General features: G+C 55.4%; 46 protein-coding genes and 1 tRNA gene (1 of these 47 running past the window's edge). 34 read left to right on the top strand and 13 right to left on the bottom strand.

The window, feature by feature from the left end; translation table 11 throughout:
- Positions 1-1,074 carry the 5' portion of a dihydroxy-acid dehydratase gene (gene ilvD / locus V6N04_RS11095; RefSeq protein WP_371170231.1) on the bottom strand. Its footprint begins 762 nt before the window's first position, so the window shows 1,074 of its 1,836 coding nt (coding positions 1-1,074); it begins with the start codon at positions 1,072-1,074; its stop codon lies off the left edge, out of view.
- Positions 1,075-1,248: 174 nt separating this feature from the next.
- On the opposite strand from ilvD, the gene V6N04_RS11100 reads away from it, so the two are divergent.
- From V6N04_RS11100 to V6N04_RS11140, 9 genes are all read left to right on the top strand, one after another.
- Positions 1,249-2,268, top strand: coding sequence for an NAD-dependent epimerase/dehydratase family protein (locus V6N04_RS11100; RefSeq protein ID WP_371170232.1), 1,020 nt, complete (start codon positions 1,249-1,251; stop codon positions 2,266-2,268).
- A 146-nt stretch (positions 2,269-2,414) separates the two neighbouring features.
- Positions 2,415-3,731, top strand: coding sequence for a nucleotide sugar dehydrogenase (locus V6N04_RS11105; RefSeq protein ID WP_371170233.1), 1,317 nt, complete (start codon positions 2,415-2,417; stop codon positions 3,729-3,731).
- Complete coding sequence (locus tag V6N04_RS11110; protein WP_371170234.1) at positions 3,728-5,530, top strand: ABC transporter ATP-binding protein; 1,803 nt, start codon at positions 3,728-3,730, stop codon at positions 5,528-5,530. The genes V6N04_RS11105 and V6N04_RS11110 overlap by 4 nt, the downstream gene beginning before the upstream one ends.
- Positions 5,527-6,672 (top strand): glycosyltransferase, encoded by a 1,146-nt coding sequence (locus V6N04_RS11115; RefSeq protein WP_371170235.1) that lies wholly within the window; start codon positions 5,527-5,529, stop codon positions 6,670-6,672. Before V6N04_RS11110 ends, V6N04_RS11115 begins: the two co-directional genes overlap by 4 nt.
- A complete protein-coding gene (locus V6N04_RS11120; protein WP_371170236.1) occupies positions 6,669-7,910 on the top strand; it encodes a glycosyltransferase in 1,242 nt (413 codons plus the stop codon). The genes V6N04_RS11115 and V6N04_RS11120 overlap by 4 nt, the downstream gene beginning before the upstream one ends.
- Positions 7,907-8,575, top strand: coding sequence for a haloacid dehalogenase-like hydrolase (locus tag V6N04_RS11125; protein ID WP_371170237.1), 669 nt, complete (start codon positions 7,907-7,909; stop codon positions 8,573-8,575). The genes V6N04_RS11120 and V6N04_RS11125 overlap by 4 nt, the downstream gene beginning before the upstream one ends.
- Positions 8,553-9,374 carry a hypothetical protein gene (locus V6N04_RS11130; protein WP_371170238.1) on the top strand — a complete coding sequence of 274 codons (822 nt, stop codon included), beginning with the start codon at positions 8,553-8,555 and terminating at the stop codon, positions 9,372-9,374. The genes V6N04_RS11125 and V6N04_RS11130 overlap by 23 nt, the downstream gene beginning before the upstream one ends.
- Positions 9,371-10,441 (top strand): EpsG family protein, encoded by a 1,071-nt coding sequence (locus tag V6N04_RS11135; RefSeq protein WP_371170239.1) that lies wholly within the window; start codon positions 9,371-9,373, stop codon positions 10,439-10,441. The genes V6N04_RS11130 and V6N04_RS11135 overlap by 4 nt, the downstream gene beginning before the upstream one ends.
- 9 nt (positions 10,442-10,450) lie before the next feature.
- Positions 10,451-11,590, top strand: coding sequence for a glycosyltransferase family 4 protein (locus V6N04_RS11140; protein ID WP_371170240.1), 1,140 nt, complete (start codon positions 10,451-10,453; stop codon positions 11,588-11,590).
- A gap of 43 nt (positions 11,591-11,633) precedes the next feature.
- Here V6N04_RS11140 and argE read toward each other — a convergent pair whose 3' ends face one another.
- The 3 genes from argE to V6N04_RS11155 all read right to left on the bottom strand — a co-directional run bounded on the left by argE (position 11,634) and on the right by V6N04_RS11155 (position 18,152).
- A complete protein-coding gene (gene argE, locus V6N04_RS11145) occupies positions 11,634-12,791 on the bottom strand; it encodes an acetylornithine deacetylase (RefSeq protein ID WP_371170241.1) in 1,158 nt (385 codons plus the stop codon).
- A gap of 4 nt (positions 12,792-12,795) precedes the next feature.
- On the bottom strand, positions 12,796-13,980 hold the full coding sequence (locus V6N04_RS11150; RefSeq protein ID WP_371170242.1) for a M24 family metallopeptidase: 1,185 nt from the start codon (positions 13,978-13,980) through the stop codon (positions 12,796-12,798).
- A gap of 107 nt (positions 13,981-14,087) precedes the next feature.
- Complete coding sequence (locus V6N04_RS11155; protein ID WP_371170243.1) at positions 14,088-18,152, bottom strand: PEP/pyruvate-binding domain-containing protein; 4,065 nt, start codon at positions 18,150-18,152, stop codon at positions 14,088-14,090.
- 319 nt (positions 18,153-18,471) lie between these two features.
- On the opposite strand from V6N04_RS11155, the gene V6N04_RS11160 reads away from it, so the two are divergent.
- From V6N04_RS11160 to V6N04_RS11170, 3 genes are all read left to right on the top strand, one after another.
- Positions 18,472-19,281 (top strand): PhnD/SsuA/transferrin family substrate-binding protein, encoded by an 810-nt coding sequence (locus V6N04_RS11160; protein WP_371170244.1) that lies wholly within the window; start codon positions 18,472-18,474, stop codon positions 19,279-19,281.
- Positions 19,282-19,293: 12 nt separating this feature from the next.
- Positions 19,294-21,642: a response regulator gene (locus V6N04_RS11165; protein WP_371170245.1), complete on the top strand. Its 2,349-nt coding sequence runs from the start codon at positions 19,294-19,296 to the stop codon at positions 21,640-21,642.
- 1,014 nt (positions 21,643-22,656) lie between these two features.
- Positions 22,657-23,529 (top strand): LysR family transcriptional regulator, encoded by an 873-nt coding sequence (locus tag V6N04_RS11170; protein WP_371170246.1) that lies wholly within the window; start codon positions 22,657-22,659, stop codon positions 23,527-23,529.
- Between the two features lie 601 nt (positions 23,530-24,130).
- On the opposite strand, the gene V6N04_RS11175 is transcribed toward V6N04_RS11170, so the two are convergent.
- A tRNA-Leu gene (locus tag V6N04_RS11175) sits at positions 24,131-24,217 on the bottom strand.
- Positions 24,218-24,357: 140 nt separating this feature from the next.
- Here V6N04_RS11175 and V6N04_RS11180 point away from each other — a divergent pair.
- A complete protein-coding gene (locus tag V6N04_RS11180; protein ID WP_371170247.1) occupies positions 24,358-25,344 on the top strand; it encodes a complex I NDUFA9 subunit family protein in 987 nt (328 codons plus the stop codon).
- 43 nt (positions 25,345-25,387) lie between these two features.
- Here V6N04_RS11180 and V6N04_RS11185 read toward each other — a convergent pair whose 3' ends face one another.
- Positions 25,388-26,191, bottom strand: coding sequence for an undecaprenyl-diphosphate phosphatase (locus tag V6N04_RS11185; protein WP_371170248.1), 804 nt, complete (start codon positions 26,189-26,191; stop codon positions 25,388-25,390).
- A gap of 219 nt (positions 26,192-26,410) precedes the next feature.
- On the opposite strand from V6N04_RS11185, the gene V6N04_RS11190 reads away from it, so the two are divergent.
- Positions 26,411-27,844, top strand: a complete 1,434-nt coding sequence (locus tag V6N04_RS11190) for an NAD(P)-dependent oxidoreductase (RefSeq protein WP_371170249.1) — start codon at positions 26,411-26,413, stop codon at positions 27,842-27,844.
- A 54-nt stretch (positions 27,845-27,898) separates the two neighbouring features.
- Complete coding sequence (gene gltB / locus V6N04_RS11195; RefSeq protein WP_371170250.1) at positions 27,899-32,437, top strand: glutamate synthase large subunit; 4,539 nt, start codon at positions 27,899-27,901, stop codon at positions 32,435-32,437.
- Between the two features lie 54 nt (positions 32,438-32,491).
- On the opposite strand, the gene V6N04_RS11200 is transcribed toward gltB, so the two are convergent.
- Positions 32,492-33,418: an ADP-ribosylglycohydrolase family protein gene (locus tag V6N04_RS11200; protein WP_371170251.1), complete on the bottom strand. Its 927-nt coding sequence runs from the start codon at positions 33,416-33,418 to the stop codon at positions 32,492-32,494.
- 105 nt (positions 33,419-33,523) lie between these two features.
- Between V6N04_RS11200 and mtgA the strand changes: the two genes are divergently transcribed.
- The 3 genes from mtgA to queG are packed head-to-tail and all read left to right on the top strand — an operon-like array spanning position 33,524 to position 36,036.
- On the top strand, positions 33,524-34,267 hold the full coding sequence (mtgA, locus tag V6N04_RS11205; protein WP_371170252.1) for a monofunctional biosynthetic peptidoglycan transglycosylase: 744 nt from the start codon (positions 33,524-33,526) through the stop codon (positions 34,265-34,267).
- Between the two features lie 54 nt (positions 34,268-34,321).
- A complete protein-coding gene (gene fzlA / locus V6N04_RS11210; RefSeq protein ID WP_371170253.1) occupies positions 34,322-34,987 on the top strand; it encodes an FtsZ-binding protein FzlA in 666 nt (221 codons plus the stop codon).
- Positions 34,984-36,036 (top strand): tRNA epoxyqueuosine(34) reductase QueG, encoded by a 1,053-nt coding sequence (gene queG, locus V6N04_RS11215; protein ID WP_371170254.1) that lies wholly within the window; start codon positions 34,984-34,986, stop codon positions 36,034-36,036. Before fzlA ends, queG begins: the two co-directional genes overlap by 4 nt.
- A 7-nt stretch (positions 36,037-36,043) precedes the next feature.
- Here queG and V6N04_RS11220 read toward each other — a convergent pair whose 3' ends face one another.
- Together V6N04_RS11220 and V6N04_RS11225 are read right to left on the bottom strand one after the other, a co-directional pair.
- Positions 36,044-36,481, bottom strand: a complete 438-nt coding sequence (locus tag V6N04_RS11220; protein WP_371170255.1) for a hypothetical protein — start codon at positions 36,479-36,481, stop codon at positions 36,044-36,046.
- Between the two features lie 63 nt (positions 36,482-36,544).
- Positions 36,545-37,411, bottom strand: coding sequence for a branched-chain amino acid aminotransferase (locus V6N04_RS11225; protein WP_371170256.1), 867 nt, complete (start codon positions 37,409-37,411; stop codon positions 36,545-36,547).
- A 176-nt stretch (positions 37,412-37,587) separates the two neighbouring features.
- On the opposite strand from V6N04_RS11225, the gene V6N04_RS11230 reads away from it, so the two are divergent.
- Positions 37,588-38,094, top strand: a complete 507-nt coding sequence (locus V6N04_RS11230; protein WP_371170257.1) for a MarR family winged helix-turn-helix transcriptional regulator — start codon at positions 37,588-37,590, stop codon at positions 38,092-38,094.
- Positions 38,087-38,788 (top strand): response regulator, encoded by a 702-nt coding sequence (locus V6N04_RS11235; RefSeq protein ID WP_371170258.1) that lies wholly within the window; start codon positions 38,087-38,089, stop codon positions 38,786-38,788. The genes V6N04_RS11230 and V6N04_RS11235 overlap by 8 nt, the downstream gene beginning before the upstream one ends.
- A gap of 18 nt (positions 38,789-38,806) precedes the next feature.
- Here V6N04_RS11235 and V6N04_RS11240 read toward each other — a convergent pair whose 3' ends face one another.
- Positions 38,807-39,265, bottom strand: a complete 459-nt coding sequence (locus tag V6N04_RS11240; RefSeq protein ID WP_371170259.1) for a helix-turn-helix transcriptional regulator — start codon at positions 39,263-39,265, stop codon at positions 38,807-38,809.
- Positions 39,266-39,540: 275 nt separating this feature from the next.
- Here V6N04_RS11240 and V6N04_RS11245 point away from each other — a divergent pair, with 275 nt between their 5' ends.
- From V6N04_RS11245 to dxs, 5 genes are all read left to right on the top strand, one after another.
- Positions 39,541-39,978, top strand: coding sequence for a pseudoazurin (locus tag V6N04_RS11245; RefSeq protein WP_371170260.1), 438 nt, complete (start codon positions 39,541-39,543; stop codon positions 39,976-39,978).
- Positions 39,979-40,056: 78 nt separating this feature from the next.
- Complete coding sequence (locus tag V6N04_RS11250; protein WP_371170261.1) at positions 40,057-40,992, top strand: histone deacetylase family protein; 936 nt, start codon at positions 40,057-40,059, stop codon at positions 40,990-40,992.
- A complete protein-coding gene (locus V6N04_RS11255) occupies positions 40,989-41,231 on the top strand; it encodes an exodeoxyribonuclease VII small subunit (RefSeq protein ID WP_371170262.1) in 243 nt (80 codons plus the stop codon). Before V6N04_RS11250 ends, V6N04_RS11255 begins: the two co-directional genes overlap by 4 nt.
- Positions 41,232-42,086, top strand: coding sequence for a polyprenyl synthetase family protein (locus V6N04_RS11260; RefSeq protein ID WP_371170263.1), 855 nt, complete (start codon positions 41,232-41,234; stop codon positions 42,084-42,086). It abuts the gene before it with no gap.
- Between the two features lie 13 nt (positions 42,087-42,099).
- A complete protein-coding gene (dxs, locus tag V6N04_RS11265) occupies positions 42,100-44,028 on the top strand; it encodes a 1-deoxy-D-xylulose-5-phosphate synthase (RefSeq protein ID WP_371170264.1) in 1,929 nt (642 codons plus the stop codon).
- On the opposite strand, the gene V6N04_RS11270 is transcribed toward dxs, so the two are convergent.
- Entirely contained in the window at positions 44,025-44,858 is an 834-nt protein-coding gene (locus V6N04_RS11270; RefSeq protein ID WP_371170265.1) for an SDR family oxidoreductase, read from the bottom strand. The two genes, dxs and V6N04_RS11270, sit on opposite strands and share 4 nt — an antisense overlap.
- Positions 44,859-44,953: 95 nt before the next feature.
- On the opposite strand from V6N04_RS11270, the gene ade reads away from it, so the two are divergent.
- The 6 genes from ade to V6N04_RS11300 all read left to right on the top strand — a co-directional run bounded on the left by ade (position 44,954) and on the right by V6N04_RS11300 (position 50,825).
- Complete coding sequence (ade, locus tag V6N04_RS11275; protein WP_371170266.1) at positions 44,954-46,759, top strand: adenine deaminase; 1,806 nt, start codon at positions 44,954-44,956, stop codon at positions 46,757-46,759.
- On the top strand, positions 46,759-48,243 hold the full coding sequence (locus V6N04_RS11280; protein ID WP_371170267.1) for an AMP nucleosidase: 1,485 nt from the start codon (positions 46,759-46,761) through the stop codon (positions 48,241-48,243). Before ade ends, V6N04_RS11280 begins: the two co-directional genes overlap by 1 nt.
- 139 nt (positions 48,244-48,382) lie before the next feature.
- Complete coding sequence (locus V6N04_RS11285) at positions 48,383-48,670, top strand: HU family DNA-binding protein (RefSeq protein ID WP_371170268.1); 288 nt, start codon at positions 48,383-48,385, stop codon at positions 48,668-48,670.
- A gap of 87 nt (positions 48,671-48,757) precedes the next feature.
- The gene (locus V6N04_RS11290) at positions 48,758-49,627 is read left to right on the top strand and encodes a DMT family transporter (protein WP_371170269.1); all 870 of its coding nucleotides are present in this window, start codon (positions 48,758-48,760) and stop codon (positions 49,625-49,627) included.
- A 62-nt stretch (positions 49,628-49,689) separates the two neighbouring features.
- Positions 49,690-50,403: a cytochrome c biogenesis CcdA family protein gene (locus V6N04_RS11295; RefSeq protein WP_371170271.1), complete on the top strand. Its 714-nt coding sequence runs from the start codon at positions 49,690-49,692 to the stop codon at positions 50,401-50,403.
- A gap of 14 nt (positions 50,404-50,417) precedes the next feature.
- Positions 50,418-50,825, top strand: a complete 408-nt coding sequence (locus V6N04_RS11300; protein ID WP_371170272.1) for a thioredoxin family protein — start codon at positions 50,418-50,420, stop codon at positions 50,823-50,825.
- 136 nt (positions 50,826-50,961) lie between these two features.
- On the opposite strand, the gene V6N04_RS11305 is transcribed toward V6N04_RS11300, so the two are convergent.
- Positions 50,962-52,275, bottom strand: coding sequence for a hypothetical protein (locus V6N04_RS11305; protein ID WP_371170273.1), 1,314 nt, complete (start codon positions 52,273-52,275; stop codon positions 50,962-50,964).
- Complete coding sequence (locus V6N04_RS11310) at positions 52,275-53,912, bottom strand: AMP-binding protein (RefSeq protein WP_371170274.1); 1,638 nt, start codon at positions 53,910-53,912, stop codon at positions 52,275-52,277. Before V6N04_RS11310 ends, V6N04_RS11305 begins: the two co-directional genes overlap by 1 nt.
- Positions 53,913-54,070: 158 nt before the next feature.
- On the opposite strand from V6N04_RS11310, the gene V6N04_RS11315 reads away from it, so the two are divergent.
- From V6N04_RS11315 to V6N04_RS11325, 3 genes are all read left to right on the top strand, one after another.
- Positions 54,071-54,889, top strand: a complete 819-nt coding sequence (locus V6N04_RS11315) for a DUF6502 family protein (RefSeq protein WP_371170275.1) — start codon at positions 54,071-54,073, stop codon at positions 54,887-54,889.
- Positions 54,886-55,788: a DUF5666 domain-containing protein gene (locus V6N04_RS11320; RefSeq protein ID WP_371170276.1), complete on the top strand. Its 903-nt coding sequence runs from the start codon at positions 54,886-54,888 to the stop codon at positions 55,786-55,788. Before V6N04_RS11315 ends, V6N04_RS11320 begins: the two co-directional genes overlap by 4 nt.
- Before the next feature lie 224 nt (positions 55,789-56,012).
- Positions 56,013-57,572 carry an ABC transporter substrate-binding protein gene (locus tag V6N04_RS11325; protein ID WP_371170277.1) on the top strand — a complete coding sequence of 520 codons (1,560 nt, stop codon included), beginning with the start codon at positions 56,013-56,015 and terminating at the stop codon, positions 57,570-57,572.
- Positions 57,573-57,671: the final 99 nt, after the last annotated feature.

Here is a 57,671-nt window from a genome sequence, read left to right on the forward strand (position 1 = left end):
CATGGTCGAAGAATGCACGGTCGAACAATCATCGTGCAGCAATCCCGCGCGGCTAAGTTCGCCTAGGATCGAGAAGATGCCGCCAGCGCGATGCACGTCCTCCATGTGGACGTTGGCGGTGTTGGGCGCAACTTTGCACAAGCAGGGCACCTCACGGCTGAGCTTGTCCATATGCGTCATGTTGAAATCAACTTCACCTTCGTGCGCAATTGCCAGCAAGTGCAGCACCGTGTTGGTCGACCCGCCCATCGCGATGTCCAATGACATAGCGTTTTCAAATGCGCTAAAGGTCGCGATTTCGCGAGGCAGCAGACCTTTCTCCTCGTCTTGATAATGACGTTTTGTGATCTCGACGATCTTGCGACCGGCTTCGAGGAACAGGTGCTTACGATCTGCATGGGTCGCCAGTGTCGAGCCATTGCCCGGCAGAGCCAAGCCCAGCGCCTCGGCCAGACAATTCATCGAGTTCGCGGTGAACATACCCGAGCACGAACCGCAGGTTGGGCAAGCGTTTTCTTCGATATGCTGAACTTGCTCGTCGGTGAACTTATCATCCGCCGCTGCAACCATTGCATCAACCAGATCAACTTTTTTCAGGTCAAGGTCCGCCATGTCGACCTTGCCCGCTTCCATCGGGCCACCGGACACAAAGATCGCGGGGATGTTCAAACGCATCGCGGCCATCAGCATGCCGGGCGTGATCTTGTCACAGTTCGAGATACAAACCATGGCATCGGCACAGTGGGCGTTGACCATATACTCAACGCTATCCGCAATAACTTCGCGTGACGGCAGCGAATAGAGCATACCATCATGACCCATCGCGATCCCATCATCGACCGCAATGGTGTTGAATTCCTTGGCGACGCCGCCTGCGGCTTCAACCTCGCGGGCAACCATCTGGCCCAAATCTTTCAGGTGAACGTGACCCGGCACGAACTGTGTGAAGCTGTTGACGATAGCGATGATCGGCTTGCCGAAATCATCGTCAGTCATCCCGGTTGCGCGCCAAAGGCCGCGGGCACCGGCCATATTGCGGCCATGGGTCGAGGTTCTGGATCTGTAAGCAGGCATGTGGGCCCCACCTTGTCTGGAAATTGGTTTCAAACAGCGGATTATCATCACAAGCGGCTCGAAACCAGCGCTGAATGCGTAAAAGCCCCCGTTGACTTTGGCACAATCACGCTTGGCGCATCTTCTCCTCCACGCTAGAACCGACCAAGGCAACGTCCCGAAAGGCAGGCATTCATGACACAACGCAAGGTTCTGGTCACCGGTTCAGCTGGGTTTATCGGCTATCACTTGTCCAAACTCTTGCTGGCAGAGGGCTTTATGGTCCACGGCTATGACGGGATGACAGACTATTACGACGTCACGCTAAAACAGCGCCGCCATCAGATGTTGTTACAAGACGCCAACTTCTCAATGACCGAGGGGATGCTGGAAGATCAAACGTTGTTTGACAAAGTCGCTGACGCTTTCGAGCCGGATGTGATTGTCCACCTCGCCGCCCAAGCTGGTGTGCGCTACAGTTTAGAGAACCCGCGCGCTTATCTGGACAGCAATGTGATCGGCACCTTCAACGTGATGGAGGCTGCCCGCCGTCATAAAGTGGATCACTTGCTAATGGCGTCGACCAGTTCAGTGTATGGCGCCAATGACGTAATGCCCTTCACCGAAATGGAGAAAGCAGACAACCAGCTGACCATCTATGCGGCGACCAAGAAGGCCAATGAAAGCATGGCACACAGCTATGCACATCTGTGGAACCTGCCCACCACAATGTTTCGCTTTTTCACTGTCTATGGCCCTTGGGGGCGCCCAGACATGGCTCTGTTCAAGTTCACCAAAGGGATCATCGAAGGCACGCCCATCGACATCTACAACAACGGAGAGATGTACCGCGACTTCACCTATGTCGAAGATCTGGTACGTGGCATCCGGCTTTTGATTGACGCGGCCCCCGTCCGACCAGAGACGCCGGACGAGATTGAGGAGGGCGACAGCCTCTCGCCCGCAGCGCCATATCGTGTGGTCAACGTCGGAAATTCTGACAAAGTGCGCCTTTTGGACTTTGTGGACGCGATCGAGGACGCAATCGGTAAGAAAGCCCAGCGAAATTATATGGAAATGCAGATGGGGGATGTACCCGCAACTTGGGCAGATGCAACATTGCTTAAGCGGCTGACGGGATACAAGCCGGCGACAGATTTCCGCGATGGCGTGAACAGTTTTGTCGCGTGGTATCTGGACTATTATCAAGGCTAATCAGTTCGAATTCTAAACCAAGAAGTGGGCGTGCAGTTGCGTTTCGCCCATTTGTTGTAATTTTTAACTTTCCTTTAACGGATAATTAGGCAACATTAATCGCGCATTGGTTGTGTGGGGCATACAACAGCGAAAGCGTCGATTGAATGAAGGACATTCCAGATTTCGGGCCAGATTTCGGGCCAAATACCGGGCCCGACTGTGGAACACTCGCAGTGATTGGGCTTGGCTATGTCGGGCTGCCGTTGGCGGTGGAATTCGGCAAGCAAATGAATGTGATTGGGTTCGACATCGATATTGATCGGGTCGCAAAGCTGGGCCTCGGAATTGATCTGACAGGTGAGGTGACGACAGATGAACTTTCGTCAGCGCGGCACCTGCGTTTCAACACATCGCCTAGCGCTTTGACCGAGGCAACGACGTTTGTCGTTACGGTCCCAACCCCAATTGATCAGAACAATCGACCCGACCTGGGTCCTCTCAAGGCAGCGAGCAAAACCGTTGGTGACGTCCTGAAACCAGGGGACATAGTTGTCTACGAGAGCACGGTCTATCCTGGCGCGACCGAAGAAATATGTGTCCCAATTCTCGAACAAACCTCGGGCTTGGTCTTCAACCGCGACTTTTTCGTGGGCTACAGCCCGGAACGCATTAATCCTGGCGACAAAGTCCATAGGTTGTCATCCATTGTTAAAGTGACCTCTGGCTCGACGCCCGAAGCGGCCGACTGGATCGATGCGCTTTATGCTGGGATCATCACCGCAGGCACGCATAAAGCCGAAAGCATCCGGGTCGCAGAAGCCGCGAAGGTTATCGAAAACACCCAGCGCGACCTGAACATCAGTTTGGTAAACGAACTGGCAATAATCTTTAACAGGCTCGGGATCGACACAGGCGCGGTTCTTGAGGCGGCAGGTACAAAGTGGAACTTTCTGCCTTTCCAGCCGGGCCTTGTGGGCGGGCACTGCATTGGTGTCGACCCCTACTATCTGACCCATAAAGCCGAAGAGATTGGGTATCACCCGCAGGTCATCCTGTCGGGGCGACGGATCAATGACGGTATGGGGGCTTATGTTGCTGGTCAGATGATCAAATCTATGATGCGGAAGGGCATCAATGTCGCACGTGCTCGGGTCTTGATCCTTGGTCTTACATTTAAGGAGAACTGTCCTGATCTGCGCAACACGCGCGTGGTGGATATTATTGACGAACTGCGCGACTACGGTGTGACCGTCGACATTCACGACCCGCATGCCGATCCAAAAATGGCGCATTCGGAATATGGGATTGAACTGGTCGACAGCCCCGCAGAACATCACTTTGACGGCGTTATGTTGGCAGTCCCCCATCGTGCCTATCTTGATCGGCCAGAGGGTTGGATCACACGTTACGCCAAGAACCTCTCGGTCATATACGACATCAAATCCGCATTGCCGCGCGAAATGGCGGACCTCCGACTTTGAGCCGTGCCGCACTCTCTAAGCTCTGGGCACTCTTGACACCTCGCGAACGCAAACGGGGCGTGCTGGTCATCGCGCTGGCTTTGATCATGGCGCTTTTTGAGGTGGTCGGCGTGGCGTCAGTGTTCCCGTTCTTCTTGGCCCTATCTGACCCGACCTCAATCCAAGCAAACCAATATCTTTCATATGCCTACCAGTTTGGAGGTTTCACGAACACACACTCGTTCCTGCTCTCCTTGGCTCTGATCACCTTCACCTTTTTGGTCAGCAGCGCGTTGATCCGCAGCCTTGGCGAATACGCCATGACGCGCTTTGTACAGATGCGCCGCCATAGCCTTGGGACGCGATTGATGGAGCGTTATCTCCACCAACCCTATGCTTTTTTTCTTGGGCGACACACCGGAGAGATGGCCAAGAACATCCTGTCCGAAGTCGAACAAGTCACGATGTTCGCCTTGGCCCCGGTGCTGCGCATAACCACGTCACTGGCCACACTGCTTGCCATTCTTGGCTTCCTGCTGATCATGGACCCATTGATTGCAGTGGCGGCCATGGTCATTTTGGGCACCGCTTATGCTACGATTTTCCTAACGATCAGACGCCTTGTGACACGCAACAGTGCGCGTCGGGTGGCTGCTGATGAATTGCGATATACCATCGCGCGCGAAGCCTTAGGCGGCATCAAAGACATCCGAATCCTTGGAAAAGAGGATGCCTATATTCAACAGTTCCGCGAACCATCGATTGAGGTTTCGCGGATGCAGGCCGCAAACCTTGTCCTGGGGCAGGTCCCAAAATACTTGGTCGAGGCTATCGGCTTTGGCGGCATGCTAATCCTTTGTGTGGCACTTCTTTCGACGCTTGGGCCTGCTGCCAGCACAGCGGCGATCTTGCCGAAACTGGGGGTTTACGCTTTTGCGGGCTACCGGATGCTGCCGTCGGTACAAGGGATATACCGCGCCATGGTCGAGTTTCGCTTCGGTGCGGGCGCGGTGGATATCCTTTACGATGACATGGACCTTCTGGCACCGGTGCCACGCAGTGAACGCTCTTTTGCCCCCATGGGATTGAAGCGCGAAGTAGCATTGCGAAATGTCGGGTTCTCATATGCCGGTGGATCACAAGGGATTGCTGATATCTCTTTCACCATCACAGCCGGCATGTCCGTGGGCATCGTGGGCGGTACGGGTGCGGGCAAGACGACCCTTATTGACCTGTTGCTTGGCCTTCTTTCCCCGAAAGAGGGGAAGATATCTGTCGATGGCACCAACCTGAATGGGACGAATGTGCAAGATTGGCAGGCGTCGATCGGCTATGTTCCGCAATCCATTTTTCTGGCCGATATGAGCATTGCCGAGAATATTGCGCTGGGCACGCCGTGTGCAGAGATCGACATGGCGCGGGTCCGCCAATGTGCCAAACTCGCGCAGTTGGCCGAGTTTATCGAAGGCACGTTGCCGGAAGGATATGATACGTGCATCGGAGAAGCTGGCGTGCGCTTGTCGGGGGGGCAGCGCCAGCGGATCGGTATCGCGCGTGCCCTGTATCGCGATCCCGACATTTTAGTCTTTGACGAAGCAACCAGTGCGCTGGATGGCATAACCGAGCGCGAGGTTATGCAGGCCATCGCTGCTTTACACGGGCACAAGACAATCGTGATGATTGCCCATCGGATGTCGACGGTTGCGGCCTGCGACAAGATCATCTTGCTGGATCAGGGGCGTATCGCCGGGTGTGGTAGCTACGCCGAACTTATCGCACGTCATGAGGGGTTTCGTGACCTTGCGGGGGCTGGCGTATGAAGCATTCTCCGACCATGCAACCCGACCTTCATGCAGGGCCTGTTGTCGCAATCCTACTGCCCGATCTGCGCGGCGGTGGGGCTGAAACAGTGATGCTTACCTTGACAGGCGAATTCAAAGCACAGGGATATGCGCCAGTGTTTTTACTCGCGCAGGCGAAAGGCGCACTGTTGGATGATGCCTATCTGGCTGGGTTCCCGGTGATCGATCTCAACTCAAAAAGGCTAAGAGGGGTGAGCGCTCCGCTTAGGCATTGGCTTCGTCACAATCCACCAGCGATCTTGCTGCCCGCAATGTGGCCTTTGACCTGTATCGCAATCTGGGCTGCGCGGGGTACAGGCGTGCCAGTGATCACGACGGATCATGCGACCCTGTCACGGCAATATGCAAGCAAGGGTCCGTTGCACCGGATGGCATTGCGGACGAGCATCCGTACGACCTATCCCCGGGCTCTGGCCAATGTTGCGGTCTCTCACGGCTCGGCCCGGGATATTGAGCGGTTGGGTAGGTTGCCGAGAGACAGAGTTAACGTCATTCACAACCCGGTCGCTCCTCCGAAACCTTCAATGGCGACCGCAAACTGGAGCAATGGCGCACGCCACCGCGTCCTATCGGTCGGAAACCTGAGGTGGCAGAAAGATTTTCCAACGCTGATCCGCGCGATGCGTCAGCTTTTGGATCAAGGCGCTGACGCCGAATTGGTGATCCTTGGTGAAGGGCCCGAGCGGGGATCATTGGAAGCCTTGATTAGCGAATTGGATCTAGAGCACCGTGTGTCACTACCGGGATTCACCAAAGACACTGCTGCCTTTTTCCAAACTTCCACTGTCTTTGCTCTGAGCTCGTGCAGCGAAGGGTTTGCCAACGTGATTGTCGAGGCTCTGTCGCACGGGCTACCCGTGGTCGCCACCGACTGTCCGCATGGCCCGGCGGAAATATTAGAACACGGTGCACATGGGGCGTTGGTCCCTGTCGGTGACCCAACGGCGCTGGCTCAGGCGTTGTTAGACGGTTTGCATAGACGTCATGACCCAGTTGCCGCCCGCCAACGCGCCTGTGACTTCGCGCCAAAAATTGCAGCCCAGAAATACTCCTCCCTTTTTCCGATCCCAAGTTTTCCAAAGTTGAAAGGCCAGTTATGAGCGCCATACGTTCAATATTCATCACCAATAATGGTCTGTCTGACCACATCGGCATTTCGCAGGTCCTGCCGTATCTTGAAGGTCTGGCGGCGCGCGGCCATCAGCTGGCCTGCGTTTCGGTTGAACGACCGGCCAAGCGACACACCTATGCCGAACAGGTGGCACCGCGTTTGGAACGCGCTGGGGTCATGCACACACCGATACTGCGCTCGCGTTCTCCACTGGCAGGAAAGCTGGAACGATTTGCGATGCCATCGCAGCTTCAGCACCGGCTGGATGCCTTGGTTCGGTCTTTCCATCCCGATCTGATTCACTGCCGCAGCTACATGCCGTTGGGGGCTGTTTTAAATGCCAACCAGCACCACGGCATCCCCTTCCTGTTCGACATGCGAGGGTTCTGGGTGGATGAGCGCTGCGAAGCGGGTGTTTGGAAAGGCCCGTTGGGCAAAAGGGCTGCTGACCACTTTCGCCGCCGCGAGGTGCAGGCCATCAACCGCGCTGCGGCCACAGTAACATTAACCCACGATGCAAAGTCCCTGATCGCGATGCGGCGCGGGCAAGCTGGTACGCCCATTGAAACCATCCCATGCAGCGTCGACCAATCCCGGTTCAAGCCGGACAGCTCGCTTCGGGGGCGGATGCGGCTGGAACTGGGGTTACAGGATCACGATGTGGTTTTGGCTCATCTGGGGTCGACAGGGCCGCTTTACGAAGTCGGCTCCACGTATCGGCTGATGGCTGCGCTACGTCGCCAAGGGATGTCTGCGAAGCTTCTTATGATCGGATCACAAACCTGCCGCCAACATATTAGGGCCGCCAAGCGCATTGGGATTATTCTGTCCCATGACGACCTGATCTGCCGTCAGGTCCCGCATGATCAGGTGCCTGCCCTCTTGAATGCTGCCGATATCGGCCTGTCATTTCGGATTGCTAGCAAATCCAGCCTCGGTGTGTCTGCGACGAAGGTTGGCGAGTATCAGTCCTGTGGGTTGCCCGTTATCAGCAACACCGGCGTCGGAGACATTCACGAAATCATACCAGATCGGCGTTATGGGCTGGTGTTGGCCAGCCACGACGACGCAGCAATCGAGAATGCCGCCAACGTCATCGCGACGGCCCCGTTCGCCACCCGCGCCGAAATACGGGCGCATGCGGCCGACCGGTTCTCGATGATCCGTGCGTGCGACATGTATGATCGTATCTACCGCTCGTTTCGAACAGAGAGGAAAGCGGCATGAGCCACACGCACCGTATCCTTGCTGTCGATGTTTGCGGTACGCTTTACGACGCCAACACGACTGCGGGCTTGGTTATGTTTCATCATTCAAGGCGAGCCAATCGTTGGCGATTTGCCGTTCTGAATGTACTGACCCATCGCAAAAGCCCCTTTCGGGTCGTTTCTATAGCCGTCAGCAAACTCACGGGATTCGATCTGCATCGAACTGCGGTTTTGCTAAGCTTGCGCGGCGAACGCGTGACCTCGTTAGAAGCCTCAGCACAACGGTATGTTGAGGATCATCTGCCCCGCAAGGCGATCCCACAAACCCTTGCGCGAGTGGATGCCATGCGCGCAGAGGGTTGGGAGCCGGTTCTCGTCTCGAATGCGATCAGTCCGGTCGTATCGCAGATCGCCGACAAGATGGGCGTGCGTTCTGTAGCCTCTCAGCCCAAGGTCAAGGCAGGTCGGCTGACCGGGCGGCTAGATCGTGACCTGACCGGGCACAAACGACGCGCGCTTGAAGTATTTCTAAACCGTTCACTGCGTGACGCAGAATTTGCAGTGATCACCGACAATCGCACGGACAGGGATTTGGTCGCGTCGGCGGACCCCGCGATACTGATCGCACACGGTAAACCTCGCAGGTGGATGAAAGGGTTTGATGCAGAAATCATTTGCCCCTGAAACGTCGCGTCTGATCGCCCTTCTGCCTTTTGGCTATGCCTTCGTATCGCGTTATCACTGGCCCCGCGATTTCGTGGTGAACGCGCTGACGGCATGGGTGCCGGGGATCATCTTGGTCTCTGTTTTGGGAGGGTTGACTATTGGCCCCGCGGTCTTCGCATATCTGCTCGGATACACGGCTTTCATTTGCCTTTACGAGGTCGGATACCTAGCCAATGACAGCTATGGCCTGAAGCACGATCCAACACCACGACCGCGAGTGACTTTCAAGTTAGGTGCGGCCTTCGCCACGTTATTTGTTCTGATCCGTCTAAGTGTTTTCCTGACCGCCATTTGGGCACTGGGGGTGTCTTCGAACGCAGTCTATTGGGGCGCCGTCCTCGCGCTTATTGCAACGCTTGTAGCCCATAATTGTCTGCATGCGGTCGAATTGAAATTCTACACATTCTTGCAACTATCACTGCTTAGGTTCGCGCTTCCGGCTTTGCCGGTTCTGTTGGCGGGGGCTGAAACAGGGCCTGTTCTAACGCTTTTTGCGGTCGGGCTTTGTCTATTCACCCTGCCTCGATTTCTGACCTATCTGGATGCTAAAGGGCGGTTGGAGCTGCCAGAGCGCAAGGCGCGAAGCTACCACCTCAAGGCCCACCTTGCAGTGGCGCCGACCCTGGTGTTCGTCAGCCTTCTGACATCCAGCCCGGCGGCTTTGATATGTCTGGCATGGGCGCTGCTTGTTCAAAGCATATATATCCAGCGGGGTCAGGCGCTGGACTCGCCTGTTTCAAACGCGCGGGTGTTATGATTTACCTTGCGATCTTTGTTCTGCTGGGCTTGCTACGGCTGTGCCTTGCGGGGCAACCACGCTTGCGCGATCATTCGTACTTCTTTGTGCTGCTTGGGCTGTTCCTCTTCGTCGCTTTTCGGCTAGAGGTCGGGTGCGATTGGAACGGATATCAACGTCACTATCGCCTTCAGCTGGGCCAAGATCTGACGGACGCCATGATGGAGCGAGAGCCGCTTTGGTGGGCATTGACGCACCTTGTTGGCCGCTTAGGGTTGGGCTATCCGTGGCTCAATGTAGCCTCGGCTGGCATCTTCTTTGCTGGTGTTCACACCCTTGCACGCAGGCAGCCAGACAGGCTGGGGTTTTTGATCCTGCTCTACCCGGTTCTGATCATCAACATGCCCATGTCGGGTATTCGGCAAGCCGCAGCGATTGGCGTAATGTGTGCAGGCTTTGTTGCCTTTACCTGCGCCAGACCGAAAAGCTTTGTGATTTACACTCTAATTGCAACGGGGCTTCACATCAGCGCCGGGGTGTTCCTGCTGCTCGCGCCGCTGGTGGGAAAGGACTGGATCAAGGCGCGGCTAGTTGCAGCGTTCCTGTTGGCGGGGCCAGGCATTACTATGCTTCTGGCGGGCGACGGGGCGCAGCTCGCCGTTGCCCGCTATGTCAATACCGGTGTCGACGCCCATGGTGCACTGTATCGTGCAGGGCTTTTGGGGGCGACGGCGGTACTGTTTTTTCTGGTGCTGCGTGGTCCATGGCTCAGACAGTATCCCAAGGATATTCGTTTGGTGAACCTGGCCGCCCTCATGATGCTAGCGATCCTTCAGTTGATCGTTGTCTCAAGCGTCATTGCAGATCGGATTGGCTACTATCTTGTACCCGTGCAGGCAATGATGCTTGCGCGCATGCCATTCCTTGATCTGGGTCGTAGCAAAGCGGTGCTGAGCACCGCGCCTTATGCTGTTTTGTTGGTCATGCTGGCTGTCTGGACCAGCCAGTCGACCCATTTTCGATATTGTTACTTGCCCTACGACAGCTGGCTTTTTGGCATGCCCGATTTCTATCGCTTTCCTAACTGAGGTACCACAATGAGAATTGTTCTGACCGTCAACGCTGCTTGGAATGCTTTGAATTTTCGCCGTCCGGTGATCGAGGCCCTGTTGGACCGGGGCGATCGCGTCACAATACTTGCTCCTACCGATCCCGCCTCAAAGGCCCTTAGGGATATGGGGTGCGATGTGGTTGACCTTGAAATGGACGTGAAAGGCTTATCACCTCGTCTGGATGCTGGGTTGGTCGGGCAGTTTGCACAGCATTTTCGGGAGCTGAATCCAGATGCCGTGCTGAGCTACACAATCAAGAATAACATTTTTGGCGCGATGGCGGCACGGCGTTTGGGGATACCATTTCTTCCCAATGTCTCGGGGCTTGGAACCGGTTTTCTTTCCGGAAGAGTCCTTCGATTGGTGGTGGAGGGTTTGTATCGCTTTGCCTTTCGCGCCTTGCCAATCGTGTTCTTCCAGAACCCGGATGACAGGGCATTGTTCGTCGAACGCAACCTGATCGCACACCAGCATACGCGGCTTCTGCCAGGTTCAGGGATTGATCTGGAGCACTTCGCACCAGTGCCTCAGCCGCGTTCAAAAACGACGGTTTTTCTTATGATCTCTCGTCTGTTGCGGGATAAGGGCGTGATGGAATTTGCGCAGGCTGCTTATCAATTACGCACCGAGCGAACGGACGTGCAGTTCCAGATTCTCGGTGCGGTCGACACCGCTAACCGCTCGGCCATATCGCCGCTGGTTTTGGCCGAATGGGTGAAGGATGGCCGACTAGAGCATTTGGGTGAGCATCAAGATGTTCGGCCCTTTATCGCAAAGGCTGACTGCATTGTCCTACCATCATACCGTGAAGGCGCCCCCCGAACGTTAATCGAGGCCGCCAGTATGGCACGCCCACTTATCGCAACCGATGTGCCCGGCTGCCGGCATGTGATCGACGAAGGGGTTACCGGTTTACTTTGCCCGTCACACAGCGTCAGCGGTTTGTGCCAAAGTATCGAGGCCTTCCAATGCTTGCCACCAACAAAGCGCAAGGCGATGGGAGAAGCGGGGCGCGAGAAAATGGCTCGGGAGCACGATCAGCGCATCGTGGTCACCGAGTATTTGCGGGCTGTTGATGCCTTGACCCTGTCTGGGCGTACTGGCGGTGCGCAGCAGAGTGCCTGAATGAACCGTCGCCTTGATTTTGCGCTGGGCAACTCGACCGGCTTCAGGACCTGGCGAGTGCTTGGCCCAACTTTTCGAGCATCAGAATGCATTGTTTCAATTGGTCGAGTGACACGTACTCATTTGCCTTGTGCGCTTGCTCAATTGAGCCCGGCCCGCAGATAACGACATCCATCCCAAGCGACTGAAAGATGCCTGCCTCGGTGCCAAAGGAAACAAGATCCGCGCAGTTCGTTCCGGTAAGTTCAGAGACCAGCTTCAGGGCTTGGTTTTCATCTGTGGGGATCAAACCCGCGACCTCACCAATAGTTTCTGTCTCGATTTTGGCGCCGGGGTGGATGGTGCGCATTGCCGGCAGAAGCACTTCGTCGCAGTAGCGCTGGATCTCGTCCTTCACGAAATTCGCATCGGAACTTTGAGTCGGGCGCATTTCCCATTCTACCTCAGCCCGTGGTGGGATCACGTTGTGTACGCTTCCGCCAGTCAGACTTCCAACATTTAGTGTTGTCCAAGGTGGCTCAAAACGGCTGCCTGATGGTGCCATATTGCGCAGTTGGTCGCGCAGTTCCAGCAAGCGATTGACATAACGTACAGCATACTCAACTGCGTTGACACCGCAGTCGGGGGTCGAGCCATGCCCTTCTAGCCCCTGAAATCGTGTGGTGTATTCGAAGCAGCCCTTGTGGCCTTCGATGATCTGCATGCTTGTCGGTTCACCGATAATCGCGAGGCTGGGCGTAGTGGATCGCGCCAATAGTGACTGTGCAAGCTGCTCAGCCCCGAGACAGCCGACTTCTTCGTCGTAAGTGAAAGCAAAATGCAGGGATCGATGATGCACGTGTCTTGCGAACATTGGTGCCATGGCAACGGTTGCTGCGATGAACCCTTTCATGTCGCATGCCCCGCGTCCGAATAAACGACCATTGTGCTCAATCATTTCGAACGGGTCGCTCGCCCAGTCCTGGTCGGTCACCGGCACGACATCGCTGTGACCGGACAAGACAATGCCCCCATCGCGATCTGGCCCCAAAGTTGCAAACAGGTTGGCCTTCTTGCCACTTCCATCCAGTTCGATGTCGACCCTCGCACCAGCCTTCTCCAGCTTGTCGCACAGATAGTTGATCATCGATAGGTTGCTGTCGGCCGATACAGTGGGGAAGGCGATAAGGTCAGCCAATATTTGCTTGGTTTGATCAATCACCGTCCTATTCCTTTACGAAGAGCTTACGTTCAACATCGCAAAGAGCTTTAGCAGGTCCATCAGTGCCAATCAGAATGGTTTCGGTGGTCTCTAACCCCCAATTGTCCATCCATAAGGCGGGCATGAAGTGAAATACCATGCCGGCCCGAAGCACCGTCTCGTCTTCACTGCGGATCGACGCGGTTCGCTCTCCCCAATCAGGAGGGTAGCTGAGGCCAATCGGATAGCCCATCCGACCGGAGCGCTCTATTCCATGTCTTGCCATCACGTTCATAAAGGCATTGGCGATATCGCACGTCCGGTTACCAGCTCGGGCGGCGTCCAGCCCGGCTGAGATACCCTCGATCTGTGCGGCCTCCGCGCGGCGCATGTCATCGGCCGGTGTACCAAGAAAGACAGTTCGGCAAAGCGGTGCGTGATAACGTCGATAACATCCTGATAACTCGAAGAATGTAGCCTCGCCCCCGCGCATTTGTGCGCCGTCCCAGGTCAGATGGGCCGCCGTTGCATCCAGCCCGGACGGGGTAAGCGGTACAATCGCCGGGTAATCGCCCCAATCGTCTCCGACGCCGGTGACGCTGGCATGCATGATGTCGGCGACAAGGTCGTTTTTGCGTACACCCGGTGCGGCGCGGTCTATGGCGGTTTTTACGATCTTTTCGGAGATACGCGCTGCTTTTTTGATGAACTTAATTTCCGCCTCTGACTTTATCAGACGCTGCCAGTTGACCAGCGCTGTTGCATCCACAAGCTTGGCATTGGGCATTTCATCACTCAAGACCGCGTGGGCTTTTGCGGAGTAATAGTAGTTCTCCATCTCGACACCAATGCGAGCCTGTTCCAGCCCACGTGCCCTTAGGTGTCCAGCGAGGTCTTGCATTGGGTGGGCGACGGTCGATTGTACGTAATGGTCTTCGTAGCCTAGGATACTATGATGGTTCATCCAGCAAGTACGCCGTCCCCCCATCATATCCATGTAGCGGCCCCACCAAACGGGTTCACCTTCCAGCAGGACAATCACGCCCTGATGTACGTAGAAGGACCAGCCATCATAGCCGGTAAGCCATGCCTGATTGGATGGATCGGTGACAAAAAGCGCTTCCAGACCTGCGGCTGCCATGGCGGCACGGGTCTTGGACAAACGTCGTTCGTACTCGGGAAGATCAAAGGCAGCGTTCGATTTGCTCATCTATGTTCCCCTGTCGCATGTCTGGCGCAAGTGATCGCAGAAGCCTAGTATAGCTTTTTTCGGTTGGCTATCGAAGTTTATCGATCATGTTTTCTTGGAATCAGAGTTCAGGCCGATTGGGATAGCTTGAACACCTCTTCCTGTTGTACCTCAATCGACCCATCTGTTCCGACTTTTACAGTCTGACCCTGCTGCAGGCCGTCCAGCCCTGAACATCCGACACACATCAGAATGTCCTTTTCGCGGGCCACAATCGACATATGGCTCAGCCATCCGCCAATTTCGCTTAAGACCCCACCTGCGCGAGCAACGAAGGGCAACCATGACGGGCTGACCATGCGGCAGACGATGATGTCCCCATCCTTGAACCCATCAAAGGCGCTTGCATCCAGACTGGCATCATCTTTCACGACAAAAATGCGTCCGGTCGCGCCGTGGCTGCCGGACACGCATGTCCCCCCCAGTGCCGGGCCCTCTGCACCCCCATGGATCGGGGTCGATGCCGACAGCAATTCACAATCACGAAGGGTCAACGAATGCTGCTTAGGGCCAGTTTTCAACAGCCTTCTGCCGCGTTTTTTGCGCCACTTCGCCCGAGCTTTATAGATGCCTGCTTCGGTCTTTGCGAGCCGTTGTAGTTCGTCCATTTTTAGGTAAAAGATCAGTTCTCCGAGTTCGGTCTTTTCGGCCAGGGCTAGAATGGCGCGCCGTAGCAGGGCCACGATCCGAAGTGCCTCGTGTTTGGCCTGTTCTTTGAGGTCTTGCATGGCAATCGCCAGGTCGACTGGATCTTGTGGTGTTGTGAACGGATCTTTTTGCGGGTCGGTGGTCCTTGGCGCTGCACCTTCGAGCAACGACCACAGAAGATCGGGGTTCTCTGCATATCGCGGCATGCTCAGTTCATAGTCGACAACAGATCGATGCCCCATCATCTCTAATAGGACCCGCTTCTTTGCCTTGCCCTTCAAGCGTGCGCAATTATCGACAATATTAGTTGGAGTGTGGTGCAAGACTGGGTGCATGAGGCGGCTGTGGGCATCAGGATTGCTCGTCGCGAAAGCCGTGGCTTCCCCGTGTGTGAACCCAGCCAGGATGTTGATCTTTTCGGCCTCAACATAGACGCCTTGCACCAATGTATACTGCAGCTCTTCGATGGCAGTCACAATTTGGGCCGTCGAAAGCAATCGAAAATCGACGGCTTGCCAGATGGCCAGGCTTTCGTCCAGGTCTGGAATGGTCTTTTCGCAGAATTCTTCTAGCATGGCGTGGGCTTGCTTGCGCATTTGGCGAGCTCTGCCATTGCTTAGTCGCAACGCCATCCGATGTTTGAGGTCGCAGTTTACGAAGGTGCGACCAAAGAAATTTACGAGGTGTCCGGGGCGACCTTCGGGCAGGTTGTACTGCACCCCCAACTGCCGGCACGCATTATCCAGACTTCCGCCAGCCGCCCAGAACTGCCCCATAAGCGAAAACGATAGCGGTGTTGGCCGTGGCAGAACTTCGGACATTTCATCTTGTTCCAGGATTACACCTTCGACGTCCGCGTCTTCGAACATTTTGAAGATGCGGCGCCACTCGGCTGTGCGCGCCTGTTCTTTTGCGCCACCGGAAACCAGTGTCGTGATATCTCGGCTTTGCACGATCTTGAATGCCCCGTTGGCGTAGGCCCATTCGATGTCTTGCGGACAGCCAAATACCGCTTCGATCTTCTGCCCCATTTCCAGAAGCGGAGACAGATCGATCGGAGCGCTATCCTCGGTCGCGGCCAATTTGGTATAGCGCCCAAAGCGTAAGCCTTGCGGTGTCACGCGCCCGGAAACCAGATCGTCCCCGCAGCCCTCGACAAGTTCCACCATCATTAGGCCGGGCGCAGTTGGATCCTGTGTAAACAAGACCCCAGCATATTCTGCTCGCACCATGTGTTGGACCAGAATATTGCCCTCATGCTGGGTTGGGTCTTGGTCGTTGACCTGCGGTTCATAGCTCGCCGCACGCGCAGACGAGAAGGACGCGATAACTGTTTCCAAGGCGAGGACCATATCGGCTGGGCGTACATCTAGTTCGCTTTCGAAGATGCCCGCATAGCTCTGCTCGGCGCCATCCTCGCTGGCGGCTGAGCTTCGAACCGCACAAGGCCTGTCACCAATGATGCCCGAGATTGCTCGTGCAAAGGTGTGTTTCTCACTCGCGCCCATCTCGCCGAAGGCTTTGATAGCCTCGGTCCGCACCACCACTCCGTCAGGAACCGGTAGGCCGGCATTCTTTAGGACCGAAAGTCGATAGGATTTGTTCCCGCTGTCCAGTAGTTCGGCAGTTTGAGCCAGAGGGATCACCCCGCGCCTGCGGTTGCGGTTCGTCCACTGTCGCACCATCGCCCTTCCCCTTTGAACCAGCGATGCCAATGCGCCCGTGACATAGGCCCTTTGAAGCAACAGAAGTGCTAGGCTGACGCACAGATAGATGTTGCCCGCAGCGCTTAGCTGGAACACCAGCACGAACATCGTCGGGGCGCCAAGCACCCACCATAGGATCACTTGGCGGCGGGTCTTGGCGACCGCCCAATGCAGATATGTGCCGGCAAGCAGGGCAAACATCACGGGCAATAGATACGTTCCATCCGGCAACCCGAGATTTGCAATCCACAGGAACGGGCCATTCACCGATTTTGCAGCCTGCTCGATTGCGCTGAGGCCTAGCATCATGACGGGTAGGAACAACAGCGCCATCAGATTGCGCATTGGTGTTAACCCTTTCTCAACATGGAATTGTTGCACCGCGCGCGCGCGTCTAACGGGATCGTCCTTCAGCATGTTTTTTAGGGATTTTAACTCACCTGCGTGCCGAGCCATTGTGATCTGATCTTGCTCGGATTTCAGCGCGATGGGAAGCACAAGCAGACGTGACAAAACTGACAGAGCAACAAGTCCTAGGATGAAATGAGAACGCGCGCCGATCCAAATCAAAACCTCTGCAAGCTTGTTCACGCCCGTTTGCCATATTGTTGTTTGTTGCTCTGCTAACCATTGCTGCACATGGGGTTTGGGTTTGGGGGCGATGAAGTACTCCCATGGTGTGGTGTATCGCCCAAGAAAATCGATGCCAGCTTCGCTTAGTTCCAACCCAAGAACTTGCGACATGAAACAGCTACGCCGGTCATAACAGGCCGCGATTGTCGGTTTGTTTTCCAGCTGTGCGATGCGAGCTTTCAGATCTTCGGTCGGGAGCGCTCGTAGGGGAATATTGATCGCACCGGGCAGATGCCCTGTGGCAAAATCACCGGGATATCGAGTGTCGACAATCTGTAAGTCTTCACTTGATTTCAGCGCTTCGAAATCCGCTGTGCTAAGCAGAACATCTTTGCCCGAGTAGTCCGGAATCGCGCGCAGGTCGGACAGTGTCTCGACGGTCTTGTCGCTAAAACTGCGCCCTTCGACGATCCATTTCTCGATCCCACCAGCAATAAAGCGGCAGTCGAACCCTCGTGCGGCCAGTTCGGCGCAAGTCTCACTACTACGATTGCCATTATGGCAAAATAGGACAACTTGCTTGCCTTCCAGTGGGATGGCGGAGGTTAGGAAATCGGGAAAGCGCACATGTTGTGCCCCAGGCAAAGTGCCCATTCGGTTTTCCGCCGTTTCGCGGACATCAAAGAACAACGTATCCTGCGTATTGTCCGGGGCGATGAGCAAATGCTGAGCGTCCTCTGTGCTGATGGCCAGCGGATTGTTTGCTTGTTTGTCGAAGCTCGTTTCCTTCAGGTTTTCGTCCTGAATTTGTGTGCCGTCGAACTGCGCAGGCCGGGTCAGTGTTGCTTGGAGGTGGGCCAGTTCTTTGGCTTGATTGCTGCGGTATTGCCAAAAGTTGAGCGCACCCATTAAAAGGCCGACTAAGACCAGGCCGGTGACCAGACGGACGGGAAAACGGCCATGGTGCGCTCCGGTTGTGGGTGTGAATCCAAGTCGCCGTGCGATCAGGGCGCCCGCACCGGTCACCGCAGCAAACCCAACGGCAAAGACCTGAGATAATGAGGACACTGACCCGATGACAAGCTCTGGTGACGGGATTGCGACCGCGGTTCTCGGCAGCAGCGCTAGCATCACGGCTAGCATCATCATCTGCCCAGTTTGAAGCTGAGGCGACGGCATCGGTTGATAACTTTGTTCTTTGGTCACGACCTGCCCACCCGCTTAGTTTGAATTGGATTCAATTATTAGATGTGTCAGGTGGTTAAGGAATCGTTAATTTATCAATTGGTTAACGGAGGCCTCGCAAAGTGTCAGAGGCACCCTGTTATTTAAGGTTGCAAACGCAATTAACTAATTATTCTTCTGTGTTTGCCATGCTGATCCTGTCTCAGCGCTCTCTCACACCGGTACGGGCGCGTCCAAATGATTGGAGGTCACCATGAAGATCACAGCTCTAGCGCCACGCACAGGGTGCCCCCGACTTCGAAACCTTGTGTCTTCGATCTGCCGAACATTTTCAGGACTATTGCTGGCCCTGATCTTAGCCACGCCTGCGACCGCGGAGATTCAGTTGGTTTTTGGTACCTATGCGGCAGATAAGCCCACCGCGACAGTCAAGAAATACAAGCCATTTCTGAATTATCTGGCACGGGAGATGTCAGTAATTCTTGGTGATGACGTAAAGATTAGGATGAAAATCGCAAAGGATTATGAGGCTGGAATAGATCACCTTGCCCGTGGTGACGTGGATTTTGCACGCTTCGGACCTGCCTCCTATATCACCGTTTTTGAGCGTGATAGCGGTATTAAGATCGTTGCGATGGAGTCAAAGAAGGGAAAAAAAAGATTCAAGGGTGTCATAGCGGTTCAGGCCGATAGCAATATTCAATCACTTTCAGATCTTGCGCATCAGAGCTTTGCCTTTGGCGATCCTCTTTCGACAATCGGTCGTTATCTTGCCCAAAGTCACCTGATCGACGCGGGGATCACCAGCAGGGAACTAAGTGGTTATGAGTTTCTCGGGCGACATGACCTTGTCGGAACGGCGGTTGGCGCCGGTCGATACAAGGCAGGTGCGCTCAAAGAAAGCACATTCAAAAAGCTGGTCGAAGCGGGTGTCCCGATTCGAGTCTTGTTTGAGTTCGACAACGTCACCAAGCCTTGGTTGGCGGCCTCTAATATGGATCCGAAAGTTCTACTGGCTATGCGGCAGGCCATGCTGGCAACTACAGACCCAGATGTCCTTGATAGCATCGCCAAAGATGGGTTCGTCGAAGGCTCTGACGCCGACTACGATTTTGTTCGCAGTGCCATGAAGCACAGCGCTGGTTTTTAGTAGAGCCTTCAGATGTATCGCATGAAGAAAATGGGAATAAATGCTCAGATCGCGCTGTCGATGACCTTCGCCGCCGCGCTGGTCATCTTTCTCGTGGGCGAATATGAATGCCGTGCAGAGACGCGTAGAATGAATGCAGATTTGCTAGCACAAGCTGATCTGACGGTGTCGCTTATCAGCGGGCTCATGATTGAACCTATCATCGTTCAAGATACCCCCATTCTTGAAACCGCGATGAATGAGGCGCTGTTGCGTAACCCCAAAATACTCGGTTTGACCATTAGGGATGAGTTCGGAGATCTGGTGGTCCATGCCGAGCGTGATAACTCGAAGTTCAATAGCTCGGTGCGTCAGTTCACCCGTGATATCGTCTTTGATGGAGAGCCATTTGGCGTCATGGAAGTGGATTGGTCTACATCTGAAGGGCAGGCGCTCATCACGGCCAATGTACATCAAACTCGTCTAACTATTGCGATAACAGTTTTTGTGCTTTCCGCCCTCTTCCTTCTTCAAACCAATGTTCTTGCGATGCGACCGCTGCGCAACATTCACGGCAGGATGTCTGCGGTTGTCGCTGGTCAAAGCCCACCCAAGACGCCACTACCATCCTTCGTCTCAAGGGAGTTTGTTGAGTTAGATTTTTCTGTCACCGTGCTGCAAGAAACCTTTGCTGAACGTGATGAACGCGAGTATGCGCTAGAACTTGCCAAGGAGCGTGCCGATCAGGCGAGCCGAGCAAAGTCGGACTTTCTTGCGAACATGAGCCACGAAATCCGAACACCAATGAACGGTGTAATCGGTATGGCAGAGTTGCTGCTCGAAACCAAACTGGATGAAGATCAGTCAATGTATGCCGAAACCATCTCTAATTCTGGCGCTGCGCTGTTGACGATTATCAACGATATTCTGAACTTTTCAAAGATCGAGGCTGGAAAGATGGAGCTTGAAGAAGCTCCATTTGATCTGCAATCCGCCATTGAGGACGTGGTCACGTTGCTTTCAGCCAAAGCCAGTGAAAAATCAGTTGAGGTAGCGTTACGGTATGACCCGACCCTGCCAAGGTGGTTTCAGGGGGACGTTGGTAGGCTTCGGCAGGTCATCACCAACATCGCCGGAAATGCCGTCAAGTTTACGCTAGAGGGGCACGTCTATATCAACGTGACAGGTGTGCAACGCGAAGACAGCTATGATCTGCGTATTGATGTCGAGGACACAGGCATTGGCATTCCCACGGATCAAGTGGATCTTATATTTAACGCTTTCGAGCAAGTGGATAGTTCGCGCAATAGAAAATTTGAAGGTACAGGGCTTGGCCTAGCAATTTCTACACGCTTGGTGACCTTGATGGGGGGGCGGATATCTGCCAAGTCAGAGGAAGGTCGTGGCTCACACTTCGCGATCGAGCTGATCTTGCCGAGAAGCGAAAAAACACCGGCTTCGACACTGGACGGCAATCTTAAACTTGCCGGACTACGGGTCTTGGTGGTCGACGATCTGGAATTAAACCGAAGAATCCTTTCCGAACGGTTGAGCGCATGGGACGTGACCCCGGTCCTCGCAGCATCAGGATCCGCCGCGCTTAGAATCCTTGAGGAGGCTGGCGAGCCTTTTGATCTTATTATTCAAGACTACCAGATGCCGTACATGGATGGGGAAGAGTTGGCCCGAAGAATCCGCGCGATGGACAAGTTCGAAGGTTTGCCGCTTATCGTGTTATCTTCAGTTGACCAATCACTGGATGTGGCTACAAAAAATGAAATTGGTCATTGTGAGGTACTGCTGAAGCCTGTTCGATCCGGACAGTTGCGAAACACGATCGCCCGCTCGCTTAAAATGCAAGGGTCCTCCGCCCCAACAACAGAACCTGCATCGCGTCGCAAAGCAATGGACCAACCAATTAGTGTTCTTGTTGCTGAGGACAACAAAACCAACCAGCTTATTGTTGAAGCGATGCTCAAGAAATCGGCCGTGTCCCTGACCTTTGTCGAAACGGGTCTTGAAGCGATCCAGAGCTTTGCTGAAAATAGACCTGATATCGTACTGATGGATATGTCTATGCCGCAAATGGATGGTATCGAAGCCACCCATGCCATTCGCAAGTTAGAGCAGGAAAGACACAGTGACCGTTGCCCGATTGTCGCCCTGACCGCCAACGCCCTGAAGGAAGATCAGGAACGTTGTGTAAAGGCAGGAATGAATGATTTCCTCACCAAGCCAATCAGCAAAGCTGCGCTGCTGGCTGCCATCCACAAATGGGCGGTCCCCAGAGTGCGGCGGCGCAAATCAAGGTCTTGCGCTATCCAGTTGCCTGACAATCGCCTGATCGAAAACGGGGCGATAAAAAAAATGGGCCGGAACTGACGCATTATTAGCAAGGGCCGGTTTTCTCTTCGCAATCAGCTGTCGTGCCCACAGGTTTAGGATCTATTCAACCGCACGACCGCGAACCGTACGTGAAATAGTGATGTGGGGGCAAACATTGCCGAAACGGCCAACCCATTGTTGAAGGCTATGTGTTCGGTTTTTTGCGCCGCCTCGGCTAGGTGATTGTCGGCGGTGTCGCGACGGGGGAGGTCAGAAATGACAGTTAACCGTATGAACCTTGTCCCCAAAATGTACGGCCACTTCCAAGTGGTCTGAGTTGCCCCGCAAAGCTCCTGCTGTGCGGGGCTGGGCAGTCTGCCGTTTCTATGGCGCGCGCTCTTGTGCACCGACAGGAAAGCGGCATCGAACTATCGGCATGGGGTCTGCACAAAGGAGGTCTTGGTTGAAGTAAGGCGGTGGCGGTATCTTGGTTGCAGGGGCAGAGCCAGCGTTGGCGGAGATGTGAGCACGAGCACAGATGTGGATGCCTTGACTACGATGTTTAGAGAATGGTCGTTTGGTAGCATAGACAGTAAATAAAATAGGCCCCGCAATACAGCGGGGCCGTTCGTTCTAAAAACCACCACTCACAGGTGAACGCATCGCCGCAATGGATGACGACACAACAAGAACACTAGACAAGAATTGTGGCAAATTTCAGGGCTATATGTGTCGAATAGTCCCCTAAACTGTTCGTAGAGATGCCGAATTTGACGCGCCTGCAGCGGGTAAAACTCCGGCTGATTTGTGGGGTGATCGCCTGGTCTCTAACCACGCTGGCGGGTGCAGATAGTGTTGGCAAAACACCTCACACAAGAGTGACTTTAATCTTTGTGGTCAATGCTTTGCCTGATTTCTGTCCTGTGAGTGGTGAAATCAATCGATCCCTACATCAAAGACCGCTCAATCGAAATAGAGATATTTGCGCCCCCCCATCTAAAAATAGTAATACTAAAGTCTATGCTTCTGCGCCCACTTGCGCACCCAAACTATTTTGAATGGAATCCAAATATGAAGAAGTTCAATTCCTGGAGTCACTTACAAACGATACTAGCTGTAGTGGACGCCGGATCATATCGCGCGGCAGGAGAATTGTTAGGTGTAACGAGTAGTACCGTCGCGCGACATATTGATGCCATATCAGAAGAACTTGGACATCCTATCTTTGTTCCTAAGGGCAATTTTAGAGAACTGACCGATGTCGGGAAGCAGCTCGTCAGTATTGCGGATAAAACACAAACCAACCTCAGTTTCTTGATGAAGAATCTAGAGAATGAAAGCGAGAGATTTGGATCAGTTCAGATAAGCACACTTTCATTTGTTTGTAGTGATTTTCTTGCGCAGTATATTGATACCTGGCGACGGGATAATCCCGATGCCAAACTGATCATCGACGCGACCGATCGGACTACGGCTGTCGAACGGGGCGAAGCAGATGTTGCCCTTCGGCTGAGTCGCCCCGATACAGCCGGGATTTCTAGGTTCAAAGTCGCCAATTGTCGTGTTGCTTTGTTTTCCCCTTCACGGCAATCTGACGCTGGTTGGATCGGGCTTTCAGGCTCTTTAGACGATCTTCCTGAAATGCGAATGGCACGAGAGCATTTCGGATGCAGTCCCGCCGTCAGATTGGAATCCTACAGAGCAATTGCACGGGCCTCGAGTTCCACCGGTCTCCCTTGCGTAATACCGACATGTTTGGCGAGAAATTACCCCGATATGCAAATCATTGGTGGGTCGCGTGTTCCCGTAACCGTTAATCGCGAGCTTTGGTTTCTATTCTACGAGAAGCGAAATAAGGATCCTGCCATTATTGCTGCAAGGAACTGGATCAAGAAGGTTTTCCCTTCGGCGAACAAATGTTTGTGTGGGAAATGCGGAGGTTGAGGTGGCGCTCGCTGCAACCCCGCGCGAATAACCAAGGCAATCAATGTACGTGCAGGGAATCCAGTCGAAATCAGCCCGTCGCTGCGACACAAGTTTCGTTATCCTCTCCTCTTTTTGAACAAGGTTGGTGGTTCGCCAGCTTGGGAAAGTTGACGAAAACCTGATGAGGTCGGAACTGACGCCAGTTTGAGCATGTGCAGCATCTGGCGAAGCCGAAGGAATTGTGGCAGGTGAAGGTCCTTGCCGGAACAAGTTGTTCCACTAAGAAACTGGAGCACGAAAAAGACGTCGCCCTAGAAACAGCAGATATCACCAGTTCTATATGCCCGTGATCGGATAAAGCAGAATGTTGCAAGAAATAAGCAGCTTCAACAAGTAGGCTATTGGGTTTTACCGAGCGCACGGGCTCATCGAGCGAGCTCGTTAGCCAGATGAATAGTGGCATAGCGATTTCATCACCGTTCTTGATCTCGCAGGGACTTACCTAGCTAACAGCAAAGATCGCGCGAAAGCCGGGTTTTACAAAGCGCATGAGCTGGGTAAAAGGGTGGATACTGCCAAGCTGATATCAACTGGTGTGTTGTATTTAATTTTGGAAATATGGTGCCCAGAAGAGGACTCGAACCTCCACGTCCATACGGACACTAGCACCTGAAGCTAGCGCGTCTACCAATTCCGCCATCTGGGCACGGTTGGTGAGGCCGCGATGTAAAGCGCACTGGTGTTACTGTCAACCGGATTCGCCGGGAATTCACGAATTCCGTTTGCGCCTTGCTCTGAGCGCTGTGGAAAGCTATTCAAACCTCAAGGTTTTCAAGGAGAGCTACCATGTCCAAGCTTGTCACAATCTATGGCGGTTCGGGCTTTGTTGGGCGCTATATCGCGCGCCGCATGGCCAAACAGGGATGGCGCGTGCGCGTTGCGGTCCGCCGACCGAACGAAGCGCTGTTCGTCAAGCCCTATGGTGCGGTAGGGCAGGTAGAGCCCATTCTGTGCAACATTCGCGATGACGTCTCGGTGCGCGATGTGATGTTGGGTGCAGATGCAGTGGTGAATTGCGTGGGTGTGCTGAACTCGATCGGAAAGAACAACTTTGACGCCGTGCATCACGATGGGGCCGGACGTATTGCCCGCATCGCCACCGAGCAAGGTGTTGCGCAGATGATCCATTTATCTGCCATTGGTGCTGACGCTGACAGCAACAGTGAATATGCGAAAACTAAGGCCGAGGGCGAAGCAGATGTGATCGCAGCATTTCCGAACGCCGTTGTCCTGCGTCCCTCTGTCATTTTTGGGCCCGAGGACGAGTTCTTTAACCGCTTTGCCGGAATGACTCGCTTTGGACCAATCTTGCCTATCACCGGTGGTGACACGCGATTCCAACCCGTGTTTGTCGACGACGTGGCTGCCGCTGCCGAGAAGGCAATTCTGGGTCAGGCCCAAGCTGGCGTCTATGAGCTTGGGGGGCCAGAGGTCGAGACCTTGCGGGAGTCGATCAACCGAATGCTTGGTATTGTTCAACGCCGTCGGGCAGTCATAAATTTGCCGTTCGGTATCGCGTATCTTCAGGCATCTCTGTTTGATTTTATCCAGTCCATGTCTGGTGGGCTAATCAAGGCACCACTGACCCGCGATCAAGTTCGGTCTCTGCGCCACGACAACGTCGTCGCCCAAGGTGCCAAAGGGTTCGAGGCCCTGGGCATCACACCGACCGCGATGGAGGCGATCCTGCCCGACTATCTTTGGCGTTTCCGCAATCACGGCCAGTATGCGGCCATTCAGGATTCGGCTAAGAACTTACGCTCGAACGGGTAGTGGCTGGATCGGAATTAAAGGCGTGGTCGCATCCGCGCCTTTTTTACAGATAAGCGATTCCAAGTAGTACACACCCCAAGGCAATCCTATAGATCACGTAGGGTGTGAAGCTGATCGAGCGTAGAAGCCTCATCATCAGGCTTAGCGCCAACAGGGCAGAGATAAAGGCGAAGACTGCAGCAATCGCGCCGTCCTTTGCGACCTCGACATTCGCCGTCGCCACGACCTCGGCGCCCAGTAAGACACCAGAGGCAAAGATCGTCGGGATCGACATGAGCATGGAGAGCTTTGCTGCGTCAGTCCGTTCGTATCCCAAAGCACGGGCGCCTGAGATCGTTGCGCCAGATCGCGAGGTGCCGGGAATCAAAGCGAGTGCCTGCCATAGACCCATGATGATCGCGTCACGCAAAGACCAATCATCGGCCTTCTTCTGGGTCGGGCCTTTCTGATCAACCCAGTACAGCACCACCCCAAACAAGATCATCGTCCAGGCAATTACCTTGATCGAGCGCATCGCGTCATCCAGGCCGGTCAGCTTTAACAGCAGACCAAAAGCGATGGCAGGCAGGGTCGCGATTGCCAACAGAAAGGCAAGTTTTGCGCCGGGTGTATCAATGCGGCCCGTCAGCATGCGGGGCACGCCCGCCAGCCCCATACGTACATCTTTCCAGAAATACAGCACGACCGCCCCCAGCGTGCCCAGATGGACCGCAACATCAATTGTCTGCCCTTGATCGGGCAACCCAGTGAGGTGAGGTACCAATGCAAGGTGCCCCGACGACGAGACAGGTAGGAATTCTGTGATTCCCTGAATAACCGCGACGAGGAAAAGGTGGGCAAGGGTCATGGCGTGCCTTCTGAAATATGTGTCGCGCAAGCTAAACATGCGGCAAAGAAAGGGAAGAGCGATTATAGGTAACTAATACTGACATAAATATATTGTATGTGGAGTGGTTTTCTGGTGGACTGGCAAAATAATCCTATTATAGGTCAGCTATACTGTCTTTTAATGTGCGGATGGTCTGGATAGAAGCTCAAGTCCGAGCTAATTTGACGGAGAGCCAGGATGGCAAAGCAGCCAATGTTGAAATTCGTGGGTGTCGACCGGGATATGCCCGAAAAACGTGCTGCCGATGCGCGTAAGGAAGACTTCCACGAAATCTACGCCGAGTTTGCCGCTCAGAAAGCGGCCGAGCAATCCAGCCGATGCAGTCAATGCGGTGTTCCCTATTGTCAGTCGCACTGCCCGCTCCACAACAATATTCCTGATTGGCTTCGGATGACGGCAACTGGTCGTCTGAAGGAAGCATATGAGCTTAGCCAGTCCACCAATACCTTCCCCGAGATTTGTGGCCGCATCTGCCCACAGGACCGCCTGTGTGAAGGCAATTGCGTGATTGAACAATCAGGCCACGGAACCGTCACCATCGGTGCGGTCGAGAAATACATCACGGATACGGCTTGGGACAACGGGTGGGTTGAACCGATCAGCCCCACCGCGTCGCGCGAAGAGAAGGTTGCAATCATTGGCGCAGGCCCCGGCGGGCTGGCGGCAGCAGATGTTCTGGTGCGCGCTGGCGTTGAGGTCACCGTCTATGATCGCCACGATCGTGCGGGTGGTTTGCTAACCTACGGCATTCCCGGTTTCAAACTGGAGAAAGACGTCGTTATGCGCCGCGTAAAGCTGCTTGAAGATGCTGGTGTTGAATTTGTCCTGAACTGTGATGTCGGTAAGGACATCAGCTTTCAAGACATTCGCGCGAAACATGATGCCGTGCTGCTTGCCACAGGTGTCTACAAAGGTCGCGATCTGGCAGGTCCTGGATCTGGCGCAACGGGAATCGTCCCCGCGTTGGACTATCTGACGTGTTCCAACAAGCTTAGCTTTGGCGACACGGTTCCAGAATTCGACAGCGGTGAGTTGAACGCTGAGGGCAAGAATGTTGTGGTCATTGGTGGTGGCGACACAGCGATGGACTGTGTGCGGACCGCCATTCGGCAAGGTGCAAAATCGGTGAAATGCCTCTATCGCCGCGACCGGGCCAATATGCCGGGTTCTCAGCGTGAAACCCAGAACGCTGAAGAAGAGGGCGTCGAATTTGTCTGGCTGTCCGCGCCGAAGGGTTTCGTGGGAGATGCGGTTTCAGGCGTGATGGTTCAGAAAATGCGCCTCGGAGCCCCGGACGCAACAGGTCGCCGTAGTCCTGAAGTGATCGAGGGATCAGACTACACCGAAGACGCCGATCTGGTGATTAAGGCGCTAGGGTTTGAACCTGAGGATCTGCCAACCCTATGGGGAGAAAAGGATCTGACCGTCACCCGCTGGGGCACCGTCAAAGCCGCCTTTGAAACGCATCAGACCGATCTGGATGGCGTGTGGGCAGTCGGGGACATCGTGCGTGGTGCATCCCTAGTTGTTTGGGCCATCCGCGACGGGCGCGAGGCCGGGGCGAACATGCTTGCCTCGTTTGATGCCGCAAAGGCGCTCGCCGCTGAATGAAGTAATTTCGGGCAAGTGGATGGATATCCTAGCCCTTCCGCAAGGAGAACTAAGATGACGAAGTATGATGCCGATTGGGTCCGCCGCGAGGAAGCCAAGCGTAAGTTTATGGACGAACACAGCCTTTATCGTGAGGAAGACGAGCATAGCTCTTGTGGTGTGGGTCTTGTTGTGTCGGTGGAAGGCAAAGCGTCCCGCAAAGTTGTTGAGGCTGGCATTGATGCGCTGAAAGCCATCTGGCACCGCGGTGCGGTTGACGCCGACGGCAAGACCGGCGACGGCGCTGGCATCCATGTCCAGATCCCTGTGCCGTTCTTCTATGACCAGATTCGCCGCACTGGTCACGAGCCTCATGCTGATCAGCTGATCGCAGTGGGACAGGTGTTCCTACCGCGCACTGATTTCGGCGCTCAGGAAACGTGCCGGACGATTGTTGAATCCGAAATCTTGCGTTTGGGTTACCACATCTATGGCTGGCGCCACGTACCTGTGGACATCACCTGCCTTGGTGAAAAGGCCAATGCCACACGACCTGAAATTGAACAGATCATGATCTCGAATTCGAAGGGCGTGGATGAGGATACGTTCGAACGCGAGCTTTATGTGATCCGGCGTCGGATTGAGAAAGCCGCCGCGGCTGCGCAGATCAACGGGCTGTATATCGCGTCGCTAAGCTGCCGATCGATCATCTACAAAGGTATGATGCTGGCCGAGCAGGTCGCGGTCTTCTATCCCGATTTGATGGACGAACGGTTCATCTCGACTTTTGCTATTTATCACCAGCGCTATTCGACCAACACTTTCCCCCAATGGTGGTTGGCGCAACCGTTCCGCATGTTGGCCCATAATGGTGAGATCAACACGCTGAAGGGCAACCTGAACTGGATGAAAAGCCACGAGATCCGCATGGCCTCTGGTGCGTTTGGTGATCTTGCCGAAGACATCAAACCGATTGTTCCGGGGGGGTCGTCTGACTCGGCAGCTTTGGACGCGGTGTTCGAGGTGTTGGTACGCGCTGGGCGCTCGGCCCCCATGGCGAAAACCATGTTGGTGCCGGAAAGTTGGTCCAAGCAAGCCATCGAATTGCCCGAAGCTTGGAAGGATATGTACTCCTACTGCAACTCGGTGATGGAGCCTTGGGATGGCCCCGCAGCGCTCGCGATGACCGATGGCCGCTGGGTTTGTGCCGGGCTTGACCGGAATGGTTTGCGCCCAATGCGTTACGTCGTGACGGGTGATGGTCTGGTTATCGCCGGGTCCGAAGCCGGGATGGTGCCAATTGACGAAGCCGGCATCGTTGAGAAGGGCGCTTTGGGCCCTGGTCAGTTGCTGGCTGTGGATACGAAGAAGGGCAAACTGTTTCACGATACTGAAATTAAAGACAAACTGTCGGCCGCACTTCCATTCGGTGACTGGGTCGGCAAGATCAACGATCTTGGTGAAAGCCTGACCGAGGTTGAAGAAAAGCCAATCTATTCGGGCGAGGAACTTCGCAAGCGCCAACTGGCCGCTGGGTACACGCTGGAAGAGCTGGAGCAAATCCTTGCCCCAATGGCTGAGGATGGCAAAGAAAGCCTTGCGTCGATGGGGGATGATACGCCGTCTGCCGTTCTTTCGACGAAATACCGCCCGCTTAGCCACTTCTTCCGGCAGAATTTTTCACAGGTGACAAACCCACCCATCGACAGCCTGCGCGAATTCCGTGTGATGTCGTTGAAAACGCGGTTTGGGAACCTGAAAAACGTGCTGGATGAAAGCGGTGCACAGACCGAGATCATTGTGCTGGAAAGCCCGTTCATCGGAAACGAGCAGTTCGGGAAGATGATAGACGTGTTCAACGCCCAAATGACCGAGATTGACTGCACGTTCCCAGCGGGCGGCGATGACGGTGCGCTTCACAAAGCACTGGATGAGATACGTGCAAAAGCTGAAGATGCTGTGCGGTCAGGCGCTGGACACCTTGTATTGACCGATCAGGGTCAGGGTGAGGACCACGTTGCGATGCCAATGATCCTTGCGACATCAGCTGTGCATAGCTGGCTGGTGAAAAAGGGTCTGCGGACGTTTACGTCGCTAAACGTGCGGTCAGCGGAATGCCTCGACCCGCATTACTTCGCAGTGTTGGTAGGTTGTGGCGCGACCACTGTGAACGCCTATTTGGCCGAGGATTCGCTTGCGGATCGGATCGAACGTGGGCTGCTCGATTGCTCGCTGACCGAGGCGGTGCGCCGCTATCGTGAGGCGATTGACCAAGGGCTTCTGAAAATCATGGCGAAGATGGGGATTTCGGTGATTTCGTCCTATCGCGGTGGCCTGAACTTTGAAGCTGTGGGGCTATCCCGCGCCATGGTTGCCGAGTATTTCCCCGGCATGACGTCACGCATTTCGGGTATCGGCGTGAACGGTATCCAGAAGAAGGTCGAGGATATCCACGCCGCCGGATTTGGTGGGGGCAACAAAGTGCTGCCGGTCGGTGGCTTCTACAAAGCGCGCCGCTCGGGTGAGACGCATGCATGGGAAGCGCAGTCGATGCACCTGATGCAGTCGGCTTGTGACCGCGCCTCGTTCGAGATGTGGAAGCAGTATTCGGCCAAGATGCGGTCTAACCCTCCGATCCATTTGCGAGACCTTCTGGACATCAAACCGATGGGCAAGGCCGTGCCGATTGAAGAAGTCGAAAGCATCAACGCGATCCGCAAACGCTTCGTGACGCCGGGTATGTCGCTGGGGGCGCTATCGCCGGAAGCGCACAAGACGCTGAACGTCGCGATGAACCGCATTGGCGCGAAATCGGATAGTGGAGAAGGTGGCGAAGACCCCGCGCATTTCCACCCGGAACCCAACGGCGACAACCCGTCGGCCAAGATTAAACAGGTGGCATCGGGCCGGTTTGGTGTGACCGCAGAGTATCTGAACCAGTGTGAAGAACTTGAGATCAAGGTCGCGCAAGGCGCCAAACCGGGCGAGGGTGGCCAGCTGCCCGGCATGAAGGTCACCGACCTGATCGCCCGTCTGCGCCACTCGACTAAGGGTGTGACGCTGATTTCGCCACCGCCGCACCACGACATCTATTCGATCGAGGATCTGGCCCAGCTGATCTATGACCTCAAGCAGATCAATCCGCGCTGTAAGGTGACGGTGAAGCTGGTTGCGGCCTCTGGCGTTGGCACGATTGCCGCTGGTGTGGCAAAGGCCAAAGCGGACGTGATCCTGATCTCGGGCCACAATGGCGGCACCGGGGCGTCGCCCGCGACATCGATTAAGTTCGCGGGTCTTCCGTGGGAAATGGGTCTGACAGAAGCGCATCAGGTGCTCGCAATGAACAACTTGCGAGACCGTGTGACATTGCGCACCGATGGCGGATTGCGCACAGGTCGCGACATCGTCATGGCCGCGATGATGGGCGCCGAAGAATACGGCATCGGCACTGCCGCCCTGATCGCGATGGGCTGTATCATGGTGCGCCAGTGCCAGTCGAACACCTGCCCCGTTGGTGTCTGCACACAAGACGAAGCGCTGCGTGGTAAGTTCACAGGCAACGCAGACAAAGTGGTCAATCTGATCACGTTCTATGCGCAGGAAGTGCGTGAAATCCTTGCCTCTGTCGGGGCACGGTCGCTGGATGACGTGATCGGGCGGGCGGACCTGTTAAGTCAGGTCAGCCGAGGCTCGGCGCATCTGGATGACCTCGATCTGAACCCGCTTTTGCTGGTCGTCGATGGGGCGGACAAGATCGTCTATAACCGCAATCGTGATCGCAACGCGGTGCCGGACACGCTGGACGCCGAGATCGTGCAGGACGCCCATCGCTTCCTTGAAGACGGTGAGAAAATGCAGCTGTCCTACACGGTGCAAAACACGCACCGGACGGTTGGTACGCGGATCTCTAGCCACATCGTTAAACGGTTCGGCATGCGCAACTCTCTGCAACCAGACCACTTGACTGTGAAACTGCAAGGCTCTGCCGGGCAGTCGTTGGGAGCGTTCGCAGCACCGGGTCTGAAGATTGAAGTGTCTGGCGACGCAAATGACTATGTCGGCAAGGGATTGTCAGGGGGTACGATTTCAGTTCGTCCGCCACAAGCCAGCCCGCTGGTCGCCCGCGATAACACGATTATTGGCAACACCGTGCTTTACGGCGCTACTGATGGCTATCTGTTTGCTGCGGGTCGCGCTGGTGAGCGGTTTGGCGTGCGAAATTCGGGCGCTAAGGTCGTGATCGAAGGCTGCGGGTCAAATGGATGCGAGTACATGACTGGCGGGGTTGCTGTAATCCTTGGCAGTATCGGTTCTAACTTTGGGGCCGGTATGACCGGGGGTATGGCCTATCTTTATGATCCCGAGGGTACGGCACAGAACTTCATGAACATGGAGAGCCTTGTGACCTGCCCGGTCTCGGTTGATCATTGGGAGGCAGAGTTGAAATCCCTGATCGAACGTCATGCAGACGAGACTCGCAGCCAGTTGGCGACCGAGATTCTGCGTCATTGGGACTTGGAGAAGGGCAACTTCCTGCAAGTCTGTCCGATAGAGATGTTGGAGAGACTGCCCGCACCATTGGGCATCGAGGCAGATGCCATCCCGGCGGAGTAAACCGATAAGAGAGCACACGCCCGTCAATTGTGCGGGCGTGTGCCTTCCTCGGCTCTAAAGTGTCGATACTTCCTGACAAAGCGCCCATAGACGTCGCCCGTCTTCCAATCGCAGAACCCAATCCAGCGGAATGTCGGATACGCCGTGTGCGGCTCCCATTACCGCGCCGATAACCAACGCACGACCGCAACTATCACCGCCCGCAAGAATGTTGCGGCGCACGGCGTCGGTATAATCAGATGCGTTGTGCAGGATGTGGAATGCCAGTGGCAAGCCTTCAGTCAAGTAACATGCGCGGCCGGTCGTGCCTCCATAGACAACGCTATCGGATGTGTCTGCCTGCAACGCGGCGCGCAATCCGCCCTTGAATGGTTCAGGGGCTTGGTCGGCGGATCTGCGCAAGGCGTCTTGAACATTTCCACCGGTATCCAAATCCGACAACAGCTTGACAAGCAGGGTGCCAGCGGCAAGGGCGACAGGATTGGCGTGCGTCACGGATTGAAGCGGTTTCCAGAGCTCATCCCCAAGGTGATGCGCGGCAAGAACCGCGCTGAGCGCGGGCAGTTGATTATCCTCGCCGCCTGAAGGTGCGGTGTCCTCGGCGGTGATTTTGGTTAATGCATCGCGAGTCGGACGGTCGATGTATCCGTTGAAGCTGCCGCCCGGTCCGAACCGGCTGATGAAGCTGGTCTGATAACCTTTGGCATCCGCCGAGCGTCCGTCCTGAGCCAAATATTCCAATGCCCCGACAAGCGCTGCCCCGTATTGCGACCCCTGGCCAGCTTTCCGCGTAACATGAGCAAAATAGGCCGGCACACCTTCGTAATTGGCCGGATCGGGTTCCAGAAATGCAAAACCGTGCTGGTTCTTGACGATATTCGCGATGCGGCCTTCGTCGTAAATCCAGTGCAGGCCCAAAGCGGCGGCATCTGCAACCAAAGCGCCGAAAATTGCATCAGATATCCGTTGATTTGAGCTCATGTTGGTTCCTCTTCTATATGCGGGACCCTGATCGTGGGCCTGAATGGCGTGCTTGGCCAGAGCCTCACAACAAGTTGACCGCGACGGGTCCCTGTGGGACAAGAAATGGTGGCAAGAGCAGCGAAAAAAAAGCCTACCGGCAAAAAGAAATCGCGCAAGACAACGCGCACGAAACCTGGGCTTTTCGGGCGGCTCAGGCGCTGGGTAAAGTATGCAGTGTTGGCGATGTTGGCTATCTTGATGCTTGGCGTTGTTGGCTACGCCTTCATCAACCCGCCCACTACGCCCTACATAATCTCAGAAAAGATGCGGCTGGGGCAAACCAAGCGCCAGTGGGTTGATCTTGAAGATATCGCTCCGGTTATGGCGCGTTCCGTCGTCGCGGCAGAGGATGCTAATTTTTGCCAGCACTGGGGATTTGATATGCGGGCCATCCGGCAGGCAATCGATGACGGCGGGTCGAGGGGCGCGTCGACGTTGACCCAACAGGTGGTCAAGAATGTCTATCTTTGGCAGGGGCGCTCTTGGCTGCGCAAGGCGCTGGAGGCGACGATTACACCGCTTGTCGAACTTGTCTGGACCAAGCGCCGGATCGTCGAGGTTTATCTGAACGTCGCCGAGTTCGACGAGGGGGTATTCGGGGTGGGCGCTGCCGCCCAGCACTATTTCGGTGTTTCGCCCGACAAGTTGACTGCTGTACAGGCGGCAAGGCTGGCGGCGCTTTTGCCAAATCCGAAGGAGCGTTCCGCCTCGCGCCCATCGGCATTTGTGCGAAAACGGGCGCGCGCGATCCTTGATGGGGCGGCTACGATCCGCGCGGATGGGCGTGCTTCTTGTTTCGAGGATTGATCCCTTCGGCTAAAAACGGCAATACAACCCAAAGAGAGATTACTGGTACACACCATGAACCGACTTTTCCACGTCCCACTTTCCCCGTTTTGCCGCAAGGTACGCCTGTCGCTTGCCGAGAAAAAGATCGAGGTTGAACTGGTCGAAGAAAAGTATTGGGAGCGCAGCTCGGATTTTGTGCTCCGCAACCCAGCCGGGAAAGTGCCGATCCTAAAGATGGACGGCAAACTTCTGACTGAAAGTGCCGCGATTTGTGAATATATTGAGGAACGCCACCCGGCGCCGGCCCTTTTGCCGGACGATGCCGAGGGCCGCTATGAAGTGCGCCGATTGGTGGGCTGGTTCGATGACAAGTTTCACCACGAAGTGACCGCAAACCTGCTGTATGAACGGGTGAACAAAAAGGTCATGGGTGCGGGTTATCCTGAAAGTAAGAACATCAAAGCGGGTGCAAAGGCGATTAAGTATCACCTCGATTATTTGGGTTGGTTGTTAGAGCAGCGCCGCTGGTTGGCTGGCAATACAATGACGCTGGCCGATTTTGCTGCCGCTGCGCATCTATCGTCGCTTGATTACATCAGTGATGTGGATTGGAACCGGAATGAAAACGTGCGCGAATGGTATGCTAAGATCAAGTCGCGCCCGGCTTTCCGGTCGATCCTAGCGGATCAGATTCCCGGCTTTCCGCAGCCGTCGCATTACTCGGACCTCGATTTTTGAGCGCCGATATTCGGCAATCCATCATTGAACAGGCTCTGAACGAGGGCTTCGCACAGGTCGGGATTTGCAGGCCTGATGCCACGCCGGATACGGCCGACCGGCTCGCTGCATTTGTTGACAACGGGTGGCATGGCGACATGGCATGGATGGCTGAGCGGATGAATTGGCGCGGCAGTGCCGGGGCCCTTTGGCCCGAAGCCCGATCCGTCATCATGTTGGCCGAGCCTTACACCCCTGAACATGATCCGATGGAGGTGATCGGCCATCCAGACCGGGCGGCGATAAGCGTTTATGCGCAAAATCGCGACTACCACGACATCGTCAAAAAGCGACTAAAGCGCGTGGGCCGTTGGCTAATTGAGAAGCACGGCGGCGAGATAAAGGTCTTTGTCGACACAGCCCCGGTTATGGAAAAGCCATTGGCGGCTGCGGCTGGGTTGGGATGGCAAGGCAAACACACCAATTTGCTATCGCGGGAGCTGGGGAACTGGTTTTTTCTGGGCGCGATCTTTACGACGCTAGAGCTTCCCGTTGATCCGCCGGGACGCGAGAACTGTGGAACTTGCCGGGCATGCCTTGATGCGTGCCCAACAGATGCATTCCCCGCACCTTTCCGGTTGGATGCGCGCAAATGTATTTCCTATCTGACGATTGAACATAAAGGGCCTGTCGACGAAGCGCTGCGCGCTAAGCTGGGCAACCGCATTTATGGGTGCGACGATTGTCTGGCGGCCTGCCCGTGGAACAAATTCGCAGCAGAGGCACGCGATATCCGCTATGCTGCGCGCGAGGACTTGGTCGCTCCAAAGCTGGCCGAGTTGTCGCAGCTTGACGATGCCAGCTTTCGCCAAATGTTCTCTGGTAGCCCGATAAAACGCATTGGGATCGCCCGTTTCCTGCGAAACGTGCTCTACGCCATTGGCAATTCCGACGAAGCGTCACTGTCGCCTTATGCGCAGGCGCATGTCACCAGCGAAGATGCGGTGGTTTCAGATGCGGCGAGATGGGCAGTTGATCGGCTGGAGAACTCAACCACAGGGCAGGCTTAGTTCTGAGTCATTGGTGGATTTGGTTCGGGCTGGGGCGTTGGTTCATCCGGTATGCCGCAATCGCGGCGTTCACTCCTTTAGCTGCCCGCTGTTTCGGGAATGGTCCGATATGGGAGGCACCCACATCGTAGACCACAGTTGTACCTTGTCCCGGTGCGTCGACCACATCCACTGTGATTTCGATATTCTTGATGTCGAAGGCTTCGACCAGTGCATAACGGAACCGGTCAAGGGGCTGGGCTTCGTTTAAATTATCCCAGCGAATATGCGCAACGATATTGACCAATTCGCCGTTCGCCTCGCGAATAGGATCGTTTTTGCTGATACCCAAGGGCCGCAGCGTTGGATCCTTCGTATAGTGGTACCAACTAAGCGCCGCAGCGCTGGGCAAGGTGACCACGATCACGATCAACGCAAGCAGTCTAATCCCACGGCGCGCGAGCATTCCCCAACTCCTATCCTTTTTGGGAAGGATAGGAGGGATGTGTTCATGAAATGTTAATGTGAGTTAAGCGCGAACCAGTTTTTCGTAACTTTCGGCGATGTCGCGGGTCAGCGCGCCAACCTCAAACGTGTAATCACCGATCTGACCAACGGGGGTGACCTCGGCTGCTGATCCGGTCAGCCAGCATTGCTCGAACCCTTCCAATTCTTCGGGCATGATGTGGCGCTCGTGAACTGTGACGCCTTTATCTTTCAACATGCTGATGACGGTCTGTCGCGTTAGACCGTTCAGAATAGCGTCAGGAAGGGGCGTGTGCACCTCGCCGTCTTTGACGAAGAAGACGTTTGCACCGGTCGCTTCAGCCACGTAACCACGGTAGTCCATGAACAAAGCATCCGAGCAGCCTTTCGCCTCGGCGGCGTGTTTTGACATGGTGCAAATCATGTAAAGACCGGCAGCCTTAGCCGCGGTTGGGATGGTCTCCGGCGAAGGGCGTTTCCACTTGGCGATATCAAGCTTCGCACCTTTCATTTTCGCGTCACCGTAATAGTCGCCCCATGCCCAAGCCGCGACGGCCATGCGAACAGGATTGCGCGCGGATGAGACACCCATGTCTTCACCTGCTCCGCGCCATGCAACAACACGGACATAGGCGTTGGTCAGATCGTTGGCGTCGACGACGGCGCGCTTTGCTGCCTCGATTTCATCCACCGAATAGGGAATGGGCATGTCCATCATCTCGCCAGATTTCAGAAGGCGTTCCGAGTGTTTGCGCGACAAGAAGATTTTACCGTCGTAGAGCCGTTCACCCTCGAACACAGACGATGCATAATGCAGCGCATGGCTTAGGATGTGGACATTAGCGTCACGCCAGTCGACCAACTGGCCGTCCATCCAGATTTTTCCGTCACGGTCATCATATCCGCTCATGTCCTTGTCCTTTCCATATTGTCGCTCGGGGCGAATTTCCAAAAGTTGCGCAAAATAGGTCCGTATCGGATATAAAATTACGCCAAAACTGCATTTCGCTAGCAATTGATTCTTGGAAAGTCAACAACACTGACATAATACTGGTTCCTGTAACATGAATTGTGAAGAGGCCGGTTATGGCGGATACACAGGCACCGGGTGGGCAATCGCTGCTGTTTTTGACAGATGAGCAGCTTAGGAAGGGCATCGAAGCGATGTTCTTTGCGTATCGTGGCTTCACAGCAGACCCTGATCGTATTCTTGATCACCATGGCTATGGGCGCGCGCATCACCGCGCCCTTCATTTTATCAGCCGCGCACCGGGCACGACGGTGAACAACTTACTGTCAATTTTGGGCGTCACGAAACAATCACTTAACCGCGTTCTGCGAACACTGATTGAAGACGGGCTTGTTGAAAGTCGTGTGGGAACGCGCGACAAACGAGAGCGGCATCTGTTTCTGACCGAAAGCGGGACAACGCTTGAACAAGAACTCTCAACGGCCCAACGTGAACGTATGCGGCAGGCCTATCGCGAGGCGGGTCCCGAGGCCGTTCAGGGATTTCGCGCTGTATTGGAAGCTATGATGGACCCAGAGTTGCGGCGCCATTTCAACCGTGTGAAGGATGACCGAAATGAGTGATCTGGCCGAAGCCCATCTGCTGATCGTCGATGATGATGAACGCATTCGCCGTTTGCTGCAAAAATATCTGATCCGTCAGGGTTTTTGGGTCAGCTCTGCACGTGATGCCGCCCATGCACGTCGACTGTTAGAGGGGCTAGACTTCGATCTAATAGTCATGGATGTGATGATGCCCGGTGAAGACGGGATCAGCCTGACCCGATCTTTGCGCGAGTCGATCGCGACACCTATCCTGTTGTTGACAGCTAAGGGCGATACGGATGATCGGATCAAGGGTTTGGAAGCTGGTGCAGATGATTACCTGTCTAAACCATTCGAACCCAAGGAACTGTTGCTGCGTATCAATGCGATCCTGCGGCGCGTTCCGGTCGTTAGCGAAGAGCTTGCGCCGAAGGTGCTTCACTTGGGTGACAAGCAGTATGACACCGAACGCGGCGAGCTGTGGCAGGGTGAAGATCTGGTACGGCTGACCGCAACCGAGGCGCAGTTGATGAAAATCTTCTCGGCGTCGCCAGGCGAAGCGGTCAGTCGCGGATCGTTGGTAGAGCAACTGGGCCGTGATCAGGGGCAGGCGCAGGAGCGAGCGGTGGATGTGCAGATCACGCGGCTGCGACGGAAACTGGAAGTCGACCCGAAGCAGCCGCGCTATCTTCAGACAGTCCGAGGTGCTGGGTATATGATCGCGCCGGATTAGACCGATCTCATGATATGGTTAGCGCTGTGAATCTAGCAGGTCCTCCAGAAAGGACGCGGTAAATTCAGACCTGTTGGATGTATTGGATTTTGTATAGATTGATCCAGCTTGCTTTCGGACGGTTTTTTCAGCCACAGAACGCAGATTTGATATCTCGCGAAACGAAAACCCTTTGATGACCAACCAGGCAACCTCGCATTCCGACTTGCTCAGGTTCCATTGTTCAAACTGAGCTTTGACAGTATCGGCAAGATTCCCCTTTAGCGTATTCAGCTCCACTTCCTGAGCTACGATCTTCTTACGTAACAGGTGCGCGCGCTGGATTTCCATCGCCAGAACACTCAAGACCATCACGAAGATCAGCGCCTCGATGCCAACGGCCACCACACCTCCATCCGAGCCGATGTCGGCAATGATGTCATAGGCAAAAAAGATCGCGGCGATGATCAGGACAACTATTGTGGTAATGTTCTGCACTCGGTTTCCCTTTGTTACCTTAAATTAGGTTGATCGCGATTAGTACCCGGCGGCTTCACGCCATCGGCCAAAATAGTTGCGTACCCGACATGCGCATACAATTCCATCCATTCTGTTTCTGACGATGGGGCAAATACCCCATCAGATGCAAATGCGTCTTTTGCCCACTTCCTCTTCGAGGCCCTGCGTCTCATGTGCATCCGGAGCACTGCCCGAGTGGCACAGGGAACTGATCCATCTGCGGCATCGTGTGACAAGCGAACAGGAGTTAATTAATGAACCGTAGAACTGCTTTGGGATTATTGGCCACCTCGGCTCTGGTGCTGACCGTTGCGAACCCCTCTTTTGCTGCGCCGCAAACGCATGTTGTCGAGATGAAGAAGGGGGATATTTTCACCCCGGCGCTGCTTTACGTGTCGATTGGAGACACCGTGAGATTTGTAAACGTATCAGGCAGCCATAATACAGAGTCGATCCCCGGTATGATCCCGGATGGTGTTGCGCCCTGGAAAAGTCGGATGCGTAAGACTTTTGATCTGATAATCGAAAAGGAAGGGGTATATGGCTATAAATGTACGCCTCACTACTCGAAGGGTATGGTCGGCCTGATCGTGGCTGGAGATCCTGCTATCAATTTGGCCGCAGCAAGATCCGTTAAGAATCCACCTAGATCTCAGGCGGTTTTTGAACGGCTCTTTGCGCAGATCGGCTAAGTTGGGTGAACCACTAAACCTGATTGAACTACTGTATCCTATCTTGTTGTGGTGCGCCGTTTGTCCTAGCGTCGCGCCATGACAACATTGCTTTATTCTCATCCCGCTTGCCATGAACACGTAACGCCTCCGGGTCATCCTGAGCAGGTCGCGCGGCTTGACGCGATTGAACGCGTGTTGGCGCGATCAGAATTCGGGGCGCTGGGTCGTCGTGAAGCACCTATGGGTACAATCGACCATGTGCTACTTGGGCACTCGCAGCAGTACTTTGAGAAGATAGAGAACGCCTCACCGAGCGAAGGCTGGGCGCAGTTAGATGGCGATACGTTCATGGCGCCCGGCTCGCTTGAGGCGGCTTTTCGAGCAGTTGGTGGAAATGTTGCGGCAGTTGACGCTGTTATGACTGGCGATGCGCAGAATGTCTTTGTGGCGTGTCGCCCACCTGGACACCATGCAGAGAAGGGCACCCCCATGGGGTTTTGCCTGTTCTCGACAGTGGCAATTGCAGCGATTCACGCGGCGAATACACATGGTCTGGATCGAGTTGCTGTGCTGGATTTCGATGTGCACCACGGAAACGGGACTCAGGATGTGCTGTGGCACGAATCCCGAGTGCGGTTCGTATCGTCACACCAGATGCCGCTTTATCCGGGATCGGGTGGCGCCCACCAAAAGGGAACGTTTGAGCAAATCATCAACATCCCGCTTGAAGAGGCGACCGGGGGTGATGTCATGAAAGAGGCTTGGGAGAACGTCATTGTAGATGTTCTTGAGCCGTATGAGCCTCAGCTCGTGCTGGTTTCCGCTGGTTTTGATGCTCATCGTCGCGATCCGTTGGCTGGGCTTCAGTGGGAAACTGAAGACTTCGCATGGCTCGCCCATCGCATCTGCGATTTGGCGGATAAATGCTGTGATGGCCGGGTGGTATCGTCGCTTGAGGGCGGTTATGATCTTGAGGCCTTGGGCGACAGTGTCGGGGCCTATGTCAATGTGATGATGGAGCGGGGCGCATGAGCGACAAACCAGTGGGCGAGATGTCTTTTGAGGAGGCCATGCGCGAGCTTGAGACCGTTGTGGGCAAACTTGAACGCGGGGATGTCGCGCTTGAGGATTCGATTGAGCTTTATGAACGTGGGGCCGAGCTTAAGGCCCGCTGCGAAACGAAGCTGAAAGAAGCCGAGGAGAAGGTCGCGGCGATCACGCTTGACCCGAACGGGACCCCAACTGGAACGACACCAGTCGAAGGCCAGTAGATGTTTCAAGAACGTTTGACGGAAACAAGCACGCTAGCGCGGGCTTGTCTGCATGGCGCGGTGCGTGAAGATGGCGCACTGGGTGCGGCGATGCACTATGCGTCAGATGGCGGCAAAGGTTTGCGCGGATTTCTAGTGATGGAAAGTGCTCGGCTGCACGGCGTTGATGATGCATGTTCTGTTTGGCCTGCGGCCGCAATTGAAGCGCTTCACACCTATTCGCTTGTTCACGATGATCTGCCTTGCATGGATGATGATGATTTGCGTCGTGGTCTGCCAACGGTTCATAAGAAATGGGACGAGGCGACAGCTGTTTTGGTGGGTGATGCGCTCCAAACGCTCGCATTCGAGCTGATCACCCATGAAGCCGTTGGTGATGCGCGCGTACCGCTGGTTTCGTCACTGGCGCAGGCTGCGGGTCAGATGGGAATGGTGCATGGTCAAGCTCTCGATATTGCGGCTGAAACCGCGTCGACGCCTTTGACGTTGGATGAAATCATTGTACTTCAAGCCGGAAAAACGGGTGCCTTGATCCGATGGTCGGCCGAGGCTGGAGCGATCCTTGCTGGTGCAGATCCCAAACCGATGCGCGACTATGCAAGCGCGTTGGGTCTGGCTTTTCAGATCGCAGATGATGTTTTGGATGTGGAAGGTGATGCATCCGCCGTGGGAAAAGCCGTTGGAAAAGACGCAGACGCAGGCAAAGCAACTTTTGTATCTTTGCTGGGTCTTTCCGCGGCAAAATCCCGCGCACAAGAGCTGTCAGACCAAGCCTGCGATGCCTTGGCGCCCTATGGTGGGGATGCTGATACCTTGCGGGAAGCCGCTCGCTTCGTTATCCAGCGCGACAGGTAGCCAGGGAACGCCAATGTCCGATAGACCCGAGACACCCATCCTAGACCGCGTGACGGTTCCCGCCGACATGAAGGCGCTTTCTGATCGCGAGCTTCATGTGTTGGCGAATGAGGTTCGGGCCGAGACGATCTCGGCTGTGTCTGAAACGGGCGGCCATTTGGGTGCCGGGCTTGGAGTTGTTGAACTGACGGTGGCACTTCATGCAGTGTTCGATACGCCCCGCGACCGGATCGTCTGGGACGTAGGTCACCAGTGTTACCCCCACAAAATTCTGACCGGGCGCCGGGACCGCATTCGCACCTTGCGGATGGAGACGGGTCTGTCTGGCTTCACCAAGCGTTCAGAAAGCCCGTTTGATCCCTTTGGCGCTGGGCATAGCTCGACTTCTATTTCGGCGGCCCTCGGTTTTGCGGTTGCACGCGATTTGGGCGGCGCGCCCGAGCATGGGATCGGTGATGCTGTTGCTGTAATCGGTGACGGGTCGATGTCTGCTGGCATGGCGTTCGAGGCGATGAACAACGCAGGCCATCTGGGCCGCCGTTTGTTTGTGATCCTGAATGACAACGAGATGTCGATTGCGCCGCCTGTGGGTGCGATGTCGAGCTATCTGAGCCGCCTTTATGCAGGTGAACCGTTTCAAGAATTAAAGGCCGCCGCCAAAGGCGCGGTCAGCTTGTTGCCCGAACCGTTCCAAGAAGGCGCGCGGCGCGCGAAAGAGATGGTTAAGTCGATGACCGTCGGCGGGACCCTGTTTGAAGAACTTGGGTTTTCCTATGTCGGACCAATTGATGGCCACGATATGGACAGCCTGTTGTCGATCCTCCGCACGGTGCATGACCGTGCCACTGGGCCGATGTTGATCCATGTGATCACCAAAAAAGGCAAAGGCTACGCCCCGGCAGAAGCTGCGCGGGATCGTGGGCATGCGACCGCGAAGTTCGATGTGGCCAGTGGCAAGCAGCACAAAGCGCCGTCAAATGCGCCCAGCTACACCTCGGTCTTTGGAAAAGCCTTGGTCGAACTGGCGGCACAAGACGACAAGGTTTGCGCGGTGACGGCGGCGATGCCTGATGGCACCGGGCTGAACTTGATGGCTGAACGCTACCCGTCGCGTTGCTTCGATGTTGGGATTGCCGAGCAGCACGGCGTGACCTTCTCGGCGGCGTTGGCTGCCGGGGGTATGAAACCGTTCTGCACGATGTATTCGACCTTCTTGCAGCGTGGCTATGACCAAGTAGTGCATGACGTGGCAGTGCAACGCCTGCCCGTTCGTTTTGCCATCGACCGGGCGGGTCTGGTCGGTGCCGACGGGGCGACCCATGCGGGGTCGTTTGACATTGCGTATTTGGCCAATCTGCCGGATTTCGTGGTAATGGCTGCTGCGGACGAGGCCGAGTTGATGCACATGGTGGCAACCGCACATTCGATCAGCGACCGCCCATCAGCCTTCCGTTATCCGCGCGGTGAGGGCGTTGGCGTTGAATTGCCCGAACGTGGTGAAGTGCTTGAAATTGGCAAGGGTCGCATGATCCAAGAAGGCTCGCGGGTGGCCATTCTGTCCTTTGGCACGCGGTTGTCAGAAGTTGAGAAAGCGTCGGAAGCGCTTTCAGCACGTGGCATCACGCCCACCATCGCCGATGCACGTTTCGCCAAGCCGCTGGATTGCGAGTTGATCTTGCAGTTGGCGGCTGATCATGAGGCACTGATCACCATTGAAGAGGGTGCAATCGGTGGCTTCGGCAGCCATGTCGCGCAGCTTTTGGCGGAAGAGGGTGCGTTTGATACGGGGCTCAAGTACCGCTCGATGGTGTTGCCTGACACGTTTATCGATCACGCCAGTCCGGCGCGGATGTACGAAGACGCGAAGCTGTCGGCCAAGGACATCGAAGCCAAAGTGCTGGAAGTGCTTGGCATCGCGCAAATCGGTGAGAAACGAGCCTAGCTTTCCTCTTTCAGCAAAGCCGCTAACCCTTCGTGATAAGTCGGGTAAAGCAGGTCCACGCCCAACTCGTTCCTGATCCGGTCATTTCGAACCCGTTTGCTTTCAGCATAGAAACTACGCGCCATCGGTGTCATGTTGGCGGTTTCGAAATCTTCACTGGGTGGAGCAGGCAGGTTCAAGAGTTCGGAAGCGTGGGCCAGAACATCCTCGGGTGGGGCGGCAAGATCATCGCAGACGTTGTAAACGCGCCCCGGATTTGGTGCCGCGATGGAGGCCATCAACACCTGCGCGATGTCATCCACATGGATGCGCGAGAACACTTGGTTTGGTTTGATGATCCGCCGTGCAGTTCCTTTTCGGACCTTCGCGAAAGGCCCCCGGCCAGGTCCGTAAATTCCGGCGAGACGGAAGATGTGCAGGGGCATCCCGGTTTCAGCGGCCAAGACCTGCCAATTAGCTTCAGCCTTAACCCTTTGCTGACCGCGCTTGGTCGATGGCGAAAGGGGAGTCTCTTCGTCCACCCAGCCGCCTTGATGATCTCCATAGACACCCGTTGTCGATAGATATCCCGCCCATTCAAGCCGAGGCGCAATATGAGCAATGTCAGCACTTGCGCTATTCAAAACAGGGTCACCCGCATCGTTCGGACCAGCGGAGATCAACAGATGCGTGGCGCGGGACAAAGGCTCGGATATGTCCGACCCCGGCCATTGAATCGTGTCTTCTCCGGCCTCTCGCGAGGTGCCGATAATTTTGAATTCATCACCCAACTGACGCGCCAAGGCGCGGGCGGAGTATCCGAAACCAAAGATAAAAAGCGTCTTTTTCATGCGCGCAGTATCCCCGTGTCGGCGGGATTTGGAAGCGCAAAATAGACATGCGTTTTCGGGGTTGCGCTAACATCGGAAATTTGAACAATTGGTCCATGGAACAACCTTCTTTCAAATCATGGCCTGAAAGTGCAGCCCGCCTTGTCGCGGTTGCCGCTGGTCGCGCTGCTGCGGATCTGGTGATCCAAGGTGGCAAAGTCGTTAACGTACATACGCGTGAAATTTTGGACGGATGGCAGGTCGCCATCGCGGATGGTCGGTTTGCCTATGTCGGGCCGGATGCCAACCACTGTATCGGCGATCAGACCGAGGTTATTGATGCGGGCGGGCAATACCTGATCCCCGGACTATGCGATGCGCATATGCACATCGAAAGCGGTATGCTGACCCCTGCTGAGTTCGCGCGCGCCGTGATCCCGCACGGCACAACCTCGATGTTCACCGACCCGCACGAAATCGCAAATGTGTTGGGGCTTGAGGGTGTGAAGTTGATGCATGACGAGTCGATGATGCAGCCCGTCAACATCTTCACACAAATGCCGTCCTGTGCGCCATCCGCACCGGGATTGGAAATCACGGGATATGAAATTACGCCCGAGGATGTCGCCGAGGCGATGAACTGGCCCGGCATCATTGGGTTGGGCGAAATGATGAATTTCCCCGGTGTAGTCAACGCAGATCCCAAAATGCTGGCCGAGATTGCCGCAACCCAGAACGCAGGCAAAACCGTTGGTGGGCACTATGCCAGCCCCGATCTTGGCCCCGCCTTTCATGCCTATGCGGCGGGTGGCCCTGCGGATGATCACGAGGGCACCTGTGAGAGCGATGCCATTGCCCGTGTACGCCAAGGCATGCGGTCAATGATGAGGCTTGGCTCTGCTTGGTACGACATCGAGACGCAGATCACTGCCGTCACCGAAAAGGGTCTGGACCCGCGTAATTTCATCCTGTGCACGGACGATTGCCACTCTGGCACGTTGGTGAATGACGGGCACATGAACCGCGTATTGCGGCACGCGATTGATTGCGGGTGCGACCCGCTTGTTGCGCTGCAAATGGCGACGATCAACACCGCCACCCATTTCGGGTTGGAACGGGAGTTGGGGTCCATTGCGCCGGGCCGGCGTGCTGACGTGATCTTGACAGATGATCTGACTAGGTTGTCGGTCAATCGCGTGATTGCTCGCGGCCAGACCGTCGCTGAAGCAGGGCAGATCACTGTGGATTGCCCCCATCTGGACTGGCCCGCACATGCGCGTGACACGGTTCACCTTGGGAAAACGCTTACGGGTGAGGATTTCGAGATTGCAGCGCCGGAAGGTGCCAATTCGGTCCGTGCAAAGGTCATCGGCGTGGTGGAAAACCAAGCCCCAACCAAAGCGCTGACCCGTGACCTGAGTGTATTGGACGGATTGGTGCAAACCGACGAAACGCAGGACGTCTGCCAGATCGCCCTTGTGGAACGTCACCGGGCCACCGGCGATGTTGTGAACGGGCTGGTGTCGGGCTTTGAATACAAAGGCCGCATGGCCATCGCCTCGACCGTGGCGCATGACAGCCACCATATGATTGTCGTCGGTACAAGCCGCGAAGACATGGCACTGGCGGCCAACCATCTGGGTAAAATTGGCGGCGGCATCACGGTGTTCAAAGACGGCAAGGAACTGGCGTCAGTTGAACTTCCTGTTGCAGGGCTTATGTCAGATGCACCGGCGAAAGAGGTTGCCGCCAAGGCCGACGCGATAGTCGAAGCCATGGCCGCCTGTGGCTGCACTCTGAACAACGCTTATATGCAGCATTCGCTTTTGGCGCTTGTTGTCATCCCCGAATTACGAATTTCTGATCTGGGTCTTGTTGATGTGACCCGGTTCGAACTGACCAACTTGATTGAGGATTTTTAATGCCTTCTAACGGACACTCTATCCCCGTGGTCTCGCCCACCGGTGGCGAGTACGAAACCTTCACCGATGCCAAAGCCGCCGTTGAGCGGTTGAGGGAATTGTATGATCAAGCCTGCGCTTTTCTGTGTGAAAAGTTTGAGGCGTCGGTCTCTGGCGAGAAACCGGATGCACGGTTCCGTGCCTTCTATCCCGAGATTTGCCTGACCACGACCAGCCACGCCCAGATCGATACACGTCTTAGCTTTGGGCACGTCTCGGCCCCTGGTACATACGAGGCGACCATCACCCGCCCGGACTTGTTTGCTCACTATCTGGAACAGCAAATCGGCCTGCTTCTAGAGCACCACGGCGTGCCCATTCAGATCGGCTATTCCGACACCCCCATTCCGGTGCATTTCGCCGTGGCGAACAACCCGAATATCACTGTGCCGCAAGAAGGTGCGATGAGCTTCCCGTTGCGCGACATCTTTGACGTGCCCGATCTGTCGACAACCAACGATGACATCGTAAATGGTGTGGCCGAGAAGGACGAAGATGGCGCGTCGCCTCTGGCCCCCTTTACAGCCCAGCGTGTGGATTATTCCTTGGCACGTTTGTCGCATTACACGGCGACAAAGCCAGAGGACTTCCAAAACCACGTTCTGTTCACGAACTATCAGTTCTATGTTGAGGAGTTCGAGGCCTATGCCCGCCAAATGCTGGCTGATTCAAACAGCGGTTACACAGCCTTTGTTGGTCCGGGCTATCACCAGATTACGGCCGCGGATCAAGAGTTGCCAGTGCCTGCCAAGCTGCCTCAAATGCCGACTTACCACCTAAAGCGGGCCGATGGATCCGGGATTACGCTGGTGAATATCGGGGTGGGGCCGTCGAACGCCAAAACCGCAACAGACCACATTGCGGTTCTGCGCCCCCATGCTTGGCTTATGGTTGGTCACTGTGCTGGCCTTCGCAACAGCCAACGGCTAGGTGATTTCGTGTTGGCGCATGCTTATCTACGCGAAGATAAGGTGCTGGATGACGATTTGCCCATCTGGATACCCATCCCGCCTTTGGCCGAGATTCAGATCGCTTTGGAAGGTGCTGTGGCGAAGGTCACCGAACTTGAAGGGTTCGAACTGAAGCGCATCATGCGGACGGGTACTGTAGCTTCTTTGGACAACCGAAACTGGGAACTGCGCGACCAGTCCGGCCCGGTGCAACGCCTTAGCCAGTCCCGCGCGATTGCGTTGGATATGGAAAGTGCCACGATCGCCGCCAATGGTTTTCGCTTCCGTGTTCCCTATGGCACCCTGCTTTGCGTGTCTGACAAACCGCTGCACGGAGAGTTGAAATTGCCCGGAATGGCCTCGGATTTCTACAAGTCACAGGTGGCGCGACACCTTCTGATTGGCATCCAAGCGATGGAGACTTTGCGCGATATGCCAATCGAACGAATCCACAGTCGGAAGCTCAGAAGTTTCGAAGAGACGGCTTTCCTTTAGGGAAACAAGGGCGAAAACCATCAAAAAAACGCTATTTACTGTGGAAAACGGCACAACAAATCGTTGTGTCCCCCCGCTACATACAGTTAAATGCGCCCAATGAAGCCCAATAAATGGGTAAATGTGAGGAGTTTATTACATGTCGAAACCTATGACGAAGACCCAACTTGTAGCGGCTCTGGCCGAGGAAATGGGCTCGGACAAGAAATCGGCGTCGAGCGCGCTGGACGGTATCATCAACATCATCAGCCGTGAAGTTTCCGGCGGTGGCGCAGTGACCCTGCCCGGCGTTGGCAAAATCTATTGCCGCGAACGTCCAGCACGCATGGTTCGCAACCCAGCCACTGGCGAGCAGATCCACAAAGACGCGGACAAGGTTGTTAAAATGACCATCGCAAAGGCACTGAAAGACAGCGTCAACGGCTGATCTTTATGTCATCGGGGCTTGTTCCCGAACACGAATTCGGAAAGGGTCGCCCTAGTGGTGGCCCTTTTCTTTTTCGACAGAGGTATTATGGATTTTCGCGCAATTCTGATGGGGCTGTCCTTTGCCTTTATCTGGAGCTCTGCCTTCACCTCTGCACGGATCATTGTGGCCGATGCCTCTCCGCTTTACTCGCTTGCGTTGCGGTTTCTGATATCGGGCCTGATTGGCGTCATCATTGCGCGGGCTCTTGGTCAAAGCTGGCGCCTTACGCGCAACCAGTGGCGCGCTGTTATTGTCTTTGGCGTGTGTCAGAATGCGCTGTATCTGGGTCTCAATTTTGTGGCCATGCAGTGGATTGAAGCCGGGTTGGCCTCGATCATCGCGTCTACTATGCCATTGATGGTGGCCTTTGCGGGCTGGACCCTGATGGGGGATCGCTTGCGGCCTTTGGCGGTGGCTGGTCTTGTTGCAGGTGTCATGGGTGTCAGCCTGATTATGGGGTCGCGGCTGTCTGGTGGCGTTGACCTTACAGGCGTCGTTATGTGTTTCATCGGTGCCGCCGCCCTTACTGCGGCCACGTTGTCGGTGCGCACGGCGTCATCCGGTGGCAATCTGATGATGATTGTTGGACTACAGATGTTTATTGGGTCTGCGGCACTGTTCCTTGCGGCACTGATCTTTGAAACCCCGACTGTAACACCGAGTCTGAGGCTCGGCATCGCGTTCACCTATACGGTTCTGGTTCCGGGTCTTTTGGCCACATGGATCTGGTTCTCGCTGGTGGGTCGGATCGGTGCAGTCAAAGCCGCCACGTTCCACTTTCTGAACCCGTTTTTCGGGGTAACCACTGCATGGCTGTTACTGGGCGAAGCCTTGACTGCCACTGACTTTATCGGCGTCGCCATCATCACGGTCGGTATTCTTGCCGTTCAATTGTCGAAACAAAAACCCACATAGACGTGAAGCCGCGCGCGGGCATCGTGAGATGACATTCGCGCCGTAATCCGTAGTTTGAGGTCATGGAACTTGTCTTCGGATACCTTGCTGGGCTTCTGACCCTTATTAACCCCTGTGTCTTGCCGGTGTTGCCAATCGTTTTGGCAACCGCGCTTCAAGCCAGCCGATATGGCCCATTGGCCGTCGCAGCTGGGATGAGCGTGTCGTTTGTAACCCTTGGTCTTCTGGTCACGGTGTTGGGCTATACGGTCGGGCTGACCGAAGACATGGTCGCACGTGCCGGTGCGGTCTTGATGATTGGCTTTGGCCTGATCCTTATGACACCGGTGCTGTCCGAGCGCTTTGCGACGGCCACCGCTGGAATGTCCGCATCTGCTGACACCACGCTGGACGATGTGAATCGCGATGGCCTGTCCGGCCAATTTCTTGGCGGCATGCTGTTAGGCGCGGTTTGGAGCCCCTGTATCGGGCCAACCCTTGGCGGCGCGATCTCGCTTGCCTCACAAGGTAAGAGCCTTCCTTGGGCCGCAGCGATCATGATCGCCTTTGCGCTGGGCGTTTCGACCATCATCATTGCACTTGGCTACGGCGCACGCGCGGCGATCATGCGCAGACAAGCGCTTATGCGCCGCATCGCACAGAAATCGCGCCCGATCATGGGTGCGATCTTTGTGGCCGTCGGCGCAGCTATTCTGTTCCGCTTCCATCATGTCCTTGAGGCCTGGGCGGTCCAGACCCTGCCCACCTGGCTTACGGACCTCTCAGTCTCTCTTTGAAAGGAGTATCACACATGAAACGTCGTGAGTTCTTGACCCTGACTGCCGTCGCAACATTGGCCCCCTTTGCGGTCACAGCGGCGGCCGAATACACACCCGGCCTTGTCACCAAGGCGCTTGGCGAAGGCAAAACCGTCTTCCTTGATTTCAAGGCCAGCTGGTGTTCGACATGCGCCCGTCAGGAACGCGTGATAAATGCCCTGCGCGCAGAAAATCCGGCCTACGACGATGCGATTACATTCATCGATGTCGACTGGGATCAGCACGGAAACTCGAAGCTGGCAAAATCCCTGCGAATTCCGCGACGCTCGACCCTTGTAGTTCTAAAAGGAGATCAGGAGCTTGGCCGCATCGTTGCAGGCACTTCAAAGGACGCTATCAAAACGCTTATGGATACCGCTCTGAACGCTGCAACAAGCTAGGTTTTTCAGCCCAAATTATTCTTGCAAGAGGTTCAGCCTGTCACTGCGGAAGATCAGACTAAGGTGGCACCGAACACTTGGCACAGCTCATCGGACAGGTCTTTTGACCTGTCCGTTCTTTGTTGGGCGCGACGTCCTAGCTATCCCAGATCGCGCCATAGGCCGGAATGCCGAGGCTCTCCATGTCATGTACGACACGGCGCGTGAGTTTCTGGTTTGAGATCACGATCACCGCTTCAGCACCACTTTCCCGCACAGCTTGCAACGCAAGGGCGGTTAGGTTCGGTTTTCCGTCGCTATCCGTGTCCCAGATGACGGGGTGGTCGGTGTTCGCTTCGATTTCGTCGACCAGAGCGTCGCCATATGTGGATCGCGGTGACCGAGTAGACCAGATCAAGCGATTTGGCACCTCGCCTTTCAGAAGATGTGGGAGGATCGGTCCAATGCCCGAGCCTGTTCCGACATAAACGACCTTGGTGAACAGCTCTTCAATGCGCGCGACGCCGGATGTGGTGATACCTTTGACCCAAACGTGGCTTGGCGGGTTGTCGATAAAGTCTCCGGTCCAGTCGCCAGCGCGGCTAATTGCCAATCTGTATCCAGGTTGCCCCGGGGAAGGGATGTTTGCAAAGGAATGGTACTGACCGAATGGGGTGTGCGACAATGCATTTGAACTGCCCGCAAATGGTGTATCTCCGTAGTCGAAACCCGCGACAACGACGTGATTTGAGGGCTTGTCGATCGTGACTTTCACCCGTTTCAGTGTGAGCCATGGCGAGACAATCGAGAGCGTGATCAAACATAACATCCAGAAGGCCGGGGTTTGGGTCAGCTCGCCACCCATGTCGCGCGTGATCGAGGTGGTTTGGGCCCAGAACAGACCCAACACTGTCCAACCGACAAAGCGATGAATTTTCTCGAACGTGTCATGAAACCGCGCCCGGATCGGACCGATGGCGCTGATAACCATGAGTGTCATTAGGCCGACCATTATGGCGCTAAGCCCAATGGTTGTGTCGGACGGGATTGCCGCACCCGACAGTCGGTTGGAGATCATAGCGACCAGTAGAAAGCCGAACCAGATGGTGCCGACAACGGTGCCGCCCGAGTGCAATCCACCGAAGTGGAAGACCTTGCCCGCACCCCAGCGCATCCAAAGTGGCCAGCTTGTCGGAATTCGAGTGGCCAGCCAGAAGAGGGCATTCACCACCCGTTGTTGCCTGATCAGAATGCCAAGCGACAGGTTAATCAGGGCCATGTCGGCAATGGGGCCGAGGGCGAACGTGCCATCCGCAATCCAGCGCCCGTCCCTTAATCCCAGGGAGAAAACAGTCAGGTTTACCATGGCCACCAGGAATGCGAGGCGACGGTACTCCATCAAGGACGGGTGGCGCGTGATGCGACGCCACCGACCCGGGGTAGCTTCGAATTCTGTTGTCTCAGTGCTCATCAGTTCAACTCCAACTGTTGGCTGGCGATCTTTTCGTCGGCCATCTGCAACAACAGCCGTTTGTCCAGCTTGCCGCGAGGCGTCCGTGGCAGGGCGTCCATCGCCATCACCAACACCGGTTTGTGGTAATAAGGCAGGCGATCGGCGACGGCTTGTTTTGCGACCTCGGGATCGGCGGTGCTTGGTGAGATGAAGCTGACCAAATTGCGATTGTCATATTTCAGCGTGACGGCTTGTTCGCAGCCTTCTGCAGCTTCAAGTGCGGCTGATACCCCGTCGAGCTCGACTCGGAAGCCACAAATCTTGACCAGATCGTCAACGCGGCCGAAATGCTCCAGTTCGCCGGTTTCTGTCCAAGCACCCAGATCACGCGTGCGGAACATCTTTTGACCCGGGAGGAATGGATCATCACGGTATCGATCTTCGGTCAGGGCCGGGTTGGCCAAGTAACCCATTGTGACGCAGTCTCCGCCAGCCCACATTTCGCCTTTCTCGCCGATTGGCAGCGGGCGAAGGTCATCGTCTAGAACATAGACGGTGTTGTTGGGTGTTGGGCGGCCAATGGACAGTACGGGTTTGGTTGGGTGATGTGGTTCGGCCGTATTGATGATCGTGGTTTCGGTTGGCCCGCAGGAGTTATAGAACGTGCAGAACGATGACCATGCATCAGCTAGCGGGCGCGGGCAGGGCTCGCCTGCGACAGCCGCGGTCTGAACTTGTCGGCAACGGTCGGTGTCCAACGAGTTTAGGATGGACGGAGTTGCGATTAGGACATCAACCTTCTCGGCGGTCTCTTGTATTGATTTGCCACGGATCACCAGAGTGGCCCCGTTTGACAGCGCGCCCAGAGTTTCCCAGGCACACATATCAAATGCGATGGACAGGATTTGCCCGACGCGCAAGCCCGGACGCATTCCAAGATCGCCTGGGGCAGTCTGCAGGATGTTGCAGAGGTTGGAATGGGTGACCTGCACACCGTTGGGAACGCCGGTCGTGCCAGAGGTGAACAGCACCATGGCACGATCATTCGGGTGGAGACGATGTTCGGGGCCGTTAGGGGCCACGGCGCTGAGCGTGTCATTGGAGATGACATTATCAATGCGAACTAGAACCTGCCCGTCCTCAACCGGTATCTGGTCAGTCAGTTCTGACAGGGTCAGGATGACTTTCGCTCCGGTGGCCTTGGCGACATGGCGAAGCCCGTCGGTTGGGGCGACCCCTACATGCTGCGGGGCGTAGGCCGCGCCTACTTTCATGGCCGCGAGCAGCCCCACAAGCATTTCGATCGAGCGGTGCAAATACAAGCAAACGACATCGCCGCGCATAACCCCTTTGTCTGCGAGGATATTTGCCAGCCGGTTGGCGGCAATATTGAGGTCGCCGTATGAAATAGAACGCGTGCCGTGTTCGCCGGCGATCGTGGCGGGCTGACGGTATGCAAAATGCTCGAACCCTTTCAAGATCGTGTCGAACCGCGGACGTTCAGCGGGGCCAAAGCCATAGGTGACGAACAGCTCGCGATCACGTTGGGACAGGCCGCTTAGAGCCTGATCAAGCGGGTTGCGATTCACCGTTACTGGTGTGTGAAAGGCTTGATGTGTCGGGTGATAGAGTGTGCGTTGAGGTGAGTGGTTCATTGTCGTGTCTCCTCGTGGTGGAACATGTATTCAGGTCTAATGGGAAATATTCCCATTGACACTTCACAATGTCTGACGCACCCTCACGACGCTGTGTAAACTTGATACAAACCGGCCAATATGTTGCATAATGCGTTTTAAATTATGAGGTTTTTCACTTGAGCGAGAATTCGCCCGATCCGTTTTCAAAAGCACTGGCAGAATTGCTTGGCCCGCTTTCGCGCGCCATGGTTGCCCGTGGATTGACCCTTGGATCAGCGACAGAATCAATGAAACAGGCCCTGTTAGATGCAGCAATTGAAGCCGAAGGTCCGGGTGTGTCGGATAGCCGGATCAGTGTGATGACTGGGTTGCATCGAAAGGATGTTCGTCGTTTGCGGTCGGAGCCTCCGCAGATGTCCGGACGCAAGACAGCCAACCGAATGGCGCTGCTGATCGGATACTGGGCAACCGCGCCGGACTTTCAGGCGCCGGACGGTGCCCCCCGGTTGCTTGGCCGCGATAGCGATGCCGAGGGACCGGGCTTCAACGAATTGGTGCGGCGCGTTCGGTTGGACGTGGCACCGGGTACCATGCTTTTGGCTCTTATGGATCAAGGCGCTGTTGAGGAGCTGGAAGGCGGTCGCTTTAGGTTGGTTGCTCAGGCGCTTGTTCCCGGGACTGGGTCAGAAGAGCTTGTGGCTGCTTACCGGGCCACACTCACAGCTCATATGACAGCGGCAACTCATAACCTTTTGGCGGATCAAGGTGACGCTCGGTTTTTTGATCGCGTGGTTCGATACTCGCACCTTTCAGATGCGTCAGTAAGTGAGTTGGAGAAAATGGCGCGTTCCGAGGCGCAGGCGATGCTGGAGAAGCTAAACGCGCGTGCGCTAGAGCTTCAGGAGCGAGACCAGTCACAGCACGCCAGCGGTAAGTTTACGGCCGGCGCGTTCGTGCTTCCCGTTCCAAATAATGAAGATAAGGGATCTGAATGAGCTGGCGCCGTCTTCTTTGCACACTTCTTTTATGCGCGTTTTTTCCAACGGTCACAGTTGCGGATGGAGACGACGGCGAGCGGGAGGGTGGCATTCTGGGCACAGGTATCGTCGGGACCATCACCGAGCTGGGCAGCATATATGTTAACGGTCAGCATATTTTGTTCGACAAGGATATGCAGGTTGCCGGTGGGGTATCGCTGGAACAGGCAGCTGATCTTCTTCCCGGGCATACAGTTGCAGTGATTGCGCGTCCCGAGGACAGCCATTGGAAAGCCTCGCATATTCGGCAGATCACCCCTTTGACGGGGCCGGTTCAAATTTCTTCCGAAGGTGGTTTCAGCGTTTTGGGAACAGATGTTGTCTATTCTGACGCCTCAGGCTTGGCATTTTCGGACGGTGATTGGGTGGCAGTCAGCGGCCTGTGGCAAGGTGACCGGGTTCTTGCAACGCGAGTTGATCCAGTCGACTCTATGGGCCCCGCTCGGATCGAAGGGAGTGTTCTGTCTATTGTTGAGGGTGAACCGCTACGGATTGGCCAGACTCTGATCGCGGGTTTTTTACCTCAACACCTTAGTGAAGGCGACGTGGTGCGTGCTGTGGGCGCTGCAAATGACGCTTCACTGGACGTCAGCGAGCTGGAAGTGGGGGTCTTTGATACCTCGCCCGGATTGATCTTCGCTGAGGGGTATTTGTCGCCGCCTGAGCCGTCTGGACTTTATACTGTCCTAGGATCCAGCATCGTATCGTATACCGATAATCCAGACATGATCGACCCGACGATCCGCTACATTGCCTGTGGCGAAAACGGGGAGTTGGCGTCGATGATCGAGGTCACTGAGGGCCTGGTAGACCTAACTGAGTGTCCCGGTCAGCTTGGTGCGGTTTCTGAGAACTAGGGTGCTGCGCGGATTGACGGTTTGGGCGTTCGGCTGGGTTGACTTGACCGGCGGCAGGCCAAAGATGCGTGGCAGACCACTGCGCTGACACCTGTGTAGACCCTATGTTTTATAAGCCGGAGCGCCCGTCATGCGTCCTCTGCATACGCTATTCGATATCGGCATTTGCGCTTTTGTATGAGCCGAGGCTAGCGTCTTCGACACAAACACAGGGGAGTAACTCAATGACGAAATTTGTCAGAAGCCTGACGGCTGCGGCCGTTGTGGCGACAATGGCGACGGCAGCATATGCCGAAAATACCGTCCGCGTCGCTTATGACGCAGACCCGGTATCGCTGGACCCGCATGAACAGCTTTCGGGCGGTACGTTGCAACTGTCGCACATGGTCTTTGACCCGCTGGTGCGCTGGACGCAGGACCTTCAGTTCGAACCGCGCCTTGCTGAAAGCTGGGAGCAGATTGACGACACCACGATGCGCTTCAAGTTGCGTGATGGAGTGAAGTTCCACTCGGGCAACCCGCTGACCGCCAAGGATGTAGACTGGACCTTTGATCGCTTGAAAGAAAGTGATGACTTCAAAGGCATCTTCTCGCAATTCACAGACGTGGAAGTGGTTGATGATCTGACTTTTGATCTGAAAACTTCTGAGCCTTATCCGCTCGTGCTGCACACCGCGACGTACATCTTCCCGATGGACAGCGAATACTACACCGGCACCACCGATGACGGAAAAGACAAATCCGAAATCGTGAAGCATGGCGACAGCTTTGCATCGCGCAACGTCTCTGGCACCGGTCCTTACACAATCACCGAGCGTGAGCAGGGCGTAAAAGTCGTTTTCGATCGCTTTGCCGATTACTGGGACAAAGACAGCAAGGGCAACGTGGATGAAATTATCCTGACCCCGATCAAAGAAGATCCAACCCGTGTGGCGGCACTTCTGTCGGGCGACGTTGACTTCATTGCGCCTGTTCCGCCAACCGATCTGCAACGTGTGGCTGACGCTGATGGCGTTGATCTGATCACAATGCCCGGCACACGTATCATCACCTTCCAAATGAACCAGGATCGTGTTGAAGCGTTCAAGGACCCGCGTGTTCGCAAGGCTATCGACTATGCCGTGAACAACGCCGGTATCGTTGACCGCATCATGCGTGGCTTCGGCACCGTTGGCGCACAAGCGTCGCCCGCTGGCTATCTTGGCCACGATCCTTCGCTGGCACCGCGTTATGACCTTGAGAAGGCAAAAGCACTGATGGCTGAGGCTGGATATGCTGATGGTTTCTCGATCACCATGATGGCGCCGAACAACCGCTACGTGAACGATGACAAGATCGCTCAGGCTGTGGCTTCGATGCTGTCGCAGATCAACATCAAAGTTGACCTGCAGACGATGCCAAAAGCGCAATACTGGCCCAAGTTTGACGAGCGCGCAGCAGACATGATGATGATCGGCTGGCATGCGGATACCGAAGATTCGGCTAACTTCCACCAGTTCCTGTCGGCCTGTCCCGATGAGGCTACCGGTAACGGTCAGTACAACTCGGGTGCTTATTGCAACGCGATGGCTGACGATCTGATGAACGCGTCGAATACGGAAACCGATCAGGCCAAGCGTGCAGAAGCATTGAAGAAGCTTGAAGGCATTCTGTACGAAGAAGCTGCGTTCATTCCGCTGCATTGGCAGAACCTGGCTTGGGGTTCGAAAGCTGGCATGAACTCTGGTGAGATCGTGAATGCTTTGAACTTCCCATATTTCGGTGACCTCGTCGTCGAGAACTAATCGAAGCGACCGGGCTGGCGTGTGACGCTGGCCCGGTCTGCATTCTTGTTGCGTGTGACTTGGGCTGACGGGCTGCCCCTTTTCTGCCCTACGCAACGC

The organism is Aliiroseovarius conchicola, assembly GCF_041403445.1.
In the GTDB taxonomy this organism is placed as follows: domain Bacteria; phylum Pseudomonadota; class Alphaproteobacteria; order Rhodobacterales; family Rhodobacteraceae; genus Aliiroseovarius; species Aliiroseovarius conchicola.

What these genes read in the sequence shown, in the direction of transcription:
- V6N04_RS11100 (WP_371170232.1), top strand. Translation starts at nt 1,249, where the DNA reads ATGACACAACGCAAGGTTCTGGTCACCGGTTCAGCTGGGTTTATCGGC.
- V6N04_RS11105 (WP_371170233.1), top strand. Translation starts at nt 2,415, where the DNA reads ATGAAGGACATTCCAGATTTCGGGCCAGATTTCGGGCCAAATACCGGG.
- V6N04_RS11115 (WP_371170235.1), top strand. Translation starts at nt 5,527, where the DNA reads ATGAAGCATTCTCCGACCATGCAACCCGACCTTCATGCAGGGCCTGTT.
- V6N04_RS11120 (WP_371170236.1), top strand. Translation starts at nt 6,669, where the DNA reads ATGAGCGCCATACGTTCAATATTCATCACCAATAATGGTCTGTCTGAC.
- V6N04_RS11125 (WP_371170237.1), top strand. Translation starts at nt 7,907, where the DNA reads ATGAGCCACACGCACCGTATCCTTGCTGTCGATGTTTGCGGTACGCTT.
- V6N04_RS11130 (WP_371170238.1), top strand. Translation starts at nt 8,553, where the DNA reads ATGCAGAAATCATTTGCCCCTGAAACGTCGCGTCTGATCGCCCTTCTG.
- V6N04_RS11135 (WP_371170239.1), top strand. Translation starts at nt 9,371, where the DNA reads ATGATTTACCTTGCGATCTTTGTTCTGCTGGGCTTGCTACGGCTGTGC.
- V6N04_RS11140 (WP_371170240.1), top strand. Translation starts at nt 10,451, where the DNA reads ATGAGAATTGTTCTGACCGTCAACGCTGCTTGGAATGCTTTGAATTTT.
- V6N04_RS11150 (WP_371170242.1), bottom strand. Translation starts at nt 13,980, where the DNA reads ATGAGCAAATCGAACGCTGCCTTTGATCTTCCCGAGTACGAACGACGT.
- V6N04_RS11165 (WP_371170245.1), top strand. Translation starts at nt 19,294, where the DNA reads ATGTATCGCATGAAGAAAATGGGAATAAATGCTCAGATCGCGCTGTCG.
- V6N04_RS11170 (WP_371170246.1), top strand. Translation starts at nt 22,657, where the DNA reads ATGAAGAAGTTCAATTCCTGGAGTCACTTACAAACGATACTAGCTGTA.
- V6N04_RS11180 (WP_371170247.1), top strand. Translation starts at nt 24,358, where the DNA reads ATGTCCAAGCTTGTCACAATCTATGGCGGTTCGGGCTTTGTTGGGCGC.
- V6N04_RS11185 (WP_371170248.1), bottom strand. Translation starts at nt 26,191, where the DNA reads ATGACCCTTGCCCACCTTTTCCTCGTCGCGGTTATTCAGGGAATCACA.
- V6N04_RS11190 (WP_371170249.1), top strand. Translation starts at nt 26,411, where the DNA reads ATGGCAAAGCAGCCAATGTTGAAATTCGTGGGTGTCGACCGGGATATG.
- gltB (WP_371170250.1), top strand. Translation starts at nt 27,899, where the DNA reads ATGACGAAGTATGATGCCGATTGGGTCCGCCGCGAGGAAGCCAAGCGT.
- V6N04_RS11200 (WP_371170251.1), bottom strand. Translation starts at nt 33,418, where the DNA reads ATGAGCTCAAATCAACGGATATCTGATGCAATTTTCGGCGCTTTGGTT.
- mtgA (WP_371170252.1), top strand. Translation starts at nt 33,524, where the DNA reads ATGGTGGCAAGAGCAGCGAAAAAAAAGCCTACCGGCAAAAAGAAATCG.
- fzlA (WP_371170253.1), top strand. Translation starts at nt 34,322, where the DNA reads ATGAACCGACTTTTCCACGTCCCACTTTCCCCGTTTTGCCGCAAGGTA.
- V6N04_RS11220 (WP_371170255.1), bottom strand. Translation starts at nt 36,481, where the DNA reads ATGCTCGCGCGCCGTGGGATTAGACTGCTTGCGTTGATCGTGATCGTG.
- V6N04_RS11225 (WP_371170256.1), bottom strand. Translation starts at nt 37,411, where the DNA reads ATGAGCGGATATGATGACCGTGACGGAAAAATCTGGATGGACGGCCAG.
- V6N04_RS11230 (WP_371170257.1), top strand. Translation starts at nt 37,588, where the DNA reads ATGGCGGATACACAGGCACCGGGTGGGCAATCGCTGCTGTTTTTGACA.
- V6N04_RS11235 (WP_371170258.1), top strand. Translation starts at nt 38,087, where the DNA reads ATGAGTGATCTGGCCGAAGCCCATCTGCTGATCGTCGATGATGATGAA.
- V6N04_RS11245 (WP_371170260.1), top strand. Translation starts at nt 39,541, where the DNA reads ATGAACCGTAGAACTGCTTTGGGATTATTGGCCACCTCGGCTCTGGTG.
- V6N04_RS11250 (WP_371170261.1), top strand. Translation starts at nt 40,057, where the DNA reads ATGACAACATTGCTTTATTCTCATCCCGCTTGCCATGAACACGTAACG.
- V6N04_RS11255 (WP_371170262.1), top strand. Translation starts at nt 40,989, where the DNA reads ATGAGCGACAAACCAGTGGGCGAGATGTCTTTTGAGGAGGCCATGCGC.
- V6N04_RS11260 (WP_371170263.1), top strand. Translation starts at nt 41,232, where the DNA reads ATGTTTCAAGAACGTTTGACGGAAACAAGCACGCTAGCGCGGGCTTGT.
- dxs (WP_371170264.1), top strand. Translation starts at nt 42,100, where the DNA reads ATGTCCGATAGACCCGAGACACCCATCCTAGACCGCGTGACGGTTCCC.
- V6N04_RS11270 (WP_371170265.1), bottom strand. Translation starts at nt 44,858, where the DNA reads ATGAAAAAGACGCTTTTTATCTTTGGTTTCGGATACTCCGCCCGCGCC.
- ade (WP_371170266.1), top strand. Translation starts at nt 44,954, where the DNA reads ATGGAACAACCTTCTTTCAAATCATGGCCTGAAAGTGCAGCCCGCCTT.
- V6N04_RS11280 (WP_371170267.1), top strand. Translation starts at nt 46,759, where the DNA reads ATGCCTTCTAACGGACACTCTATCCCCGTGGTCTCGCCCACCGGTGGC.
- V6N04_RS11285 (WP_371170268.1), top strand. Translation starts at nt 48,383, where the DNA reads ATGTCGAAACCTATGACGAAGACCCAACTTGTAGCGGCTCTGGCCGAG.
- V6N04_RS11290 (WP_371170269.1), top strand. Translation starts at nt 48,758, where the DNA reads ATGGATTTTCGCGCAATTCTGATGGGGCTGTCCTTTGCCTTTATCTGG.
- V6N04_RS11295 (WP_371170271.1), top strand. Translation starts at nt 49,690, where the DNA reads ATGGAACTTGTCTTCGGATACCTTGCTGGGCTTCTGACCCTTATTAAC.
- V6N04_RS11300 (WP_371170272.1), top strand. Translation starts at nt 50,418, where the DNA reads ATGAAACGTCGTGAGTTCTTGACCCTGACTGCCGTCGCAACATTGGCC.
- V6N04_RS11305 (WP_371170273.1), bottom strand. Translation starts at nt 52,275, where the DNA reads ATGAGCACTGAGACAACAGAATTCGAAGCTACCCCGGGTCGGTGGCGT.
- V6N04_RS11310 (WP_371170274.1), bottom strand. Translation starts at nt 53,912, where the DNA reads ATGAACCACTCACCTCAACGCACACTCTATCACCCGACACATCAAGCC.
- V6N04_RS11320 (WP_371170276.1), top strand. Translation starts at nt 54,886, where the DNA reads ATGAGCTGGCGCCGTCTTCTTTGCACACTTCTTTTATGCGCGTTTTTT.
- V6N04_RS11325 (WP_371170277.1), top strand. Translation starts at nt 56,013, where the DNA reads ATGACGAAATTTGTCAGAAGCCTGACGGCTGCGGCCGTTGTGGCGACA.